Origin of the sequence: Candidatus Skiveiella danica, from assembly GCF_022705245.1 — a bacterium.
In the GTDB taxonomy this organism is placed as follows: Bacteria; Pseudomonadota; Gammaproteobacteria; order Burkholderiales; family Burkholderiaceae_C; genus Skiveiella; species Skiveiella danica.
Window position 1 is genome coordinate 324 of sequence record NZ_JAKJEW010000011.1, and the last position, 48,665, is coordinate 48,988.

Sequence of the window (48,665 nt, forward strand, 5' to 3'; positions counted from 1 at the left end):
CAGGCTCCAGACCTGAAAGCCCCCTGAGTCGGTGAGGATGGGCTTGTCCCATTTCTCGAACTGGTGCAGGCCGCCAAAGCTCTGCATCACGTCCAGCCCCGGACGCATCCACAGGTGGAAGGTGTTGCCCAGGATGATCTGCGCGCCCATGTCTTCCAGGCTGCGCGGCATCACGCCCTTGACGGTGCCGTAGGTGCCCACGGGCATGAAGATGGGCGTCTGCACCACGCCGTGGTTCAGCGTGAGCGTGCCGCGGCGGGCGTGGCTGTCGGGGTCGGTGGCGAGCAGTTCGAAGGTCAGCATGGTGCGGATTGTGCGGGTTGGGTGCGGCGCGTGAGCCACATGGCGTCGCCGTAGCTGAAGAAGCGGTAGCGCTGCGCGATGGCGTGGCGGTACAGGGCCATCACGTGCTCGTAGCCGGCAAAGGCGCTGACCAGCATCATCAGCGTGCTTTTCGGCAGGTGGAAGTTGGTGAGCAGCGCATCGACCACCTGGAAACGAAAGCCCGGCGTGATGAAGATCGTGGTGTCGCCCTGCATCTGGCCACCGGAAAGATCGGCGCCGGTACAACTGCGGGCCCAGGATTCGAGCGTGCGCACGGTGGTGGTGCCGACCGCCACGACCCGGCCGTCGCGCGCGCGGCAATCGAGGATGGCTGCGCGCGTGGCCTCGGGCACGTCGTACCACTCGCTGTGCATGGTGTGCTCGGCGAGGTTCTCGGTTTTCACCGGCTGGAAAGTGCCGGCACCCACGTGCAGGGTGACGCTGGCGCGTTGGACGCCGCGCGCCTGCAGCGCGGCCAGCACACCCTCGTCGAAATGCAGCGCGGCGGTGGGTGCGGCCACGGCGCCGGGGTGGCGGGCAAACACGGTCTGGTAGCGGCGCTCGTCGTCAGCGGTGTCGGTGTGGGTGATGTAGGGCGGCAGCGGCACGTGGCCGTGGCGCTGCATCAGGGCATGGGGCTCGTCGCTGAAGCGCAGGTGAAACAGCGCGCCGTCCGGCGCTGGCCAGCGCCCGAGCAGCGTCGCGGTGAAGCCACCTGTCAGGGTCAGCGTGGCGCCCACCGGCGGCTTCTTGCTGACCTTCATGTGGGCCACCACCTCGTGGCCGGGCAGGACCCGCTCCACCAGCAGCTCCAGCTTGCCGCCGGACGCTTTCTCGCCGAAGAGACGCGCCTTGATGACCTGGGTGTCGTTGAACACCAGCAGGTCGCCCGCGTTCAGCAGGGCGGGCAGGTCGCGGAAGGCTCGGTCAACGGGCGCCGGCCCGCTGCCATCGAGCAGGCGCGAGCCGCTGCGCTTAGGCGCGGGGTGCTGGGCCACCAGGTCGGGGGGCAGCGTGAAGTCGAAGTCGGCGAGGGTGAACAGCCGGCCGGAATCGGAGGAATTTGGGTGCATGTCGCTTGAGGGCTCGACGGACCCGTGCCAAGGGTGGAAAAGTCAAGGATTCTCACATGTGCAAACGCGCATCAGGTGTATTCGATGCCTGTCTGCTGCCATCCAATCAGACCGATGTGCGTCCGGTTCACTTCCATACCGGCGACCACCGTCAAGAAATCTGACTGCGAATAACTCGCGTTGCGTCCGTCCATGAAGCTAAGCAAGATATCCAGCGTAGCCGCATTGGCCTCAGACCCAACCACATTTCTGAAGGCCAGCCTCGCAAGATCGGCATTGCTGCCCGAACCGGCGAGCTGGCTCACCAGATGCACATCGATTGCCAGTTGGAAGACATCGTGCAGGCTCGACCCCTGATCAAACAGGCCCAGGATCAAGCCCACGATCTTCGGATTGCTGATGGCGGCAGGTGCTAGCACGCCGAGTACTTCAAGTGATTGGCCCGCATGATCACCTGGACTCAAGTCAAGGGCGAGCTTCTTGTCAGCAAACTGGAGCCGCTCGACGTCATGGAGCAGATCTATTCCTTCCAGGCCCAGTGTGTCTTGAGTGGACCAGGAGTTTGGTGCTGTTTTCGTGAGATGAAACTGGCCCCGTGTCCCTTTGAATAGCGAAGTGTCGATGCCCTGTCCTCCTTCAAGGATATCAGTGCCGCCACCGCCCATCAGCTGATTGGCGACGCCATTGCCGATCAACTTATCGTCGCCTGCACCGCCGACGGCGTTCTCGAACACGGCACCCCAGGCGATGGCCAGGTTGTCGGTGCCGTCGTAGTCATCGGGCGTTGGCGGGACCACCGGCGGGTTCGCCAGTCCGGTGATGGACGGATCGGAAAAGATGTGCAGGCTGGAGTAGTGTCCCTCGCGCAGGTCGATCAGGCAATTGGTGCTGAAATTGCTGGCCGAAATCGTGTCCACGCCGCCGGCGTCCCACAGGGTCATGATGAACGGCGTATCGGGATTGAAGGCGTAAACATCGTCCCCGGTGTGCCAGTTCATGTTGGCGCCATACAGACGCTGGATGGCGGCGATGTCCAACAACATGGGCGTGGAGGGATAGATGGGCACCACATCCCATGAAACGGTTGTCGAGCCGTCTGGCTCCAGTACAGCCGGGTGATAGCGAACGAACAGATAGTTCGGATGCTCGGTGTACGACATGACCGTGTACTGGTTGGTGTCATAGTTCGCCGGCATGGGTGAGCTGCCTTCGAAGGGATGCTCCAGCCACAGCGAGTGACCCACCTCATGGATCAGCGCCATATAGTTGAAACCGCCTGCTTGCCATTCGGAGTCGGGCTGTCCACCCATCAGCGCGTCTGACAGCCAGATGTCGCTGGCACTGGCCCAGAAGTCGTCGCTTTGCCAGGTCCAGGCGTCTGACGGCGGATTGGGTAGTGCGGTCCATGCAATGCGGATGTCGCCCACGGCGCCCGGGTTGTCCGGCACTTCGACGAACTGCAGGTTGGCCACCTGGCTCCAGGTTGACAATGCGGAGCGAAATGCCGCCTGCTGCATAGGATTCAGAGCGAAGCCGAGGGCAGGTTCGTTGAGGGGCGAATAGTTCGGATCAGTCGCCCAGGTTGCGAACGCTGAAGTGCTCCAAGGAAAGCTGTAGCTCAGGATGGCGCCTGTGCCCACGACGCCGCCTGCCTTGTAGTCACCGGTCAGGCTGTCCAGCAAGACGTCGCCCGATGCAGAAACGGGCGAGGTAGTGTGAGTGAATCCGTTTTGGGGTGAAGCCATGGTCCATCGGGTCGGGGAACACGCAGATTAGCATCCAGTCCTGGCTGTCAGGAAACCAAATGTAATTCGCGGAAGGCCGACGCTGACAGAGGATGGATGGCGGATGTCGTCCGGAAACGGTTGACTTACGGTGCGAAGCGCGGAGTGCGCGTGCAAGGCTGAACAGCACCAATTGCTATGAGGTGCATAGCGAGATACGTCCGTTTCGCGCTGGATAGTGCTTATTTTTGTTTGGAAATTGGGCCGAAGGACCGCCTTTGGCACCCGCCGCGGCGGGGCACGTGGACAATGCGCCCCATGTCCGCCTCACCGTCTTCCCCGACACCCCTGTCTCCCGCCACGCCCTTGACGGCGCCGCAGAAGGCGCTGCGCAAGCTGGGGCTGGTGCGGGACATCGACCTGGCCCTGCATCTGCCCCTGCGCTACGAAGACGAAACCCGCATCGTGCGGCTGTGCGAGGCGCGCGAGGGCGACGAGGCGCAGATCGAGGCGGTGGTGACGGCCAACGAGGTGAGCTTCAGGCCGCGCCGCCAGCTGCTGGTGACGGTGGACGACGGCTCGGACACCTGCACCCTGCGCTTTTTCAACTTCTACCCCTCCCAGCAGAAGGCGCTGGCCGTCGGCACCCGGGTGCGCGCCCGTGGCGAGGTCCGAGGCGGCTTTTCCGGGCGCACCATGATGCACCCGGTGGTGCGAGCGGCCGCTGGCGCGCTGCCCGATGCCCTGACGCCGGTCTACCCCACGGTGGCCGGGCTGCCCCAGGCCTACCTGCGGCGCGCGGTGGCCACCGCGCTGGCCCGGGCGGACCTGTCGGAGACGCTGCCAGCCGCCATTTCAGACAGAAATGCCGGCGTCCCTGCGTGGGACCTTCGGCGTTCGCTCACCTTTTTGCACCATCCGACGCCGGAGGTGTCGATCGCCGAGCTCGAAGCACGCAGCCACCCGGCCTGGCAGCGCCTGAAGGCCGAGGAGCTGCTGGCCCAGCAACTCTCCCAGTTGCTGGCCAAGCGCGAACGCGACCGCCTGCGGGCCCCGTCGCTGTGCGCCCATCCGGGCGGCCTGCACGAACGCCTGCTGGCCGCTCTGCCTTTTGGACTGACCGGTGCCCAGCGACGCGTCGGCGAGGAAATCGCCCGCGACCTGGCCCGGACGGTGCCGATGCACCGTCTGTTGCAGGGGGATGTGGGTTCCGGCAAGACCGTGGTGGCGGCGCTGGCCGCCGCCATCGCCATCGACGCCGGCTGGCAGTGCGCGCTGATGGCGCCGACCGAGATCCTGGCCGAGCAGCATTTCAGCAAGCTGATCGGCTGGCTGGAGCCGCTGGGCATCGGCGTCGCGCGGCTCAGCGGCAGCCAGAAGAAGAAAGAGCGCCGCGAGATGCTGGAACGGATCGAGTCCGGTGCAGCCGCGCTGGTGGTGGGCACCCACGCGGTGATCCAGGAGCAGGTGAAGTTCCGGCGCCTGGCGCTGGCCATCATCGACGAGCAGCACCGTTTCGGCGTGGCGCAGCGGCTGGCGTTGCGCGGAAAGATGGGGGTCGATCCGCAGGTGGCGGCGGATGATGGTGCCCCGGCCGCAGGACCGATGGAGCCCCACCTGCTGATGATGTCTGCCACGCCGATTCCCCGCACGCTGGCCATGAGCTACTACGCCGATCTGGACGTCTCCACGCTGGACGAGCTGCCGCCCGGACGCACCCCGGTCGTGACCAAGGTGGTCTCCGACCACCGCCGCGACGAGGTGATCGAGCGCATCCGTGCCCAGCTCGCGCAGGAACGGCAGGTCTACTGGGTCTGCCCGCTGATCGAGGAGAGCGAGGCGCTGGACCTGAGCAACGCGTCCGAGACCCATGCCGAACTCTCAGCCGCCTTGCCCGGCGTGTTGGTCGGCCTGCTCCATTCGCGCATGGCACCGGCTGAAAAGAAGGCCGTTATGGACCTGTTCAAGGAGGGGTTGGTCGGCGTGCTGGTGTCCACCACGGTGATCGAGGTCGGGGTGGACGTGCCCAACGCCTCGCTGATGGTGGTCGAGCATGCCGAGCGATTCGGCCTGTCGCAGCTGCACCAGCTGCGCGGGCGGGTCGGTCGCGGCGCGGCGGCGTCGGCCTGCGTGCTGATGTACAGCCAGCCCGAGGGCGGGCGGCTCAGCGAGGCGTCGCGCGAGCGCCTTCGCGCCATGGCCGAGACCCACGACGGCTTCGAGATCGCCCGGCGCGACCTGGAGATCCGCGGTCCCGGCGAGTTCCTTGGCGCGCGCCAGTCGGGCGCGGCGCTGCTGCGCTTTGCCGACCTGGCCACCGATGCGGACCTGCTGGAGTGGGCGCGCGCCCTGGCGCCGCGCCTGCTGGACCAGCACCCCGACATGGCGAAGCGCCACGTCGAGCGCTGGTTGGGGGGAAAATCGGACTATCTGAAAGCCTGACCCCCATGACCCTCACCGAACTCAAGTACATCGTCGCCGTGGCACGCGAGAAGCACTTCGGCAAAGCCGCCGAAGCCTGCTTTGTCTCGCAGCCGACGCTTTCGGTGGCGATTCGCAAACTGGAGGATGAGCTGGAGGTCAAGCTGTTCGAGCGCAGCGCCAGCGAAGTCAGCGTCACGCCGCTGGGCGAGGAGATCGTGCGCCAGGCGCAAAGCGTCCTGGAGCAAGCGGCCGCCATCAAGGACATCGCAAAGCGCGGCAAGGATCCGCTGGCCGGCCCCTTGAAGCTGGGCGTGATCTACACCATTGGCCCCTACCTGCTGCCGGACCTGGTGCGCAACGCGATCCGCCTTTCGCCGCAGATGCCGCTCATGCTGCAGGAGAACTTCACCGTCAAGCTGCTGGAGATGCTGCGCACCGGCGAGATCGACTGTGCCATCCTGGCCGAGCCCTTTCCCGACGCCGGCCTGGCTATCGCGCCGTTGTACGACGAGCCTTTCATGGCCGCGCTGCCCAGCCACCACCCGCTGGCGGCGCAGAAATCCGTCACCTCGGGCGAGCTCAAGAGCGAGACCATGCTGCTGCTCGGCACCGGCCATTGCTTTCGCGATCATGTCCTGGAGGTCTGCCCCGAGTTCGCCCGCTTTGCCAGCAATGCCGAGGGCATCCGTCGCAGCTTCGAGGGCTCGTCGCTGGAAACCATCAAGCACATGGTGGCCGCCGGCATGGGCGTGACCCTGGTGCCGCGCCTGTCGGTGCCCAAGGAGGCGCTGGCCGGGCGCAAACGCCGCAAGGACGAAGACGCGTTCGTGAAATACTTGCCGATCGTCGATGCGCAGTCGGCTGCGCCGCCCACCCGGCGCGTGGTCTTGGCCTGGCGGCGCAGTTTCACGCGCTACGAGGCGATCGCGGCGCTGCGCAATGCGGTCTATGCGTGCGAACTGCCCGGCGTGGCGCGCCTGTCCTGAGCGGAGCTGTTGTTGTGATTGAACGGTGCAAATTCAGCCCATCCGTCATTTCTGCTGGAACCTGTCCATGAAAACCGCACAACCCGGCATCCTCGCGCCGGTCCCGCCGCAGGGGCGCTACCTGTTCTTCACGCCCAAGCAGGCGTCCGCCCTGCGCGAAGCCCTAATGCGCCTGGCGCCACTGGTCGACGGACCGCAAGCCGTGGTTGGCATCGGTCCCGACGTGGTCGCCGCGTTGGGGGCCACGGTGCCGGGCCTGCGCGCCTTTGCGGCCTTGAAGGGGCCCGGGGTCGAGGTGCCCGCCACTCCCACCGCCCTGTGGTGCTGGCTGCGTGGCTCCGATCGCGGCAAGCTGGTGCATGCCACGCGCGCGATCGAAAAAGCGCTGGCACCGGCACTGCGGCTGGATCGTGTGATCGAGGCTTTCCGCCATGGCCGTGGACCCAATGGCCACGGCCGCGACCTGACCGGCTATGAGGATGGCACGGAGAACCCGGAGGATGCGGCGGCCGAAAAGGCCGCGCTGGCCCATCGCCAGGGCGCCGGCCAGAATGGCTCCAGCTTCGTGGCCGTGCAGCAGTGGGTGCACGACCTGGACGCTTTTGAAGCCATGGGGACGCGGGAGCAGGACAACATGGTCGGGCGGCGGCGCCGCGACAACCACGAACTGGACGACGCGCCGGCTTCCGCCCACGTCAAACGCACCGCGCAGGAGAGCTTCAAACCCGAGGCCTTCGTGCTGCGCCGCTCCATGCCCTGGGCGCTGGACCATCAGGCCGGGCTGATGTTCGTCGCCTTCGGCAAGTCCTTCGATGCCTTCGAGGCGCAGATGCGGCGCATGGCGGGCCTGGACGATGGCATCGTCGATGCGATGTTCCAGATATCCCGGCCGGTCACCGGCGCCTTTTTCTGGTGCCCGCCGGTGCGCCAGGACGCGACGGGCATGCGGCTGGATCTGCGCCAAGTGGGCCTGTGACGCGCATGGGCGAGCGGCTCCACCTGTACCTGGACCTGATCCGATGGAACCGCCCGGCGGGCTGGCTGCTGCTGCTGTGGCCGACGCTGTCGGCGCTGTGGATCGCCTCCGGCGGGTTTCCCGGATGGCACCTGCTGGCCGTGTTCACGCTCGGCACCATCCTGATGCGCAGCGCCGGCTGCTGCATCAACGATGTGGCCGACCGGGAGTTCGACCGCCACGTCAAACGCACCGCCCAGCGGCCGGTTACCAGTGGCAAGGTGGGTGTGACGGAGGCGCTGGCCGTGGGCGCGGTGCTTGCGTTGGCGGCGTTTGCGCTGGTGCTGACCACCAATCAGGAAACGGTGGCCTGGTCGTTCGCGGCGCTCGCCATTACTCTTGCCTATCCCTATGCCAAGCGCTTTGTTTCGATGCCGCAGGCGGTGCTGGGCGTGGCGTTCAGCTTCGGAATCCCGATGGCGTTTTCCGCAGTGACCGGCGAGGTGCCCTGGCTGGCCTGGTGGCTGTTGGCGGGCAACCTGTTCTGGGTGCTGGCCTACGACACCGAGTACGCGATGGTGGACCGTGACGACGACCTGCGCATCGGCATGAAGACCTCGGCCATCACGCTGGGACGCTTCGACGTGGCGGCCGTGATGGTTTTTTACCTGGTTTTCCTCATTTTTTGGGCTTTTCCCGGCATGAAATGGTCGTTTTCAGCTATTTTTATGATAGCTATCTCGGCTGCGCTCGCACAGGTGGTCTGGCACTACTCGCTGATCCGGTCGCGCCATCGGGAGGGCTGTTTCAAGGCGTTTCGTCTGAATCACTGGCTAGGCTTTACTGTTTTCACCGGCATCGCGCTGTCGGACCGGTTCGCCTGACGGATTTCAGCCGGCGCATCGGCCGCGGCGCCGGGCCGCCCCAAGCAAGGCCAGCCCCTCGCAGGGGCAGCGCAGCACACGCAGCGGCCAGCGGGGTGGCACTCAGGTCAGCTGCCGAATTCGTCGCCGAGTTCAGCGGCCCGGTGCCTGGCCGCATGCAGCGCGCGCATGAAGGCGTTCTTCAGGTCGTCCTGTTCCATCGACAGGATGGCGGCGTAGGTGGTGCCCCCCTTGGAGGTCACGCGCTGGCGCAGCACCTCGGGCGGATCGTCCGACGCGGCGGCCAGTTCCGAAGCGCCGACGAAGGTGCCCACCGCGAGGCGGTGCGCCTGCTCGCGGCTCAGGCCCATGTCTGCTCCGGCCTGGGTCATGGCCTCGAGGAAATAGAAGACATAGGCGGGGCCGGAGCCCGACAGGGCCGTCACCGCATCGAGCTGGCTCTCAGCCTGCACCCACAGGAACTGCCCCGTGGGCGCCATGACCCGATCCACCAGCGCCCGGTCAGCCTCAGTAACGGCGGGCCGGCCGAACAGCGCGGTCATGCCCTTTCCGACCAGAGCGGGGGTGTTGGGCATGGCGCGCACGATGCGCTGGGTGCCGAGCCAGCCGGCGATGCTGTCGCTGCGGATCCCGGCGGCCACGCTCAGGTGCAAAGCGTGTCCGGTATGAAGACTGGCCTGCAGCGCAGCTTCCTTGAAAGTCTGGGGCTTGACCGCCCAGACGACCAAAGAGGCCTTGGCCAGCGCCGGGCCGGGGCCATGCAGCGCCGTGATACCGAACTGGGCCTGCAGCTTGTCGCGGGCCTCGGCGTAGGGCTCGACCACGTCGATCTGCTGGGCGGTCATGCCCTGGCGCAGCAGGCCGCCGATGATGGCGCTGGCCATGTTGCCGCCGCCGATGAAGGTGATGTGAGAGGTCATGGTGATGCGCGTGGGGTGCTGGCGGCGACTGTACCAAGATTGGCGTTTGGCGGGGTCTGTCCGCTGGATCGGTGCAGGCCTTTGCGGTACGCTTGCCGACCATGGACTTCATTCTTTCCCTCGACCAGGGCACGACCAGTTCACGTGCCATTCTGTTCGACCGCGACGGGCACGTCGTGGCCACGGCGCAGCGGGAGTTCAGGCAGTCTTTTCCCCAGCCGGGCTGGGTGGAGCATGACGCGACCGAGATCTGGCAGACCCAGCTCGGCGTGATGCAGGACGTGCTGGCCCGGCAAGGGGTTGGTGCCAGTCAAGTGGCCGCCATCGGGGTCACGAATCAGCGAGAAACCACGGTGCTCTGGGACCGGCGGACGGGTGAACCCGTGGCGCCGGCCATCGTCTGGCAGGACCGGCGTACGGCTGGCGTCTGCGCGGCGCTTCGTGCCAAGGGCAAGGCGGGATGGATCCAGGAAAAGACCGGCCTGCTGCCCGATGCCTATTTCTCGGCCACAAAACTTGCGTGGCTGCTGGACCAGGTGCCTGGCGCACGGGCGCGCGCCGCCCGGGGCGAACTGGCCTTCGGCACCGTGGACAGCTGGCTGGTCTGGAAGCTGACGGGCGGGCGGGTTCATGCCACCGATGCCAGCAACGCCTCGCGCACCCTGTTGTTCAACCTGCAGACCCTGCGCTGGGATCCGGCGCTGCTGCGCCTGTTCGACATCCCGGCCTCCGTGTTGCCCCAGGTCGTGCCGTCCAGCGGCGTGCTGGGCGAGACCGAGCCTGCCCTGCTGGGTGCGCCCGTGCCCATCGCCGGGCTGGCAGGAGACCAACAGGCCGCCCTGTTCGGGCAGGCCTGCTTTGCGCCAGGCATGGCCAAGAACACCTATGGGACGGGCTGCTTCATGCTGATGAACACCGGCGAATCGCCGGTGGCCAGCCGTCATCAGCTGTTGACGACAGTGGCCTGGCAAGGCCCCGCGGGGGCGCCCCATCGGACCGCCTATGCGCTGGAGGGCTCGGTATTCATGGCCGGCGCGACGGTCCAATGGCTGCGCGACGGTCTGCAGATCATTCAGGCTGCCGACGAAGTGGGGCCCCTGGCGGCCAGTGTTGCGGATACCGGGGACGTCTACCTGGTGCCGGCGTTTGCCGGGCTCGGCACGCCGGACTGGGATGGTCATGCGCGCGGCACCCTGGTGGGCATGACACGGGGGACCACCCGCGCCCACATCGCGCGTGCCGCGCTGGAGGCGATCGCACTGCAGACGGCCGACGTGTTCGGCGCCATGGCCAAGGATTCGGGCATCGAACTGAAAGAGCTTCGCGTGGACGGTGGCGCCAGCCGCAGCGACCTGCTGATGCAGATGCAGGCTGATTTTCTGGGCGTTCCGGTTGTTAGGCCTCGGGTCACGGAAACCACGGCCCTGGGGGCCGCGTGCCTGGCCGGGCTCGCGACCGGCTTCTGGGGCGGCCCCGACGAAATTACTGCGCGCTGGGTCACGGACCGGCGTTTCGAGCCCTCTTTGCCGGACAGCGAGCGCTCGCGGCGCCTGGCGCGCTGGCGGCAGGCGGTCGAGCGTTCCAGGGGATGGGTGGAGCACTGAACATGACCTCCAACAAGGACGCGCCCCGGCTCACGCGGCGCGAAGACCTTCTGGCTGCGCTGCGCGAAGAGCGGGTCTGGGATCTCGCGATCATCGGCGGCGGCGCGACCGGACTGGGTGTCGCTCTGGACGCCGCCATGCGCGGCTTCAGCGTGGTGCTGGTGGAGTCCCGGGACTTCGCCGCAGGCACCTCGTCCCGAGCCACCAAACTGGTGCATGGCGGGGTGCGCTATCTGGCGCAGGGCAACGTTCCGCTGGTCACGGAAGCGTTGCACGAGCGCACCCGTCTCCTGCACAACGCGCCCCATCTGGCGCAGCCACTGGCCTTCGTCATGCCCTCCTATCAATGGTGGGAAGTGCCCTTTTATGGCATCGGGCTCAAGATCTACGACCTGCTGGCCGGCAGCCACGGCCTGGGCCGCACCGAATTCCTGAGTCGGCATCAGACGCTGCAATGTTTGCCGGGCGTGCAGCCTGCTGGCCTGGTTGGCGGGGTGAAATACTGGGACGGTCAGTTCGATGATGCGCGCGTCGCTCTGGCGCTGGCGCGAACGGCTGCTGCTCAGGGCGCTCTGGTCATCAACCACTGCGAGGTGAAGGGGCTGATTCACGAGGCCGGCAGAGTGGTGGGATTGACATGCGAGGACACCGAAACGCGGGAGGCCCTGAACGTGCGGGCCCGGTGCGTCATCAATGCCACGGGGGTCTGGGTGGACGGCTTGCGCCAGATGGACGGCGATGCGCTCGGGCGGCCTGCACGGCCCATGGTGGCGCCGAGCCAGGGCGTGCACTTGGTCGTCGATCGCGAGTTCCTGCCCGGCGACCATGCGCTCCTGGTACCCAAGACGCGGGACGGCCGGGTGCTGTTCGCTGTGCCCTGGCTGGGCAAGCTCATCCTGGGCACGACGGACACGCCTCGCCATGATCTGGCGCTTGAGCCCGAACCGTTCGGACACGAAGTCGCCTTCATCCTGAATGAGTCGGCGCGCTACCTGCGCCGGGCGCCGCAGCGTGCGGATGTCCGCAGCTGCTGGGTCGGGCTGCGTCCATTGGTCAAGCCCGCCGAAGCCAGCGAAGGGGACACCAAGGCCTTGAGCCGGGAGCACACTGTGCTGGTGAGCCGCAGTGGCCTGGTGACGGTCACTGGCGGCAAATGGACCACGTACCGCGCCATGGCCGAGGATGTCCTTAGCAAATGCATGGCGGATGCCCTGCTGCCCCACCGCCCGGGTGGTGCCACGCTCAAGCAGTTGCTCGTCGGCGCCGATGCCGGTGCCAGCGGCCGGCATCCGTTGAGCCAGGCGAGCGATCTGTCGGTCTACGGCCGCGAGGCCGCGTTCGTCGAGGCTTTGCCCGGCTCCGGACGGCAACTTGGTGGTGGGCTGACAGAGGCCATGGTGCGATTTGCCGTTCGCCACGAATACGCCCGCACGGTTGAGGATGTGCTCGCGCGTCGGGTCAGGTTGCTGTTTCTGGATGCGCGCCTGGCGTGCAGCCTGGCGCCGGCGGTGGGCGCGATCGTCGCAGAAGAATCCGGCCGCGACCCTGAAATTGCGGCTTTTGAAGCCCTTGCGGCGAAATATCTTCACCTGCCGGCCTGAAGACGCTTGACAGGTCGTTTGAGGTTTGCCATAATTCGAGGCTTCGCTTGAAAAGGCGCAAGTATCTGCCCAGCAAAAACGCCGTGAGTGGTTCATGGTGTGGACGACGGGCCCAAGACTGATCCGAACCATCCTGGCTTCAGGGTGCGCCGGATACAAGTTGGGAATATTGAAAAATGATCCAGACAGAATCTCGGTTAGACGTCGCCGACAACACGGGCGCCAAGTCCGTTTTGTGCATCAAGGTGCTGGGCGGCTCCAAGCGTCGCTACGCCAGCGTGGGCGACATCATCAAGGTCAGCATCAAGGAAGCCGCTCCGCGTGGCCGCGTCAAAAAAGGCGAGGTCTACAGCGCTGTGGTGGTGCGCACGGCCAAGGGCATCCGTCGCAGCGACGGCTCCCTGGTCAAATTCGACGGCAATGCAGCGGTCTTGCTGAATGCCAAGTTGGAGCCTATCGGTACCCGTATCTTCGGCCCGGTGACGCGTGAACTGCGCACCGAGAAGTTCATGAAGATCGTGTCCCTCGCTCCTGAAGTTCTGTAAGGACACGTCATGAACAAGATTCGCAAAGGCGACGAAGTCATCGTGATCACCGGGCGTGACAAGGGCAAGCGCGGCAAGGTCTCGCTGCGCAAGGATGATTCCACCCTGGTGGTCGAGGGCATCAACCTGGTGAAGAAGCACACCAAGCCCAATCCGCTCAAGGGCCTGCCCGGCGGGATCGTGCAGAAGGCCATGCCGATTCATCAGTCCAATGTCGCGATCTTCAATGCGGCAACCGGCAAGGCCGATCGCGTGGGCATCAAGGTGCTGGCTGACGGCAAGCGCGTTCGCGTGTTCAAGTCCAGCGGCGAAGAAATCAAGGTGGCATGACCATGGCACGACTGCAAAAGATCTATCGCGAAAAAATCGCTCCCGAACTGATGACGAAGTTCGGCTACACGTCACCCATGCAGGTGCCCCGCCTGACCAAGATCACGCTCAACATGGGCGTGAGCGAAGCGGTGGCGGACAAGAAGGTCATGGACAACGCCGTCGGCGACCTGACCAAGATCGCTGGCCAGAAACCGGTGGTGACCAAGGCCAAGAAAGCCATCGCGGGCTTCAAGATCCGTGAAGGCCAGGCAATCGGGTGCATGGTCACCCTGCGCGGCGTTCAGATGTACGAGTTTCTGGACCGTTTCGTGACGGTGGCGCTGCCCCGCGTGCGCGACTTCCGTGGTATCTCGGCGCGCGCGTTCGATGGCCGTGGCAACTACAACGTCGGCGTCAAAGAGCAGATCATTTTTCCTGAGATTGAATACGACAAGGTGGATGCCGTGCGTGGACTCAATATCAGCATCACGACGACGGCCAAGACTGACGAAGAGTGCAAGGCGCTTCTCGCTGGTTTCCGTTTCCCGTTCAAGAACTGAGGTGACCTGTGGCAAAAAAAGCATTGATTGAGCGCGAGCTCAAGCGGGACAAACTGGTTGCCAAGTACGCGAAAAAACACGCGGAACTGAAGGCGATTGCGGATGACGCGAAGCGCAGTGATGACGAGCGCGCCGTCGCCCGCCTGGGTCTGCAGAAGTTGCCCCGCAATGCCAACCCGACCCGTCAGCGCAATCGTTGCGCGATCACCGGTCGGGCCCGTGGCACGTTCCGTCAGTTCGGTATTGGCCGGTCCAAGATCCGTGAAATGGCGTTTGCAGGCGATATCCCCGGTATCGTCAAGGCAAGCTGGTAATCGGCAGGAGATTTAACATGAGCATGAGTGATCCCATCGCCGACCTGTTGACCCGCATTCGCAATGCGCAGATGGTGGCCAAGGCGACGGTCCAGATTCCCTCTTCCAAAGTCAAAGTTGCCATCGCGCAGGTTCTGAAGGACGAGGGCTATATCGACGATTTCCAGGTCAAGTCTGCCGACGGCAAGGCTGAACTCGAAATCACCCTGAAGTATTACGCGGGTCGCCCGGTGATCGAGCGCATCGAGCGTGTCAGTCGCCCTGGTCTGCGGGTCTACAAAGGCCGCGATTCCATTCCCTCCGTGATGAACGGCCTGGGCGTGGCCATCGTGACGACGCCCAAGGGCGTCATGACCGATCGCAAGGCGCGCGCCTCCGGTGTCGGTGGCGAAGTGCTGTGCTACGTTGCCTGATCGCGGCATCGAGGAGAAACTGAAATGTCCCGAGTAGGAAAAATGCCAGTGTCCATCCCCGCCGGGGTGGATGTGTCGATCAAGGATGACCAGATCCATGTAAAGGGTTCTGGTGGCGCCTTGCAGGTGGCTGCCAACGCGTTGGTGACGGTGTCCCTGGACGGGGGGGCGCTTAAATTCGTTCCGGCCAACGACTCGCGCGAAGCAAATGCCATGACTGGAACGCTGCGGCAGCTGGTGAACAACATGGTCATCGGCGTGAGCAAGGGTTTCGAGAAGAAACTGAGCCTCGTCGGCGTCGGTTTCAAGGCCCAGGCGCAAGGCGCCAAGCTGAACCTGAACGTGGGCTTCTCGCATCCGGTCAACAAGGAAATGCCTGCTGGCATCACGGTGCAGACCGCGTCGCCGACAGAGATTCTGATCAAGGGCTCTGATCGCCAGCGCGTCGGGCAGGTTGCCGCCGAGATTCGTGCCATTCGTCCCCCGGAGCCCTATAAGGGCAAGGGCATCCGCTATGTGGATGAGAAGATCACGATCAAAGAGACCAAGAAGAAGTAAGGAGCGGCAATATGTTGACCAAGAAAGAGCAGCGTCTTCGCCGGGCCCGACAGACCCGAATCCGCATCGCCAAGCAAGGCATCGCGCGGTTGACGGTGAACCGGACCAATTTGCACATCTACGCGACGGTCATTTCCGGCGACGGCAGCAAGGTGCTGGCCACCGCCTCCACCGCCGAAGCGGACGTTCGCAATGCCCTGACCGGTTCGGCTGGCAAAGGCGGCAACGCGGCAGCAGCTCAGGCTGTCGGCAAGCGGATCGCTGAAAAAGCCAAAGCGGCCGGCATTGAGAAAGTGGCGTTTGATCGCGCTGGTTTCGCCTATCACGGCCGCGTCAAGGCACTGGCTGATGCGGCTCGCGAAGCGGGCCTGCAGTTCTAAGCAGAGATCGGAAACAGACATGGCTAAATTTCAAGCAAGAGCGCAAGGTGACGGCCCTGAAGACGGCATGCGCGAGAAGATGATCGCGATCAATCGCGTGACCAAGGTTGTCAAGGGCGGTCGTATCCTGGGTTTCGCTGCGCTGACGGTCGTCGGCGATGGCGATGGGCGCGTTGGCATGGGCAAAGGCAAGTCGAAAGAAGTGCCGGCCGCGGTGCAGAAGGCGATGGAAGAAGCGCGCCGTAACCTGAACAAGGTTTCCTTGCGCAACGGGACTATTCATCACAACGTAACCGGCCACCATGGCGCGGCATCCGTGATGATGGCGCCGGCCCCCAAGGGCACGGGCATCATCGCCGGCGGTCCGATGCGGGCGGTCTTCGAGGTGATGGGGATCACCGACATCGTGGCCAAGAGCCACGGATCGTCCAATCCCTACAACATGGTTCGCGCCACGCTGGATGCGTTGACCAAGTCGACCACCGCGTCTGCCGTTGCTGCCAAACGGGGCAAGACGGTCGAAGAGATTTTCGCCTGATCGGGAGCCCGAGATGACTACACAACAAACCGTCAAAGTCCAGCTGGTTCGCAGTCCGATCGGTTGCAAGCAGTCGCATCGCGACACCGTTCGCGGCCTCGGCTTGCGCAGGCTCAACAGCACTCGCGAACTCCAGGACACGCCTGCAGTGCGCGGCATGATCGACAAGATCGCCTATCTGGTCAAAGTTCTCTGAGAGGTCCCTGATGGAACTCAACACTATCAAACACGCAGAAGGCGCCAAGCACGCCAAGCGCCGCGTCGGTCGCGGCATTGGCTCCGGCCTGGGGAAAACGGCCGGGCGCGGTCACAAGGGTCAGAAGTCTCGCGCGGGTGGTTACCACAAGGTCGGTTTCGAAGGCGGGCAGATGCCCATGCAGCGGCGCCTGCCGAAGCGTGGCTTCAAGTCTCATCTGCTGAAGTTCAACGCTGAAGTCACCTTGTCCGCACTGGAGCAGCTGGGCGCGCCCGAAGTGGATGTGCTGGCGCTGAAGCAAGCCGGTCTGGTGGGGCAGTTGGCCAAAGTGGTCAAGGTCATCAAGTCGGGATCGATCAGCAAGGCGGTGAAACTCAACGGCATCGGCGCGACCGCTGGCGCCAAGGCTGCCATCGAGGCGGCCGGTGGTTCGATTGCCTGAGCCGAAGCATTGAAGGCGAAGACCTGTGGCAACTAGCGCGGCACAAATTGCAAAAACCGGCAAGTTCGGCGACCTTCGTCGGCGGCTGGTATTTTTGTTGCTCGCCCTGGTGGTCTATCGGGTCGGCGCCCATATTCCGGTCCCTGGAATTGATCCGGGTCAACTCCAGCAGCTCTTCAAGGGGCAGCAGGGCGGGATCCTGAGTCTCTTCAACATGTTCTCGGGCGGGGCGCTGTCGCGGTTCACCATCTTCGCGCTGGGCATCATGCCGTATATCTCGGCATCGATCATCATGCAGTTGCTCACCTACGTGGTGCCCACGTTCGAGCAGCTGAAAAAAGAGGGTGAGTCCGGTCGTCGCAAGATCACACAGTACACCCGTTTTGGAACCTTGGGGTTGGCACTTTTTCAGTCGCTGGGCATTGCTGTCGCATTGGAAAGCCAGGCTGGTCTGGTGATTGATCCCGGTCTGGGATTCCGCATGACCGCCGTGGTGACGCTGACCTCCGGAACGATGTTCCTGATGTGGTTGGGAGAACAGATCACTGAGCGTGGACTGGGTAACGGGATTTCGATCATTATTTTCGCGGGCATTGCCGCGGGCCTGCCGAATGCAATCGGGGGTCTTCTGGAGTTGGTTCGTACTGGTGCCATGAGCATTCTCGCGGCCATCTTCATTGTGACGATCGTGTGTCTGGTGACGTACTTCGTGGTTTTCGTCGAGCGTGGGCAGCGCAAGATTCTGGTCAACTATGCGCGGCGACAGGTCGGGAACAAGGTCTACGGCGGTCAGTCGTCACACCTTCCGCTGAAGTTGAACATGGCCGGTGTGATTCCGCCGATCTTTGCTTCTTCGATCATCCTGTTGCCCGCAACGATCGTCAGCTGGTTCAGTTCCGGCGAGTCCATGCGATGGCTCAAGGACATCGCGGGTGCTCTGACGCCTGGGCAGCCGATCTACGTGATGTTGTATGCCGCCGCCATTGTGTTCTTCTGTTTTTTCTACACGGCGCTGGTGTTCAACAGTCGGGAGACCGCTGACAACTTGAAGAAAAGCGGCGCGTTCGTTCCGGGAATCCGCCCCGGTGACCAGACCGCGCGCTACATCGACAAGATTCTGCTTCGCTTGACCTTGGTCGGAGCGGTGTACATCACCTTTGTCTGCCTGTTGCCGGAGTTCCTGATCCTGAAATACAACGTTCCGTTCTATTTTGGTGGTACCTCGTTGTTGATCATCGTGGTGGTCACGATGGATTTCATGGCCCAGGTGCAGAACTACCTGATGTCGCAGCAGTATGAGTCGCTGTTGAAGAAGGCGAACTTCAAGACGACGCTGGGCGGTTGAACGGGCGAGTTTCCGGGCAGAGTGCCCGTTGGGTTGAGTTTGGATATTAGGAGAGTGAAATGAGAGTCTCGGCTTCGGTCAAGAAAATTTGCCGCAACTGCAAGGTCATCCGACGCAAAGGCATTGTCCGCGTGATCTGTACCGATCCGCGTCACAAACAGCGTCAAGGCTGATTGCAAGAGTTTTAGAGGACGAACATGGCACGTATAGCTGGCATCAACATTCCGCCGCAGAAACACGCAGAGATTGGCCTGACCGCCATTTTCGGCATCGGACGCAGCCGCGCGCGCAAGATCTGCGACGCCTGTGGCATCGAATACTCGAAGAAGGTGAAGGATCTGACCGACGGCGATCTTGAAAAGATTCGCGATCAGATCGCCCAATTCACGATCGAAGGTGACCTGCGTCGCGAAACCACGATGAACATCAAACGGTTGATGGACATCGGCTGCTATCGCGGTTTTCGTCATCGCCGCGGTCTGCCGATGCGCGGACAGCGTACCCGCACCAACGCACGGACCCGCAAGGGACCGCGCAAAGCGGCAGCGGCACTGAAGAAATAAGCAGATCGAGAGTTCAACATGGCTAAATCTCCCTCCAATAGCGCTGCTCAACGGGTTCGCAAGAAGGTTCGCAAGAACGTTGCGGACGGTATTGCCCACGTGCATGCATCTTTCAACAACACGATCATCACGATCACCGACCGTCAGGGCAATGCGTTGTCTTGGGCGTCGTCCGGTGGTCAGGGTTTCAAGGGCTCGCGCAAGTCGACACCCTTTGCAGCCCAGGTGGCCTCTGAAGTTGCAGGACGTGCGGCCATCGATCAAGGGATCAAGAATCTGGATGTCGAGATCAAGGGCCCGGGTCCCGGCCGGGAATCGTCAGTCCGTGCTCTGGCCGCATTGGGTATTCGCATTTCGTCCATCGCCGACGTGACGCCGATGCCTCACAACGGATGCCGTCCGCAAAAGCGTCGGCGCATCTGATTTCAACCAAGCCCACCGCCATCACGGATCCTGTGATGGCTCCCGCGCCACAGCGCGGAAGATGACAAAAAGGAAGTTCAAGTGGCAAGATACCTCGGCCCCAAGGCCAAACTCTCACGCCGTGAAGGCACCGACCTGTTTCTGAAGAGCGCACGGCGTTCGATCAGCGACAAGTGCAAGTTTGAAGCCAAGCCTGGCCAGCATGGCCGCACGTCCGGCCAGCGGACGTCCGATTTCGGTCTTCAGTTGCGCGAGAAGCAGAAGGTCAAGCGGATGTACGGCGTTCTCGAGCGGCAGTTTCGCAAGTATTTTGAAGAAGCGGACCGTCGCAAGGGCAATACCGGCGCCAACCTGATGTTCATTCTCGAGTCGCGTCTGGACAACGTCGTGTATCGCATGGGCTTCGGCTCGACCCGTGCCGAGGCCCGTCAACTGGTTTCGCACAAGGCGGTGACTGTCAACGGACAAGCGGTCAACATTCCCTCGTTCATGGTCAAGGCGGGTGACGTGGTGTCCGTCCGCGAAAAGTCGAAGAAGCAGGCGCGCATCTCCGAGGCGCTGCAACTGGCCCAGCAAGTTGGGCTGCCGGCTTGGGTGGAAGTGAACGTGGACAAGGTCGAAGGCGTGTTCAAGAAGGTACCGGATCGCGATGAGTTCGCGGCCGATATCAACGAATCCCTGATCGTCGAACTGTATTCCCGCTGATTCGGTTCCTGGTTAACTCGCTTGTACCAGTGCACCTCAAGGGGTATCACTGGTGCTTCATCAGCCTTACCGGTGTAACGAGCCGGGGGTATTGATAAGGATGTCTGAATGCAAACGAATTTGCTGAAACCCAAAGCCATCAACGTGGAACAGCTCGGCCCGAACCGGGCGAAGGTCACGCTGGAGCCGTTTGAGCGGGGCTATGGGCACACCTTGGGCAACGCGCTGCGTCGCGTCCTGCTGTCCTCCATGGTCGGCTATGCCGCCACGGATGTGACGATTGCCGGCGTGCTGCATGAGTATTCGTCGATCGACGGCGTGCAGGAAGACGTGGTCAACATCCTGCTGAACCTCAAAGGCGTGGTGTTCAAGTTGCACAACCGCGACGAGGTGACTTTGAGCCTGCGCAAGGACGGGGAAGGCCCCGTGACCGCAGCCGACATCCAGACGCCGCACGATGTGGAAATCATCAACCCCGGGCACGTCATCGCCACCCTGTCGCAGGGCGGAAAGCTTGACATCCAGATCAAGGTCGAAAAAGGCCGCGGTTATGTCCCCGGTGGCATGCGCCGCTATGCGGATGAGAGCACCAAAGCGATTGGGCGCATCGTGCTGGACGCCTCGTTCTCTCCGGTCAAACGCGTCAGCTACACCGTCGAAAGCGCCCGTGTCGAACAGCGCACCGATTTGGACAAATTGGTGATGGAGATCGAAACCAACGGTGCAATCACCGCTGAAGACGCGGTTCGCCAGTCTGCGAAGATCCTGGTGGAGCAACTGGCCGTCTTTGCCCAGCTTGAAGGCAGCGAACTGGCCGCGTTTGACGCTCCGGCCCAGCGTGGCGGCAATGCGCAATTTGATCCGATCCTGTTGCGCCCTGTCGACGAGCTGGAGTTGACGGTTCGTTCTGCCAACTGCTTGAAGGCGGAGAACATCTACTACATCGGCGATCTGATCCAGCGCACCGAGAACGAGCTCCTGAAGACGCCGAACCTGGGCCGTAAATCGCTCAATGAAATCAAGGAAGTGCTGGCTTCGCGCGGGCTGACCTTGGGAATGAAGCTTGAAAGCTGGCCTCCCGCCGGACTCGACAAGCGTTGAGCACCGAGCTGATGGGTGCTGTTGGTGCCCATCTAACCGCGCGCGGTACCTGATACGGCCGTGCGCTTGAACAATAAATGAAATGAAAGGATCGCATCATGCGTCACGGACACGGACTTCGTAAACTGAACAGGACCAGCGAGCATCGCCTCGCGATGCTTCGCAACATGATGAATTCGCTGCTCCAGCACGAAGCCATCAAGACGACGGTGCCCAAGGCCAAGGAATTGCGTCGTGTTGTCGAACCCATGATCACGCTCGCGAAGGAGCCGACCTTGGCAAACCGTCGGCTGGCTTTCAACCGCCTGCGCGACCGTGACATCGTCACCAAGCTGTTTGACGTTCTGGGCCCGCGCTACAAGGCTCGCCCCGGTGGCTACACCCGCATCTTGAAGATGGGTTTCCGGGTGGGCGACAACGCGCCCATGGCCCTGGTTGAACTGGTTGATCGCCCGGCGGAAGCGGAATCGACGACCGCGAGCGACGCTGCAGCGCAATAAATGCTATAATTTCATTCTTATCGCGCGATGGAGCAGCCTGGTAGCTCGTTGGGCTCATAACCCAAAGGTCGCAAGTTCAAATCTTGCTCGCGCAACCAATTTTCAGCACGACCCGCTGATCCCAAAACGCCCACTTGTGTGGGCGTTTTGCTTTTGGCAAGGAAGTTCCGGGTGGTCCAGTGGCAGGCTTCGCCTGACCGTGTCAGATGGATGCGTCTGGGAGCGGCCGTGACGGGCGTCAAAGAAGCGATCCGGTGGCGATCCGTTGGCGGTCCGGTTCGACACATACAGCACCCGATGATGTGCATGGATCGTCAACACTTCGCCCGGATGGCGCGGCTGGCGGGGATCGAACCCACGACCCTTGGCTTCGGAGGCCAATACTCTATCCACTGAGCTACAGCCGCAATTTCCACAGAAGGAAAGCCGGGAATTATCGCACGCCGGCTGGTCGGGAGAGACGGAGTCAGCGTATCATCCGGCAATATTTTCCAAACAGGAGGACTTGAGCATGACCGACTATTCCGAAGCCACCCTGGCCACCAAGGAGAAACTGGCCGCCGACTTGCGATTGGTGATCGCCGACGCCGAAGAGCTCCTTCAGATCACGTCCAGCCAGACCGGCGACAAGGTGGCGGAGTTGCGGGCTCGCGTCGCGGAGAACCTGCGGGTGGCGCGCGCGAAACTGTCCGATGCCGATGCGGCAATCCGCGACAAAGCCCGCGAGGCGGCCCGGGCCACCGATGACTATGTTCACGAAAACCCGTGGCGCTCGATCGGCATCGCAGCGGGTGCCGGCCTGCTCGTCGGCCTGCTGATCGGACGTCGCTGAAACCCATGCGCCAGCCATGAGTGCTCCGGCCCCTCCGGAACGCTTGGCGGTGTCGCTGCGCGGGTTCTCGGCCAGCTTGGTCGAGTTTCTCGCGATTCGGCTGGAGCTCGCCAGCGTTGAGGCGCGCGAAGAGGCGCTGCGCCTGGGCGAGTTGCTTCTGTATGGTGCCATCGCGGTTATTCTTCTGGCTCTCGGGCTCACCTTCCTGGCCATCCTGCTGACGGTGCTGCTCTGGGAGAACCATCGACTGCTTGCGCTGGCTGTCTTTGCCACCGCCTTTCTCAGCTTGGGGGGCGTGGCCGCTTTCGCCGCACGTGCCCGGTTCGCCCGGGGGTCGCGGCTGTTTGAGGCGAGTCTGGCCGAACTCGATCGCGACAAGCAAACCCTGCGCCCATGAGCCGGGCCCGTGAAGATCTGGCGTTGCGCCGGCGGCATCTGGTGATCCGATCGACAGAGGCCCGGGCGCAATTGCTTGTGCAGTCAGCCGCCCTGCTGCCTCTGTTGACGGTGGGTGACCGTGTGCGTGCCGCTGTGCGATGGGTGCGCCAGCATCCGCACGTGCTGTTCACCCTGACCGTGGTGATCGTGGTCACGCGGCCCAGAGTGGCGTGGCGATGGGGTTTTCGGGCCTGGTCGGCGGTGCGGTTTATGCGGAAAGTCCGCCAACGATTGGCCGCCTGGGAACCTCGTTAGGCGCCTCAGACGCGTCTGCCAAAAACCGGGCACGTCGATATAATCCACAGCTTTTCGTGCCCGTTGCCGGGCCGCCCCGACAATCTGAGGACACCATGAGCGCCAACGGTCAAGACTCCAGCCACGAAGAAGCACACACCGGCCCGATCAAGACGCCCAAGCAACTGCTGCTGGCGAGTCTGTATGCCTTTGTGGCGCCGGTCTTCATCATCATCGGATTGGTCTATTTCGTCACCTCCGGCCCCAGGCCGCAGTCGGATCCGGACGCCTTCGAGCGGGGCGTGGCCACCCGGATCCAGAAGGTCGGCAGTGTCGAGATCCGCGACGCCAACCGTCCCCTGAAATCGGGCGAGGAGGTCTACAAGGTCCAGTGCGCGGCCTGTCACGCGGCGGGCGTGGCTGGTGCGCCCAAGTTCCAGGATGCGGCGGCCTGGGGTCCACGAATCGCGACCGGTTTTGATGCCCTGCTGAACTCGGCGCTCAAGGGCAAGAATGCGATGGGCCCGCAGGGCGGTGGTGACTTCTCCGACATCGAGATCGGTCGAGCCGTGGTGTATCTGGCCAACGCCGGCGGCGGCAAGTTCGAAGAACCCAAGGCACCCGCCGCGCCGGCGGCCGATTCTGCCGCCGCACCAGCGTCCGCGCCGGCCAAATAGGCCTCGCAACCACCCAGTCGGTCGGTCATCGACCGGCCGGCGGGCCCTCCGTGGCCGCGCAAAGCCTTCCATTTCGATTCAAGGGCCACTTTCTCTTGGTCGAATCGCCCCAGTTCCCGCGTCAGCTGGCCACGGGCAGCTATCGAATAAGGAGCTAAGTCTGCCGGTGATGGGCGGCCTGCGGGCTGGGCACGTAGCCGAACGCCGCGGCCAGCTGGCCGGAGCGCACGTCGCAGGGCGTCCAGCGCCCGGATTCGACCATCCCGGCGGCCATCGCCACGTCCTGCGTATGAACGAGGCCGAAACCGATGTCGGTGTCGAGGTACAAGCGCCCGTGTTCGTCCAGCAGGCAGCTTCGCACCTGCGCCACGCGGCCGGTGTGCGCCGTCACCCCTTCGACCCCGTCATCAGCAGCGTGCAAGCGCCAGATCCACGGAGTGGCCTCCAGTTCGACAAACACCCGCTGCGGCCCGTTTTGGAAAAACCAGCGTCCGGCCGAGTCGGGTTCGTAATTGCGCTGGATGAATTCGATCAGCTTGTCGTGCCTGAGCAGCGAACCGCGCGCGCCCGGCGGTCCGGGGCGATCCAGCCTGGGGAAGGACCCTAGCGCTTGCGTGCGGTCGTCGCGCATGTACCAGTTGCCGCGCGCGTCCAAGCCAAGCCAACCATAACAATCGGGTACGTGGGGCCACTTCGCAAGCGCCTGTCTGACGATGTCATCCATGGCGCCATTATTGTCGAGCCCCATTCACCTGCCGCATCAGCCACAGACCCACAGCTTCCGGCATGGAGCGCACATGACCCGGCGGCCGCCCCTGTGCGAACCCGACGTGGCCCCCGTGCCGGGGCTGCCAGAGCGTGACCAGGGGACCGACTTCGCGGGGTCGCGGCAGGCTGGCGGCGGGCACGAACGGGTCGTTCAGGGCGTTGACCAGCAGTGCAGGAATGCGAATGCGTGGCAGGTGTGGCTTGGCCGAGGCTCTTGCCCAGTAATCCTCGGTGCTTCGAAAGCCGTGCAACGGCGCGGTGAAGTGCTGGTCAAAGGCGTACAGGTCGCGCGCGGCAAGCAGCGCGGCGCGGTCGAAGAGCCCGGGGTGTTGGGCCAGCTTGGCCAGTGCCTTGGGCTTCATGGTGTTCAGGAACATGCGGGTGTAGACCAGCCGGTTGAAGCCGCGCCCGATCGCATGGCCCCCGGCCGACAGATCCAGCGGGGACGACACGGCGGCCACCGCGTCGGCCACGCCGGCTGCGGCAGCGCCCATCTCGCCGGCCCAGCGCATCAGCGCGTTGCCGCCGAGGGAGATGCCCACCGCCAGCAGCGGGCCGCCGCCTTGGGCGGTGTGGCGTGCGCGCAGCCGCCGCAAAATCCAGTCGATCTCCTCGAAATCACCCGAATGGTAGGCACGCGGGCCCCGGTTCAGCTCGCCGCTGCAACCGCGGAAATGCGGCACCGCGTAGGCGATGGCGTGGGCTGCACACCAGTCGGCAAAGGCCTCGGCGTAATGGCTGCGCGACGAGCCTTCCAGGCCGTGAAACAGCACGAGCAGCGGTCTTCCGGCTGATCCGGGCGTCCCGATCGTCGGAATGGTCGTCCCAGCCATCGGTGTGGCCACTACGGCCTGGACGCCCAAGCGCGCATCCGCCCCGAAATCCACATCCACAAAGTCGCCGTCCGGCGTGTCCCAGCGCTCACGGCGGTACGTCGGCGGTGCCGCGACAAAGCGCCGCGCAGCGAGCGCCGGCCAGATGGTTTGCAGGTTGCCGCCCGGCAACCACCAGGGTGCTACATCATTCATAGCGAGTGATGACTGACCGGCGGAGGAAAATGCCAAAAAAAGTCAACTTTCGAGCACAAGAACGAACCTGACCGGCGGCGGGCGCGGGTCTGGTCGCCAACCAGAGCCTCAATGGAGCACCTGAGCCCCGCCAGCGGCGTCTTCGATATCCTGCAAGGTACCCGGGCTGGCATGGTGGGCCACCAGACGCCAGCCCTGCGGGGTCTTGTGATACACGTTGGTGGCGATCACGCAGGCGGTCTGTGGCCCCTGCTCGGTCATCACGACCACGCGCTCCAGCACGTTATGCATCGCGCTGGCCAGCGACTCCACCCGCCGCACCCGCTGTGCCAGCACCGGAATGCCGCCGTTGGCAAAGACAGCCTCGAATGCCGCGCGAATGGCCGCGTTGCCCACATGCCGAGGTCCGCCGGGGTGCACGCAGACGATGTCGTCTTCGTCGGCCCAGCAGGCCATGAGTTGCGCGATGTCGGCGTTCTGCAGCGCCTCGTAAAACGCGGCCTCGACTTCATCGGGTTGGCCACCGACGGTGGCCGCGCGCAACCGTGCCTTGGACATGGGAGATTCGATGCGGATGGATGAACAGGAAAGTGTCGGGACGATTTTGCCGTGGAATGCCCACGCCTGGGAATGAGAACGCCGCTTACCCCGCGCCGCAACCGCCGGCGGGATTTGTCGCGCAGACGCAGGAGCCGCTCTCGAGGCGGTTGCCATCGTGCCCCATGGCCTCTTTTCCCGAAAACAGCCCGAATGTGAACGAAAAATGGCACTACCCAGCGTTGGATAGCCAAAGCAAGCTATAAATTGAGTAGCGTCCTGCTTGCCCCTCAGGAGCCGTTCAACGCACGCGCGGCCCCTTGGGCGCCAGCAGCCGGCGATTGATGGCATGGGCTGCGTCCAGCTCCTGCTGCAGTGCGCGGCTGACCTGGGTGAGGGCCAGGATCTTGCGGTTGGCCTCGCGCAGGTGATCGGACAGGCGCTTCGATATCGCCAGCAGCAGGCGAGCCGCCACGGCAGGTTGCTCGCTCATCAGTTGGGCCAAGGCGTCCCGGGTCAAGCGCCCCGCTGAGACATCGGTGGCGGCCACACAGGTGGCCGAGCGCGGCGAGCCGTCGATCAGGCTCATCTCGCCGATCAGGCTGCCGGGGCCCAGCACCGTCACCACCAGGCCTTCGCTGGTGGGAGAGGCCTGGTTTTCCACCGTCACGTCGCCGTCGATCACCAGCAGCATGTCGTCCCCATCGGTGGCGTCGCCGGCATGGAAGATCGTGGTGCCGCCCGGGATGCGCCGGGGTTGCATGTAGGTCACCACCTCGCGCGCGTCGGCCAGGCTCAGCTGCACCAGCGCGCCCGGTGTGATGAGCTGGCGCGCGGCACGTTCCTGCGGGGGGAGGTGATCGTCTGGGGCGTCGTCCATGGTGGACGCATTGTAGAAGCCATGGCGTCGCATGTGCCAGAGCAGTGAACCCGGCAGCAGCGACGTGCCGCTTCATTCGTCGACGTCAGGCGGCGCCAGCGGCTTGCGCAGGGCGGCCGCCCAGTCGGCATGCTCCCCGGGAAACGCGGCGCGGAATCGGGCGAGGTGTTGCAGCGCCTCGTCGTCACGGCCCAGCATCACAGCGCTTTCGACGGCTTTTTCAATCACCCGGGGTTCGGGCGAGAACCGCAGCAGCGCCGTGGCCGTGGCCAGCGTCCATTCGGCGTTGGCACGATCCAGCGACGTGGTGGTCAGCTCAGCAAAGCGCACCTGATCACGGAAGAGCCAGGCCTCGCGCGATTTCTCCAGCGTCTGGTCGGCGAAGGTGGCGCTGCGCTCTTCGGGCGACAGGTAGACCTGCCGCGCACGATGGTAGTCCAGCGCCGCCAACACAACACCCACCCCCAGCGGAACGGCCAGCGCCAGGGCGGCAAGCGGGCGGCGCGAGCCGGATTGGGGCACTGCCACCAGTAAGCCCAGGCAAATGCCCGCGGCCATCTGGAACGGGCCGTACCACAGCGGATACTCCAGCAAGCTGTGCAACCCCATGACCGCCAGCACCGCCCAGGCCATCTGCCGCAGCGCATCGGTCTCACGCCAGGGTTGCAGGCGCAGCACGGCCCACAGCGCGGCGCCGCACAGGATCAGCGCCACCGGGAGCCCCAACTCCACCGCCAGATGCAGCGGCAGGTTGTGGGCGTTGTCCAGAATGTCGCAGAACCGGGGGCCGTCATAGAGCGTGGCGAAGTGCGCGTAGTCGAGACGGCCCCAACCCCAGCCCCACCAGGGCTCCAGACGGATCAGATCGAGCACATTCGACCACAAGGTGGTGCGACTGGCGCAACTGAGCGCACCTTCGCTCAGGCGGGTGAAGATGCCCGCATGCGCTCCTCCCGGGATCAACAGCGGCATGGCCAGCGCGGTCAGCAGGTAGATCGGCAGCACCGGCGCCAGCACCCAGCGCGCGGCGCGCTCCCGGTGCAGGCCCCACAGCAAGGCCAGACCCAGGATCAGCAGCAACTGGAACAAACCGGTGCGTGAATGCGACAACGCATTGCCCGCGGCCAGCAGCACGGCCGCAAGGACTACCGGCATGGGTCGCCGGAACCTGTCGTCATGGCGAGCCAGCCACAACAGTGCACACAAGGCAATGCTGGTCAGACTGGCATAGTGGTTGCGCTGGCGCAGGTTGCCGAAGGCGTCGCCCAGGGTGGCTGGGCTGACCCACGGCGCCAGCGCCTGTGCCGAGCCGGTGTATTGCAGAACGCCCATCCCAACACTGACCAGCCCGGCCAGCAGCCAGGCCCGCGCCACCACCCGGCCATCGGCTGGGTCGGCTCCAGCAAATCGGAGGGCGCAGGCCATGATGGCCAGCAGGCTCATGCCCAAAGCCAGAACCTCGGCGCCAGGCGGTAGCCCGGTGCGCCAGAACGCGGCGCCGAAGAAGAGCGCGGCCACGCCGCCCGGCAACGCGAGCCGGGTCGCCGCGCCCCCAACGGGCGCGCGGGTCAACACCAGGGCCGCCGCACAAGTCCAGCTCAACAGCAAGGGCACGACGCTCGGCGTCGGGCCGGGGCTGAAGGGGTTGAGCCAGGGGAGGGCGAGAAGGACGAAGGCGATCGCCATGAAAAAGTCATGCCCCAAGGCCATATCAGGCCGCCGCGGCGGCCTCCACCATCCGCCTCACCACCTCGGCCATACGTGTCTCGGCCTGCCAGCCCAGTTGTGCCAGGGCCAGGGACGGATCGGCGCGGCTGATCCGGATGTCGGTCGGTCGCATCAGGGTCGGGTCGGTTTCAACATGGTCCGTCCAGTCCAGCCCCAGGGCTGCAAAGGACTCGGCCACGAAGTCTCTCAGGGCACGGGTTTCCCCCGTTGCAATGACGAAATCCCGTGGCGCGTCATGCTGCAGCATGCGCCACATGGCTTCCACGTATTCGGGCGCCCAGCCCCAGTCGCGCTGGATGTCGAGGTTGCCCAGTCGAAGCCGCTCGCCACCGCCGCCGGCGATGCGACAGGCTGCGCGCACCACCTTCTGCGTGACGAAGCGCTCCGGGCGCAGCGGCGATTCGTGGTTGAACAGAATGCCCGAGCAGGCAAACAGGCCATAGGCCTCGCGATAATTGGCCACCTGCCAGAATGCGGCTGCCTTGGCTACGGCGTAGGGACTTCGCGGACGAAATGGCGTTTCCTCATTGGCAGGGGTGTCGCCCGTGTCTCCGAAACATTCACCCGAACTGGCGTTGTACAGGCGGATGCCTTGGTTCAGAAAGCGGATGCTTTCCAGCAGGTTCAGCGTGCCGATGCTGATGCTCTCCAGCGTTTCCACCGGTTGCTCGAACGAGAGGCCCACCGAACTCTGGCCCGCCAGGTTGTAAACCTCCGCCGGTTGGTGGCGCGACAGCACCTGCAGCACGCTGCGGAAATCGTTGATCGCCATGGAGACCACCTGCACCTGGCTACGGATGCCCAGGCGATCCAGGTTGTCAAAGCGGCTCATCTGCGCGTCACGCGCGGTGCCGATCACGCGGTAGCCTTTGGAAAGCAACCGCTGGGCGAGGTAAGCGCCATCCTGGCCGGAGATGCCGCAGATCAGGGCGGTTGGGTTCATGTCTGAACGAGGGTGTGCCTTTGCATCAAATCGGATGCGAGGATTCGGGCGGTGCGGTTTTCGTAGCTCAATATGGGTCAAGCGGCAGAAAGGCCACAGGGAGCAAATTATCCTTTCGCAGCAGCACCGTCCAGAACGACTTGCGACTGACCAGCGGCAGCCACATCAGCTCAGACTCGGGCACACCGGCCCTTTGAACGGCAACGTCCAATGACGCTCCTGCGGCTGGCTTGAGGGCTCGCAAGGTGGCGACAGGCTGCGCACTGGCCCGTATCCGGCCGGCCGCCTCGGCGTACGACTGCCACAGGTCGGGACGCGCGCCCATATCCGCACCACCCAACGCCGCCAGAGTCACATCTCCGGCTTCCGCGGCGTCGCGAAACAGTCGGACGGCGACTGGCGTCGGTCCGGTCCACGGCAGCGTTTTCAACCCTTCTGGGGCGCGTGCAAGAAGTTCTTCGGGCACATCGACGGCGTGGATCACCCGCATGCGGTCCAGCTCCCAGGCCAGATGCACCGGGCGTGCCATGGCCACGGCATGCAGGCCATAGGCGAGCCCCGCCAACTGCAGCATCACGATCACCGCCAGATCACGCCGCAGTTCTGGTCGGGGCTTGCGACGATTGAAGACGGCGAAGGTCAGCAAAGGCCCGAGCACGACGTCAACAGTGACTACAAGGGTGAATAATTCCCGCCCACCGGAAATCTCCCGATACGGATAGGGATACCAGACCCCAAAGACCAGCGCCGCCGCACCAGCAGCCACCAGAAGACTCAGACAGGCATGGATGGCCGCAGCCCTGAAACGGGCTGGCCAGTCAAAGCTGGAGACAGACGGATTCATTCGAGCGGAGTATGGCCGAAGTTCGGCGGTGCGAGAAGCAGCCGTAGCGACACGGGCATCCAGGCGTGTGAAACGCGCGAGCAGTCCGGCTTGGCATGCTATGGACGGGTGGGACTGTGTGCCGAGAGCGATTTGACGGACTCCGACCACTCGTCGGCGAGAGGACGGCACAGTTTCTCCTGCAATAGCCAGCAGATCCGTTGAGCCCAACGTTGCGCCTCGTCGCCATGCCCATTGAGCGCGAGCGCGCCAACATACTTTCGCATGGACAGTGGCGCGGTGTTGTAGAGCATCAGCGCTTTCCAGTCATTGATTTCCGCCTCGGTCATTCCAGCATGAGGGGTTGATCGAGTGAGTGCAATCTGCCGTGGCCAGTCCGTGAGCAAAAGCGTTTCCGGGAGCGTGGTGTCATGATCACGGCCCACTTTGGCCAACTCGAAACGAAGCTCCGTGAACGCGGTCTCCACCTTGAAGTAGTCGACGATGATCACGCCGGTCAGAATGCCGAGCGACGCCACAGTAGCTGCGGCATGGCCGCGACGCGCGACCCAATGTTTCGTCCGGAACTTAGCCGGATTGACGGCGCCCGCGATCAATCCGAGCGGCCAGAGAAAATAGCCATGATGCAGGGGCAACTCCAGCAGGGCATGCACTGTCATTACCCCGATCGCGCCGACTGCAATCAGTGTCTCCATGCCGTCGATGGAGCGCAGCAAGCAGAAGAGCCAGTAGGCCACCAACGCGGCGATGGCCAAGCCCAGCGGCCAGCCGACCCACAGAATGATGTCCAGCGGCAGACTGTGGCTCTGCTCAAAGTAAGTGGCCTCCAAGTGCGGATGGTTCTGGAACACCTCGAACAGCGCGGCGTTGCTTCTGCCCCAGCCTGAGCCCAGCCAGGGTGAAACGGTGGATGCGTCCAGCGCCATGGTCCACAACTTGAGGCGTAACTCGCCCTGCGTGCGTTTGAACAGGGTCAGGGGTTCGTCCAGCTCAAGTAGACGCGCCAGTGGCTCCTGGACGAAGAGGCTGATCAGATAAAAAACGTACAAGGCCTGAAAACCCCGCAGCACCCGCCAATCAAGGAAAGCCGGGCGCCAGAGGCTCAGCGCCGCCACGTAAAGGGTCAACGTGAGCAGGGCAGTCCGGGACTCGGTCAGCGCAATGCCGAACAGGACAAACGCGGCCAGCACCAAGGCCACGGCCGCACCCATCCACCGTTGATGCCAGGCGAGCAGGCAGCCCAGCAATCCCCACAACAACAGGGAAGCCAATTGATTGGGTTGCCCCAGGTTGGCGAAGGGGCGATGCTCCTCGCCGATGACCATCACCCAGATGTCCATCAGGCCAAAGTCTGCGGTCAACCCCAGCCACTGGTACAACTGCAGTCCAACGGAGGCGACGGCGGCCAAACCAGCCGCGAGCAACACGAACGTCAGCGGACGGACAGTGCTGGAGCGGCTCCAGTTTTCGCCAAGAATGAAGGCCAGGGCCAACCCTGCAAGGTAGAGCGAGGCGAGCAGCGCGCTGCTGAACAGCGGCAACACACCCAAGCCGTATTGAACCCACGGAATGGCGCAAAGGCCCAACAGTACCAGAGCCGGTCTCGACACCTGGATCGTGGACGGGTTGCTCCTGAGAAAACCCGCAGCGGCGATCAACAGGCAAACGGCCATCCAGGCATCGGTGTGGAACGTGTTCCAAGGCGGGTAGTGGTTGGGCAGCAACCAGCCAATCGCGGTCAACACCGCCAAGCCCGGAAAGAGCCAATCCGAGCGTTTGAAAGGGATGTCGCGAATCATGTCCGGAGGCTTGGCGGGTACTCGCTCGAAAATAGGTCGGCGACCCATGGAAAAGGGCCGCTTGCGCGGCCCTTCGGCATCAGGCAAATCGAGAAGGTTTAGGACTTGCAGGAACCGGGCAGGTACTTGCGGTCCATCGGGTTGGTCGTCGCAGGACCACAGCGCCATTCGGTGATGGTCTTGCCACCGTCGGTCGTACCGACAACCGCTGTGCCATTGATATAGGGCACGAGTTGAATCGTGTTGGCCGTCGCAGAGGTCGAGCCACCGAGGCCTGCAGGATCGCCTGCAACCGTGATGACGCCGTTGGTGCTGGATGTACCACTCAGAACCATCTTCGTGTTGCTGATCGCGCAACCGGAAATGGCGGTAGAGGCGTTGGAAATTGGCGAACTTTGCAGGGACTCGGTGATGGTGGTGCGGCACGAAGAAGCTGCCAGAATCACTTCGGACACCCGGGCGCGAACCGTGTAGTCTTGGTAAGCGGGCAGGGCCACGGCGGCCAGAATGCCGATGATCGCGACGACGATCATCAATTCAATGAGGGTAAAACCCTTCTGGATGGAACGCTTCATGATGAACTCCTTGGTTGAAAAGTGTACTAACAGGCTGCTAGCAGCAAATTACGTGCCAGCCAACATTCCCTGCAGCCCAGGGCGAAATTGGCGTCGCCGCGTCAGAGGCCGCAAAGAATTTGCTAGCCAATGCGACAATTTCTGACAAAGCCACGGGCGCGTGGACAATATTTGTCACCCACCAGGAGACCTGTCGGACAGGAGTTGACCCAACGGCAGCGCCCCACCTGCCTTGACCTCGCCCAGCGAAAAGCTGGTGTGCAGATCCTTGACGTTCGGCAGGTTGAGCAGCACGTCGCGGGCAAACTGGCTGAAGCTGTTGAGGTCGCGGCTCACCACTTGCAACTCGAACGTGCCGGTGCCACTGATGTAGTGGCACGAAATCACCTCGGGCACCGCGCGGATGGCTTCTTCCAGTTGGCGCGTCACGTTGGCGTTGTTGCGTTCGGCATCGAGCCGCACGAAGGCCAGCACGCCCAGGCCGATCTTGTGGCGGTCGATCTCGGCGCGGTATCCCTTGATATAGCCGCCTTCTTCCAGCGCCCGCACGCGCCGCCAGCAGGGCGCGGCCGACAGACCCACGCGCGTGCTGAGTTCGGCGTTGCTGAGGCGCCCGTCGGCCTGCAGCTCGCGCAGGATCGCGATGTCGAACCTGTCCAGCCCGTCCAATATGGCCTCTTGAAGAAAGAATCTTGCGCATGGTAGCGTCAAACGGGAAAAAATAGCAAAGACATATCGGCGTTCGGCCTCTACACTTTGCAGTCCTTTAGAGCCAGCGCCCTACCCGGGCGACACTTGCTTCACCGGCCCACCCGGCCGTTCGCCACCGCCCGGAGACACGATTCATGAACGCACCACTGCCCGATTCCGTCCGCAAGGCGCTCGAAACCGTCACCCTGGACGACAAATACGCACTGGATCACGGCCGCGCCTTCATGAGCGGCGTCCAGGCGCTGGTCAAGCTGCCGATGCTGCAGCGCGTGCGCGACCAGGCCCAGGGTAAGAACACGGCGGGGTTCGTCAGCGGCTACCGCGGCTCTCCGCTCGGCGGTTACGACCAGGCCTTGTGGAAGGCCGCGCCGTTTCTGAAGGCGCAGAACATCGTGTTCCAGCCGGGCGTCAACGAGGAGCTGGCGGCCACGGCGCTGTGGGGCACGCAGCAGCTCGGTTTTGCGCCGCCCGGCACCAACCGGTTCGACGGCGTCTTCGGCATCTGGTATGGCAAGGGACCGGGCGTGGACCGGTGCTCCGACGTGTTCAAGCACGCGAACATGGCCGGCACCACGCCATGGGGCGGCGTGATCGCGGTGGCCGGGGATGACCACGTCTCGAAAAGCTCCACGGCGGCCCACCAGAGCGACCACATCTTCAAGGCCTGCGGCACGCCGGTGTTCTTCCCGGCCAGCGTGCAGGAGATTCTGGACCTGGGCATCCACGCCTTTGCGATGAGCCGGTTTTCGGGCGTCTGGGCCGGCATGAAGACGATTCAGGAGATCGTCGAGTCCAGTGCCACGGCGATGATCGACCCCGAGCGAGTGACGATCCATCTGCCGACCGACTTCCAGATGCCGCCGGGCGGCCTGCACATTCGCTGGCCCGACCATGCGCTGGACCAGGAAGCGCGCCTGTTTCACTACAAGTGGTATGCCGCGCTGGCCTACATCCGCGCCAACCGGCTGAATTACAACGTGATCGAGGGGCCGAACGACCGTTTTGGCCTGATCGCCAGCGGCAAGGCCTACAACGACACGCGCCAGGCGCTGCACGACCTGGGGCTGGACGACGACACCTGCCGGCAACTTGGCATCCGCCTGCACAAGGTCGGCGTGGTCTGGCCGCTGGAGGCGCAGCTGACGCGGGAGTTCGCAACCGGCCTGCAGGAAATCCTGGTGGTCGAGGAAAAACGCCAGGTCATCGAATACCAGCTCAAGGAAGAGCTGTACAACTGGCGCCCGGACGTTCGCCCCAATGTCCTGGGCAAGTTCAACGACATGGGTGAAGGGCATCCGGGTGGCGAATGGTCGATGGCCAACCCCACGGCCAACACCCTGTTGCGCGCCAATGCCGACCTGTCGCCGGCCTTGATCGCCGCGGCCATCGCACAACGCCTGAAGGCCCTGGGTGTTCCCGCCGATATCGAGGCGCGCCTGGACGCCCGTTTGGCCGTGATGCGTGCGAAGGAAAGCGCCATGCAGGTGCTGGAGGTTCATGGCGATCGCCAGCCCTGGTTCTGCTCGGGTTGCCCGCACAACACTTCAACCAAGGTGCCCGAGGGCTCGCGCGCGATGGCGGGCATCGGCTGCCACTTCATGAGCATCTGGATGGACCGCGCGACCGTCGGTTTCACGCAGATGGGCGGCGAGGGCGTGCCATGGGTCGGCCAGCAACCGTTCAGTACCACGGCGCACATGTTCGCCAACATCGGCGACGGCACGTATTTCCACAGCGGCATCCTGGCCATCCGCCAGAGCATCGCCGCCGGCGTGAACATCACTTACAAAATCCTTTACAACGACGCGGTCGCGATGACCGGCGGGCAGCAGGTGGGCGAACGGCCGGAGGGGCATTCGGTGATCCAGATCGCGCAGAGCATGCGTGCCGAAGGTGCCGTGAAGATCACCATCGTGACCGACGAGCCCGAAAAATACGACGGGGTGAAGCAGGAAAGCGCACGCGGCGCGCTGGGCTTGCCCGACGGCATCGCCATCCGGCACCGCGACTTGCTCGACGCGGTGCAACGCGAGTTCCGCGAGATCAAAGGCACGACGGTCATCATCTACGACCAGACCTGCGCCACCGAAAAACGCCGCCGCCGCAAGCGCGGCACGATGGCCGAACCCGCCCGGCGTGTGGTGATCAACGAGTTGGTGTGCGAAGGTTGTGGCGACTGCGGCGTGCAATCCAACTGCCTGAGCGTGGAGCCGCTGGAAACCGAATTCGGCCGGAAACGGAGAATCAACCAGAGCACCTGCAACAAGGACTTTTCATGCGTCAAAGGCTTTTGTCCGAGCTTTGTCACGGTCGAGGGCGGCCAGCTCAAGAAGAAGAACAAAGGCAAGGGCGCCTCGCCGTTCGAACTGGGAGTTTTGCCCGATCCCGTCTTGCCTGCGTTGACGCAAGCCTGGGGCATCGTGGTGGCCGGCGTGGGTGGCACCGGCGTGATCACGATCGGCCAGTTGCTCGGCGTGGCCGCGCACCTGGAAGGCAAGGGCATTGTCACGCAGGACGCGGGCGGTCTGGCGCAAAAGGGCGGCGCGACCTGGAGCCATGTGCTGATCGGCGCGAGGCAGGATGACATCCGCACCACGCGCGTCAGCATGGCGGCGGCCGACCTGATCATCGGCTGCGACCCGATCGTCACCGCCGGCAGGGAAACGGTGTCGCGCATGCTGGAAGGCCGCACGCGCGTAGCGCTCAACGCACAGGGCACGCCGACGGCCGCCTTTGTCAAGAACGGTAATTGGCAAAACCCGTCGGAACAGTGCGTGGCCGACGTCACGCGGACCGTGGGCGAGACGTGCGTGGGGCTGTTCAATGCCGACGCCATGGCCAGCCAGCTCCTGGGCGACACGATCTATGTGAACCCGATGATCCTGGGCTACGCCTGGCAGAAGGGCTGGATTCCCCTGGGGCACGAGGCTTTGGTGCGGGCCATTGAGCTCAATGCCGTCGAAGTCGACAACAACAAGGCCGCGTTCGAATGGGGCCGCCAGGCAGCGCACGATCCGGCCCGGGTGGCCGCGGCGCTGGCGCCGACCCCGGTGGTGGAATTCAAGAAGCGCGAGACCGTGGAGAGCCTGGTCGCACGCCGGGTGGAGTTCCTCACGGCCTACCAGGACGCCGCCTACGCGGCGACCTACCGGGCATTCGTGGAGGCCGTGCGCGCAGCGGAAGCGCCCTTGGGCAAGACCACGCTGGCGGAAAGCGTCGCCCGGTACCTGTTCAAGCTGATGGCCTACAAGGACGAATACGAGGTGGCGCGCCTGCACACCAACGCCGCGTTCCTGGACACGATCGGCGGCCTGTTCGAGGGTGACTTCACACTGAATTACCACATGGCGCCACCCTTGATCGCAAAGACGAACGACCGGGGCGAACTGGTCAAACAGCGGTTCGGCCCGTCGATGCGAACCGCTTTCAAGGTTCTGGCGTCGCTCAAGGGCTTGCGCGGCGGGGCGTTCGACATCTTCGGCCGCACCGAGGAACGCAAGGCCGAGCGGGCGCTGATCGGCGAGTACCGCGCGACGATCGAAGAGGTGCTACGCACTTTGAACGTGGCCAACCATGGTGCGGCGGTGGAGATCGCGCGCATCCCGGAGCAGATCAAGGGCTTTGGCCATGTGAAGGCGCGCAACCTGAAGACGGCCCGCGAGGTTTGGAGCCGTGCGATGGTGGCCTGGCGGGAGACTTCTGGAGCGCGCCAAAGCACCTGAAACGCGGAAAACGTGGCCTTTTTGGCATTCAAGCAGCCTTTCCCCAGCGTCCGCCGGCCACGAGCAGCTATGGTTTCAGGAGTAAGTTGAGGCGCCTTCGGAAGTCGCCCCAAGGTCTGAACGCTTGTCAGTGACGATGCAAGGCCTTTGGGGCACCGTCATACAATGCAAAGTTGCCTGCGTTGGGCGGTGTTGACCTGCCTGCGCGGTTTTGTTGTTCCTGTTTCCTGGAGTTTGCCCGTGTTCATTTCTTCCGCTTTTGCCCAGACCGCGCCCGCTGCTGCAGCAGGTGGCGACATGCAGTCCTCGCTGATGAGCATGCTGCCGCTGGTGCTGATGTTCGTCGTGTTGTATTTCGTGATGATCCGTCCGCAAATGAAGAAGCAGAAGGAGCACCGCGCCATGATCGACGCGCTGGCCAAAGGCGACGAGGTCGTGACGGCCGGCGGTCTGCTGGGCAAGGTGACGAAACTGGGCGAGGGCTACCTGAGCGTGGAAGTCGCCAACGGCATCGAGGTCCAGTTGCAGCGCAGCGCCGTGGTACAGGTCCTGCCCAAGGGCACGATCAAGTGACACGACGCCGGATGCCGGGCGTTGAACGGTTGGCGCGTGTGCCACCGTTCGATGCCCACCGCCCGTAACGCCAAACGCTCAACGCTCAATCGATATGAACCGTTACCCGGCCTGGAAGTACGCGATCATGGTGATCGCATTGGTGGTGGGGGTGATTTATGCGCTGCCCAACTTTTTCGGTGAAGCGCCGGCCGTCCAGGTGTCTGCCGGCAAGGCGACGGTCCGCGTCGACACCGGCACCCAGGGCCGGATCGAGGCGGCGCTCAAGGGTGCCGGCTTGTCGGCCGACCTGATCACGTTCGACGGCAACTCGGTCAAGGCGCGATTCGATTCGACCGACAACCAGCTCAAGGCCAAGGACGCGATCCAGCGGGCGCTGAATCCGGATCCGACCGATCCCGCCTACGTGGTGGCGCTGAACCTGGTGCCGCGTTCGCCGGCCTGGTTGTCCGCTTTGCATGCGTCGCCGATGTACCTCGGGCTCGACTTGCGCGGCGGCGTGCACTTCATGTTGCAGGTCGACATGCAGGCGGCTTTGAACAAAAAAGCCGAATCCTTGAGCGGCGACATCCGCACCGTGCTGCGCGAAAAGAGCATCCGGCATGGCGGAATCTCGCGCAACGGCCAGATCATCGATGTCCGCCTGCGTGATGCCGCGACGCTGGAGGCCGCCAAACGGATCATCCAGGATCAGTTTGCCGAGCTTCAGACGACCGAGGTTCCCGAAGGCGCGGAATACCGTCTGACCGCCACGATCCGGCCCGAGGCGGCCCGCCGCATCCAGGAACAGGCGATCAAGCAGAACATCACGACGCTGCACAACCGGATCAACGAGCTGGGTGTGGCCGAGCCGGTGATCCAGCAGCAGGGACTGGACCGCATCGTGGTGCAGTTGCCCGGTGTGCAGGACACGGCCAAGGCAAAGGATATCCTCGGGCGCACCGCTACGCTGGAGATGCGCCTGGTGGACGAATCGGCAGAGGCGCGCGACGCCGAAGCCGGCCGCGGCCCGGTTCCGTTTGGCGCCGAGCGCTACATGCAGCGCGACGGCCGTGCGGTGATCGTGAAGAAACAGGTGATCATCACCGGCGACAGCCTGACCGATGCGCAGCCCGGGTTCGACTCCCAGACCCAGCAGCCCAAGGTGGACCTGACGGTGGACGCCAAAGGCGGGCGCATCATGCGCGACATCAGCCGCGAAAACCTCAAAAAGCGCATGGCGATCCTCCTGTTCGAGAAGGGCAAGGGTGAAGTGCTGACGGCGCCCGTCATCCAGGCCGAACTGGGCACGCGCTTTCAGATTTCGGGGGCGATGACCGTGGTGGAGGCCAACGACCTGGCCCTGTTGCTGCGCGCGGGCTCGCTCGCCGCGCCGATGGAAATCATCGAGGAACGCACCATCGGTCCGAGCCTGGGCGCCGAGAACATCGCCAAGGGTTTCAACAGCGTGGTCTGGGGCTTCCTGGTGATCGTGGCGTTCATGGCGGCCTATTACATGCTGTTCGGGCTGATCTCCGGTATCGCGCTGGCGGTAAACCTGCTGCTGCTGGTGGCGATCCTGTCCATGTTGCAGGCCACGTTGACCTTGCCCGGCATGGCGGCCATGGCGCTGGCGCTCGGCATGGCGATCGACTCCAACGTGCTGATCAATGAGCGGGTTCGGGAGGAGTTGCGAAATGGCGTGTCGCCGCAGGCGGCGATCCATGCGGGCTACGACCGCGCCTGGGCCACGATCTTCGACTCCAACATCACCACCTTGATCGCGGGCCTGGCGCTGCTGGCCTTCGGCTCCGGCCCGGTGCGGGGGTTCGCGGTGGTTCATTGCATCGGCATCCTGACCTCCATGTTCTCGGCCGTGTTCTTCTCGCGCGGGCTGGTCAACCTCTGGTACGGGTCGCAGAAGAAACTGAAGACGGTCTCGATCGGCACGGTGTGGCGGCCCGATGGCGCCGGCTTGCCGGCGCAGACCAACGGCGACAAACAGTAGGAGACGCACGATGGAATTTTTCAGGATCCGGAAAGACATTCCGTTCATGCGGCATGCGTTGGTGTTCAACGCCATCTCGTTCATCACGTTCATCGCGGCGGTTTTTTTCCTGTTTTCGCGCGGGTTGCACCTGTCGGTGGAGTTCACCGGTGGCACCGTGATGGAAGTCAGTTATTCGCAGCCGGCCGACCTGGCCAAGGTGCGCGACCTCGTGTCCGGTCTCGGGTACGCGGACGTTCAGGTGCAGAACTTCGGCACTGCGCGGGACGTGATGATCCGCTTGCCGGTGCAAAAGGGCGTGACGTCGTCGCAACAAAGCGAAAGAGTGCTGGCGGCGCTGAAAGGCGCCGATCCGGGCGTCAATCTGCGGCGGACCGAATTTGTGGGCCCGCAGGTCGGTGACGAGCTGGCCGCCGATGGTCTCAAGGCCCTGGGCATGGTGGTGGCCGGCATCATGATCTACCTGGCGTTTCGGTTCGAGTGGAAATTCGCCGTGGCGGCCATCATCGCCAACCTGCACGACGTCATCATCATTCTGGGCTTCTTCGCATTTTTCCAGTGGGAGTTTTCACTGGCGGTGCTGGCGGCGGTGCTGGCCGTGCTGGGCTACTCGGTCAACGAGTCTGTGGTGATTTTTGACCGGATTCGTGAGAATTTCCGTCGTTATCGCAAGATGAACACGGTCGAAATCATTGACAACGCCATCACGTCCACGATCAGTCGTACCATCATCACCCATGGGTCCACGCAGATCATGGTGCTGTCGATGCTGCTGTTCGGCGGTGAAACGCTGCATTACTTTGCCATGGCGCTGACGATCGGCATTCTCTTCGGCATTTACTCATCGGTCTTTGTGGCTGCGGCGATTGCCATGTGGCTGGGCATCACGCGCGAAGACCTGGTCAAGGCCGCGACGCGCAAAGACGACGGTGCGACCGACCCCAACGATCCCAACGCGGGGGCCACGGTCTGACGCTCGATGGTGACCCAGGGACCACCCGTCTCGTCCTCGCCGCTTGCGCGCACGGTGCGCCAGCGCTTTGTCGCCGAGGTGGACGGGGTCATCCTGAATTTGGCGGCAACGGCCCAGGGACGTCTCAGCGCCCTGGCTGACCAGCCTGGTCTGGTGCGCGAGCAACAGGCGCGCCGTGACGCTTTGGTCGAATTCCTGCGGCTGCGTGACACCTGGATCCTGGGCGTGCAAAAAGCCTGGCAGCAGGCATTGACGGCACCCGCGCTGAAAGTGCTGCGCAAGGACGTCAGCGGACGTCCCAACACGCTGACCCTCATCGGCGATGACGAGGTCGAAAACGGCATCCTGGTGTCGCGCCTGGTGCTGGCGATCACCGACAAGGTGTCCTGGGAGCTCAAGGACTTGCGCCAGCGCGTCGCTTTCCTCGACGGGGGCGCCGAGATGGCGGATCGGGACGTGCTCAAGCCCGACACCTTTGCGGCCATTCTGGTCGAACAGTGGTCCACCGCCGGCATCTCGCGCTCGAGCTGGAACGCGGTACAGGACAGCACGTTGCCGGCGCTGCTCGAACGCCTGCAGGGTGCGTACCAGCACGCCAACGCGTTCCTGGTCGAAAAGGGTGTCATGCCGGTCATCGAATCGAAGTCCGTGATCCGTCGGACCAAGGATGGCGGTGTCGGCGCGGCTTTGGTGCCGCCCGGCACCGGCTCGGCAGGTGGGTCCGGCCGCCATTCGACCGGCGCAGGCAGTGGTCCGACCAGTCGTTCGGGGCCGGTCTCAACGGGTGCCTCGGGGTACTCGACACGGGGCGAACCCGGTGGCCACGCATCGCGGTGGCAAGGCAACACGCGCAGCGCCCTCGCCGATGAGACGCGGCTGATGACGTCGACCACGCCGCTGGCCCGCGCGCGCCAGCGCGCGCAGGGCGTGCTGGGGCAACTGCGTCGGTTGTTCCTGGATCGCGGGGCCGACTTTGATCAGACCGAACGCCGGCCACCCACCCCGGAACTGGCGCAGGCGCTCGCCCGGGATCCGGGAGAACACACGCAGGCCTATGTCACCGGTACCGGGTTGATGCCTACCGGCGGGGTGCAGCAGCTGGCCGGGGAAATCCGGGAGCGAAGCGCCGAGCTGAAGAAAAAGGCGGGAACCGTCACCGAAAAGGCCACCATCGAAATCGTGGCGCTGATGTTTCAGGCCATTCTCGCCGAGGAGCGCATTCCGGCCGGGGTGCGGGTCTGGTTTGCGCGCTTGCAGATGCCGGTGCTGCGCGTGGCGCTGGACGAGCCCGAGTTCTTCGGCACCTTGCAACATCCGGCCCGGCAGCTGATCGACCGCATGGGCTCGTGCGTTCTGGGTTTCGACGCCAGCGGTGTGCAGGGCGGCGCCATGGAGGCCGAAATCCGCAGGATCGTGCAGGTGATCGAGCAATACCCGGAAACCGGACGCCGCGTGTTCCAGCTGGTGCTGGAGGAGTTCAAGAAATTCCTGTCGCGATTCCTGACCGAAAAAGGCGCCACCCAGCGCCTGGTGAGCGTTGCCCAACAGGTGGAGCAGAAAGAAACGCTGGCCATCCAGTACACCATCGAGTTGCGCAACCTGCTCAACAAGATCAGGGTGCGCGACGAGATCCGCGAGTTTCTGTTCAAGATCTGGGCGGAGGCGTTGGCCGTGGCCGCGTTGCGTCATGGCGCCCAGCATGCCGACACCCTGGTGCTCAAGCGCACCGCAACCGATCTGCTCTGGGCCACCAGCGCCAAACCGAACCGCGAAGACCGGGCCAAGGTGATCCAGGCCTTGCCCAGGATACTGCAGAACCTGCGCCAGGGCATGTCCTTGCTGGGCCTGCCGCCCACCACGCAGGATGCGCACATCAAGACCATCAGCGACATCCTGGCGGATGCGTTCCAGTCCAAGACCGACGTCGTGTCCCAGGAAGACATCGACGACATGGCGCGCCGGCTGGAGCAACTGGAGGTGGCCATCGGCGACGAAGGCGCCGAAGAATTCGAGCTCGACGTCGGTACCCTGGAGGCGATGCTGGGCATGGACGCCTCATCCTTCGTGGTGCTGGCCAACAGCGGCTCCAGTCCGAGCCAGGCGATGATTGCCTGGGCCCACGAGCTGGAACTGGGGCAGTGGTTCGTGCTCGATCACAACGCCCGGGTGGTCCAGGTCCAGCTGGTCTGGCGCAGTGACCGTCGCCAGCTCCACCTGTTCGCCAGCGCCGACGGCTTCAGCTACCTCATTCAGGCCCGGCGGCTGGCGGCCTATCTCCAGGCGGGCCTGCTGGTGCCGGCCGAGGAAGAGGCCTTGACCGTGCGTGCCACGCGCGAGGCCCTGACCAAGCTGGATGCGAACCCCGAGCGGCTGCTGGGCTGATCGCGCGGCTGGACCACTCAGTGTGCCAGCCGGGAACCACGGGCGTCGCAGAGCTCATCGCGCAGCAGCGCATCGGGCTCGATGCCTTGGCTCCAGTACACCATTCGAACGATGATCCGCATATCGTCCAAGTCCAACGTCGGGCCATGGCGCGCCGCGCTGGCGCGTTCCAGCACGATCTCGCGTTGCAGCGCACTCAGGTAACCGGCACGTTCGAGGCAGGCCAGGTAGGCCAGGCATTCGGCGCCGAGCTGGTTCTGTTCCTTGACCGAGTAGACCCGCAGGCTGTCGGGCGCTGACTCGATCCCGGCTTGCGGCTCCAGTCGGCATTCGCCAGTGGCCAGGTTCAAGGCGGTGAGCCAGGTCAGGGCTTCCTGGACATCGTCGTCCTCGAAGCCGACCGCACTGAGCTTGCGCATCAGTTGCGGGGACTCCGGGCAGTCATCACCCGGCCAGTAGTTTTCGTAGACGTAGACAAGCACCTCGAACATGGCGGTCAATATACCCCACCGCACCGTACCGGGGCGGGACGTGCGATCCGGTGCGAGGCGCCCGGACACCTAGGCCGTAGCCTGCCGTTGAAACAGGCCGCCCGGCAGGCGGGCGACGGCGCCATCCAGTTCCAGCGCCAGCAGTTGCGCCTGCAGGCGGGCCGCGTCCAGTCCTGTCCGGGCCAGCAGCGCATCCAGCCCGATCGGGTCGTATCCCAGGGCCTTCAGCAACGGGTTTTCTGTGTCGTTCTGGCAGGTCTCCAGCGTCGAATGGCGACCAGGCGCTATCGAATCAGGACTTCGAGAGATCGCGCCCGTTTGTGCCCGAAGCTCCTCCAGCACTTCCTCCGGCGTTTCGACCAGCCGGGCGCCTTGCTTGATGAGCGCATGGCAGCCGCGCGCCTGGACCGCGTGGATCGACCCCGGAATCGCGAACACGTCCTTGCCTTGCTCGCTGGCCAGCCGGGCGGTGATCAGCGAGCCGGATTGCAGCGCGGCCTCGACCACCAGCGTGCCCAGGCTCAGGCCCGAGATGACGCGGTTGCGTTTGGGGAAATTGGCCGAAAGCGGTGGCGTGCCGAGCGGGTATTCGCTGAGCAACACCCCCCGTCGCGTGATGCGATGGGCCAGATCGCGGTGGCGGCCGGGATAGACCCGATCCAGGCCGGTGCCGACCACTGCCAGCGTGGCCCAGCCGTCATCGCTTTCGTCCCGCGCCTCCGCGCCGGCCAGCGCGCCTTCGTGCGCCGCCCCATCGATGCCGAGGGCCAGGCCCGACACCACGGTGAAACCGGCGTGTGCGAAGGCCCTGGCAAACCCGTGCGCGTTGGTCTGGCCTTGCGGGGTGGGGTTACGGCTGCCGACGATGGCGATGGCAGGCCTGGCCACCGCAGCAGGCAGGCGACCGGTCAGGTACAGGAGAAGCGGGGGGTCTTCGATGTCGAACAGCGCGGCGGGGTAGTCGGCGTCACCCGGGGTGGCCACCCGACGCGCGATGTCGTCGGTGGCTTCGTTGAGCCAGCGCCAGGTGCGCTCGGTCTGCTGGTCCAGACCCACGGGCGGCTTCAGAAGTTCGGACGCCTGGTTCGCGGTGATCACGCGGGACAAGGCCGCCACCGTCTGTCCGAACACGGCCTGCGGCAGACCGAAAGCCACCAGCAGCTTGCGCGCGGAGATGTTGCCGATCCCGGGCGTCAGCGCCAGACGCAACCAAGCGGCCAGTTCATCGCGCTCCATGGTCGTGAGGCGTCACCCCAGCAGCGCCGCACCCGCAGTCCGGGGCCGGTGGCGCCGCGGCGTCACTAGGGGTTGGTCACCACATCGCCGATGGCCACGCCTTCGGAAACCTGCAGCAGCAGCGCGTAGGAGACACGTTCGAAGGGGCGGAATACCATCAGCAAGCCAAGCCGCTGGTCAGGCAGCTGCATCGCCACCGGGATGCCGGTGGTGGTGTCCACCTTGGCGCGACCGGGCCGGGACACCGCCAGCACATGGCCGATTTCGATGCCGTCGCGCGTGCCGCGGTTGATCGTGACGATCTGGTTCTGTCCCGCGTAAATGACGGCATCTCCGTAGAACGATGCGATGCGCGCATCCACCGGACGATCCGGCGCGTGAGGTGTATAGCTGATGAACGGGCGCGGCGGCTCGGGCGCCAGCCGGTCGCCCGGGGCCATCTCGCGCCGGTCCCCGACGATCTGGATGGTGGCCGGCACGACGAGGACGTCCGAACTGCCGGGGACCGTGGTGGTGCTTTCGCCGGCCACCAGCTGCGCCCGGCCCACGTTGGGCGCTTCAAATCCGAGCACTTCCCGCGTCATCGGATCAATCAGGGGCTTGGGGTTGCGGTACACGCGGAAATTCTTGGGCCGGTCCGGCCCTTCGAGCAAAGGCTGGCCCGGGGGGCCCAGTGCGTAGGCCCGGTCGCCATGGCTGAGCAGCACGCGGTTGTCGGTCATGGCGACGATGCGCGGCGCCAGGCTCAGCGCCAGTTCGTCCACCACCACCGGCTCCGCCAGGAAGGGTTCGATCTGGTTGTTCTTCAGGGTCGGCAAGGCGTCGGCGCGCGGTCCCTCGGCGCGAACGCTGGGCGAGAGTTTGATCGTCGGGACGCCACTGCCGTCAGCCGGTTCACCGACTCTGAGCCGTGCCCGACCGTCCTGGCGCTCCAGATGCAGCACCTGCCCCGGATAAATGAGGTGGGGGTTGCGGATTTCCTGGTAGTTCATGCCCCACAGTTCGGGCCAGCGCCAGGGGCGTTTGAGGTACATGCCGGAAATGGCCCAAAGCGTGTCGCCCGCCTTCACCACGTAACGGTCCGGTGCATCCGGTGCGAGCTCCTCCAGCGGCACGCCGGCTTGCGCCACCTGGCGCGCCGTCTGCGACTGGGTCGCTGTGATCGGAAAATTCTGGGCAAAGATGGTCTCAGGCGAAAAACCCGCCGTCGCCAACACCGCCCAAGCCGTTGCGGTGGCCACGGTTGGGAAAGTTCCTGGTCTCAGGTGTTTCATGGTTGCGCTCGTCCCCGCTGAAAAGTCTTGACAAATCACTGTTGATTCTGCGCTCAAGCCCTTGAATGGGCAACGTAAAATGGTTTCAGGTGGAGCGCGAAATGTAAAAAGTGGCGAAAATAACGACATACGCGATCCGATTTCATGGCCCTGCTTTCCATTCTCCGCTACCCCGACCCCCGTCTGCACACGGTGGCCCGACCCGTGCAGGCGGTGGATGCGCGCATCCGCGACCTGGTCGCCGACATGCTGGACACCATGTACGACGCCCAGGGCATCGGACTGGCGGCGACGCAGATCAACGTCCACGAGCGGGTGGTGGTGATCGACGTGTCGGAGGATCGCAACCAGCCGCTGGTGCTGATCAATCCGGCCATCGAATGGGCCAGTACCGAGCGCGTCAAGGGCGAGGAAGGCTGCCTGTCCGTCCCCGGCATCTACGATGGCGTCGAGCGAGCGGTGGCGGTTCGGGTGAACGCGCTGGACGGCGAGGGGCGGTCCCGCACCATCGAGGCCGAAGGCATGTTGGCCGTGTGCATCCAGCACGAGATGGACCACCTCATGGGCAAGGTCTTCGTGGAGTACCTCTCCCCGCTGAAACGCAACCGTATCAAGTCCAAGCTGCTCAAGCAACTGCGTGAAGAACGCGCCTGAGGCGCCAGCCGGCTCGCCTGATACATCGACGATCATCGGTGGCCGACCTCACCGCGTTCCGATCGTCGGGCCCTCCTCAACCATCGACTTCGGACAGGACTTGCCTTGAGAATCATTTTTGCCGGAACCCCCGATTTCGCCCGCGTGGCGCTGGAGCGCCTGCACGCCAGCGGGTTCGACATCGCCCTGGTCCTGACCCAGCCCGACCGGCCGGCCGGCCGCGGGCTGAAACTGCAGGCCTCGCCCGTCAAACAGTTCGCCCTGGCGCATGGCATCCCCGTGACCCAGCCGCGCAGCCTGCGTCTGGACGGCAAGTACCCTGCCGACGCCGCGGCGGCGCGCGACAGCTTGCTCGCGGCTCGCGCCGAGGCGATGGTGGTGGCGGCCTACGGCCTGATCCTGCCGCAATGGGTGCTGGATCTTCCGGTTCGTGGTTGTTTCAACATCCACGCTTCGTTGCTGCCCCGCTGGCGCGGCGCAGCGCCCATCCATCGCGCCATCGAAGCCGGCGATGCGGAGACCGGCATCACCATCATGCAGATGGACGCGGGGCTGGACACCGGTGACATGCTGCTCATGCACACAACGCCGATCACCGGGCGCGATACCACCGCGACGCTGCACGACCGACTGGCCGATCTGGGCGGCAAGCTGATCGTGCTGGCGCTGAACGAAGCGGCAGCCGGGCGGCTGAAGCCCGTGCGCCAACCGGCCGAAGGGGTCACCTACGCGCACAAGATCGAAAAAGCCGAAAGCCAGGTTGACTGGTCGAACCCGGCATCGGTGATCGAGCGCCGGATCCGCGCCTTCGATCCGTTCCCGGGCGCCAGTGGCAGCCTGGCGGGCGAGACGATCAAGCTCTGGAAGTCTCATACGGATAGCATGAAACGACCATCCGACGCAGGGAATGGCCAGATTTTGCTGGTAAACGACGACGGTGTGCGCGTGGTGTGTGGCGACGGCGTGCTGTGTGTCACCGAGTTGCAGCGCGCCGGCGCGAAGCGGCTGGCGGCAGCCGATTTCCTGCGCGGATTCCCCGTCGGCGAAGGCGCCCGCTTTGACGCGCCTGCAAGCGCCTGATTCCGTTGAGCCCCCGAGCCGCGTCATCGTCGCTTCACCGCCTGCGCCGGCTGGCGGCGCACCCCGAATTCAAGGCGGGCGCGCGCGAGATCTCCGGCGTGGCGCCCGGCCTGGCCGCCTGGGGCCTGATGACCGGTGTGGCGATGGTGCAGTCGGGCATGAGCACCGTCGAGGCGCTGGCCATGACCTTGCTGGTGTTCGCCGGCAGTTCGCAGCTGGCGGCCATCCCGCTGATCGCCGCCGGCGCGCCGGTGTGGGTGATTCTGGCCACCAGCTTCTGCGTCAACCTGCGCTTCGTGGTGTTCAGCGCTCACCTGCGCAGCTATGTGATGCACCTGCCGCGACCGGTTCGTTTGCTGGTGGGGTATGTGACGGCCGACATGACCTACGTGCTGTTCGTGCGCCGTTATGCGCACCCGCCCACCACGGCGGACGAGCGTGATGCGCAACTGGCCTACCTGGCGGGTGGCGGCGGCCTGAACTGGGCCAGCTGGCAGGTCGCCAGCATCACCGGCATCGTGCTGGCGCACTCGGTGCCGGTGCACTGGGGGCTGGGCTTCGCGGGCATCCTGGCGCTGACCGGCGTGGCCTGTTCGCTGGGCACCTCGCCCCTGCGTCGGGTGTCGGCGGGCGTGGCGGGTGCCGCGGCCGTGGCAGCGTTCGCGTTGCCGTTCAAACTCAACATCGTGTTCGCGATTGCGGTGGCGGTGGCCCTGAGCCTGCTGCTGGAGCGGCCCGCACCGCCGGACCGCCGGAGTACGGCATGAGCGCCGCGCAGGGCCGCTCCAAGCAAACCCGCACCGCAATGCGCAAGCAAGGGGGGTTACCCAGTGAGCGCCGCACGGCCGCCCGAAGGCGCGAGGGCCCCCTTGGGGGGCAGCGCAGTACGCGCAGCGACAAGCGTGGGGG

General features: G+C 64.4%; 52 protein-coding genes and 2 tRNA genes. 36 read left to right on the plus strand and 18 right to left on the minus strand.

Translation table 11 applies throughout. The features are described from left to right. From ACMUOY_RS08025 to ACMUOY_RS08035, 3 genes are all read right to left on the minus strand, one after another. Positions 1 to 303: tRNA-guanine transglycosylase (locus ACMUOY_RS08025; RefSeq protein ID WP_413892184.1), on the minus strand; the 303-nt coding region annotated here is incomplete at its 3' end. Beyond that, positions 297 to 1,397 carry an S-adenosylmethionine:tRNA ribosyltransferase-isomerase gene (gene queA, locus ACMUOY_RS08030; protein WP_413892185.1) on the minus strand — a complete coding sequence of 367 codons (1,101 nt, stop codon included), beginning with the start codon at positions 1,395 to 1,397 and terminating at the stop codon, positions 297 to 299. The genes ACMUOY_RS08025 and queA, both read right to left, overlap by 7 nt. Before the next feature lie 71 nt (positions 1,398 to 1,468). Further along, complete coding sequence (locus tag ACMUOY_RS08035) at positions 1,469 to 3,142, minus strand: M10 family metallopeptidase (RefSeq protein WP_413892186.1); 1,674 nt, start codon at positions 3,140 to 3,142, stop codon at positions 1,469 to 1,471. Positions 3,143 to 3,439: 297 nt separating this feature from the next. Here ACMUOY_RS08035 and recG point away from each other — a divergent pair, with 297 nt between their 5' ends. From recG to ubiA, 4 genes are all read left to right on the plus strand, one after another. Next, entirely contained in the window at positions 3,440 to 5,563 is a 2,124-nt protein-coding gene (gene recG / locus ACMUOY_RS08040; RefSeq protein ID WP_413892187.1) for an ATP-dependent DNA helicase RecG, read from the plus strand. Positions 5,564 to 5,568: 5 nt separating this feature from the next. Next, positions 5,569 to 6,531 carry a LysR substrate-binding domain-containing protein gene (locus ACMUOY_RS08045; protein WP_413892188.1) on the plus strand — a complete coding sequence of 321 codons (963 nt, stop codon included), beginning with the start codon at positions 5,569 to 5,571 and terminating at the stop codon, positions 6,529 to 6,531. Between the two features lie 67 nt (positions 6,532 to 6,598). Then, positions 6,599 to 7,507 (plus strand): Dyp-type peroxidase, encoded by a 909-nt coding sequence (locus ACMUOY_RS08050; RefSeq protein WP_413892189.1) that lies wholly within the window; start codon positions 6,599 to 6,601, stop codon positions 7,505 to 7,507. A gap of 5 nt (positions 7,508 to 7,512) precedes the next feature. Then, complete coding sequence (gene ubiA, locus ACMUOY_RS08055; protein WP_413892190.1) at positions 7,513 to 8,370, plus strand: 4-hydroxybenzoate octaprenyltransferase; 858 nt, start codon at positions 7,513 to 7,515, stop codon at positions 8,368 to 8,370. A gap of 107 nt (positions 8,371 to 8,477) precedes the next feature. On the opposite strand, the gene proC is transcribed toward ubiA, so the two are convergent. Then, the gene (gene proC, locus ACMUOY_RS08060; protein WP_413892191.1) at positions 8,478 to 9,290 is read right to left on the minus strand and encodes a pyrroline-5-carboxylate reductase family protein; all 813 of its coding nucleotides are present in this window, start codon (positions 9,288 to 9,290) and stop codon (positions 8,478 to 8,480) included. Between the two features lie 92 nt (positions 9,291 to 9,382). Between proC and glpK the strand changes: the two genes are divergently transcribed. The 20 genes from glpK to ACMUOY_RS08160 all read left to right on the plus strand — a co-directional run bounded on the left by glpK (position 9,383) and on the right by ACMUOY_RS08160 (position 21,488). Next, positions 9,383 to 10,894 (plus strand): glycerol kinase GlpK, encoded by a 1,512-nt coding sequence (gene glpK / locus ACMUOY_RS08065; RefSeq protein ID WP_413892192.1) that lies wholly within the window; start codon positions 9,383 to 9,385, stop codon positions 10,892 to 10,894. Positions 10,895 to 10,896: 2 nt separating this feature from the next. Next, complete coding sequence (locus ACMUOY_RS08070) at positions 10,897 to 12,495, plus strand: glycerol-3-phosphate dehydrogenase/oxidase (protein ID WP_413892193.1); 1,599 nt, start codon at positions 10,897 to 10,899, stop codon at positions 12,493 to 12,495. 176 nt (positions 12,496 to 12,671) lie between these two features. After that, positions 12,672 to 13,040: a 50S ribosomal protein L14 gene (gene rplN, locus ACMUOY_RS08075; RefSeq protein WP_413892194.1), complete on the plus strand. Its 369-nt coding sequence runs from the start codon at positions 12,672 to 12,674 to the stop codon at positions 13,038 to 13,040. Between the two features lie 9 nt (positions 13,041 to 13,049). Beyond that, a complete protein-coding gene (rplX, locus tag ACMUOY_RS08080; protein ID WP_413892195.1) occupies positions 13,050 to 13,370 on the plus strand; it encodes a 50S ribosomal protein L24 in 321 nt (106 codons plus the stop codon). A 2-nt stretch (positions 13,371 to 13,372) separates the two neighbouring features. After that, positions 13,373 to 13,912, plus strand: coding sequence for a 50S ribosomal protein L5 (gene rplE, locus ACMUOY_RS08085; RefSeq protein ID WP_413892196.1), 540 nt, complete (start codon positions 13,373 to 13,375; stop codon positions 13,910 to 13,912). A gap of 8 nt (positions 13,913 to 13,920) precedes the next feature. Further along, positions 13,921 to 14,226 carry a 30S ribosomal protein S14 gene (rpsN, locus tag ACMUOY_RS08090; protein WP_413892197.1) on the plus strand — a complete coding sequence of 102 codons (306 nt, stop codon included), beginning with the start codon at positions 13,921 to 13,923 and terminating at the stop codon, positions 14,224 to 14,226. A 17-nt stretch (positions 14,227 to 14,243) separates the two neighbouring features. Continuing rightward, the gene (gene rpsH / locus ACMUOY_RS08095) at positions 14,244 to 14,639 is read left to right on the plus strand and encodes a 30S ribosomal protein S8 (protein ID WP_413892198.1); all 396 of its coding nucleotides are present in this window, start codon (positions 14,244 to 14,246) and stop codon (positions 14,637 to 14,639) included. 24 nt (positions 14,640 to 14,663) lie between these two features. After that, on the plus strand, positions 14,664 to 15,197 hold the full coding sequence (gene rplF, locus ACMUOY_RS08100) for a 50S ribosomal protein L6 (RefSeq protein ID WP_413892199.1): 534 nt from the start codon (positions 14,664 to 14,666) through the stop codon (positions 15,195 to 15,197). A gap of 11 nt (positions 15,198 to 15,208) precedes the next feature. Further along, positions 15,209 to 15,577: a 50S ribosomal protein L18 gene (rplR, locus tag ACMUOY_RS08105; protein ID WP_413892200.1), complete on the plus strand. Its 369-nt coding sequence runs from the start codon at positions 15,209 to 15,211 to the stop codon at positions 15,575 to 15,577. A 19-nt stretch (positions 15,578 to 15,596) separates the two neighbouring features. Next, positions 15,597 to 16,115, plus strand: a complete 519-nt coding sequence (gene rpsE, locus ACMUOY_RS08110) for a 30S ribosomal protein S5 (RefSeq protein ID WP_413892293.1) — start codon at positions 15,597 to 15,599, stop codon at positions 16,113 to 16,115. 13 nt (positions 16,116 to 16,128) lie between these two features. Beyond that, complete coding sequence (rpmD, locus tag ACMUOY_RS08115) at positions 16,129 to 16,311, plus strand: 50S ribosomal protein L30 (RefSeq protein WP_413892201.1); 183 nt, start codon at positions 16,129 to 16,131, stop codon at positions 16,309 to 16,311. Between the two features lie 10 nt (positions 16,312 to 16,321). Further along, positions 16,322 to 16,753: a 50S ribosomal protein L15 gene (rplO, locus tag ACMUOY_RS08120; RefSeq protein WP_413892202.1), complete on the plus strand. Its 432-nt coding sequence runs from the start codon at positions 16,322 to 16,324 to the stop codon at positions 16,751 to 16,753. 25 nt (positions 16,754 to 16,778) lie between these two features. After that, positions 16,779 to 18,098, plus strand: coding sequence for a preprotein translocase subunit SecY (secY, locus tag ACMUOY_RS08125; protein ID WP_413892203.1), 1,320 nt, complete (start codon positions 16,779 to 16,781; stop codon positions 18,096 to 18,098). Between the two features lie 59 nt (positions 18,099 to 18,157). Beyond that, a complete protein-coding gene (rpmJ, locus tag ACMUOY_RS08130; RefSeq protein ID WP_413892204.1) occupies positions 18,158 to 18,271 on the plus strand; it encodes a 50S ribosomal protein L36 in 114 nt (37 codons plus the stop codon). A gap of 24 nt (positions 18,272 to 18,295) precedes the next feature. Further along, positions 18,296 to 18,661, plus strand: coding sequence for a 30S ribosomal protein S13 (rpsM, locus tag ACMUOY_RS08135; protein ID WP_413892205.1), 366 nt, complete (start codon positions 18,296 to 18,298; stop codon positions 18,659 to 18,661). 18 nt (positions 18,662 to 18,679) lie between these two features. Then, positions 18,680 to 19,084 carry a 30S ribosomal protein S11 gene (gene rpsK, locus ACMUOY_RS08140; protein ID WP_413892206.1) on the plus strand — a complete coding sequence of 135 codons (405 nt, stop codon included), beginning with the start codon at positions 18,680 to 18,682 and terminating at the stop codon, positions 19,082 to 19,084. Positions 19,085 to 19,165: 81 nt separating this feature from the next. After that, on the plus strand, positions 19,166 to 19,789 hold the full coding sequence (rpsD, locus tag ACMUOY_RS08145) for a ribosomal protein uS4 family protein (RefSeq protein WP_413892207.1): 624 nt from the start codon (positions 19,166 to 19,168) through the stop codon (positions 19,787 to 19,789). 108 nt (positions 19,790 to 19,897) lie between these two features. Next, a complete protein-coding gene (locus ACMUOY_RS08150; protein ID WP_413892208.1) occupies positions 19,898 to 20,890 on the plus strand; it encodes a DNA-directed RNA polymerase subunit alpha in 993 nt (330 codons plus the stop codon). A 98-nt stretch (positions 20,891 to 20,988) separates the two neighbouring features. Next, entirely contained in the window at positions 20,989 to 21,390 is a 402-nt protein-coding gene (rplQ, locus tag ACMUOY_RS08155; protein WP_413892209.1) for a bL17 family ribosomal protein, read from the plus strand. Between the two features lie 21 nt (positions 21,391 to 21,411). After that, positions 21,412 to 21,488 (plus strand) — tRNA-Met (locus ACMUOY_RS08160). Between the two features lie 233 nt (positions 21,489 to 21,721). Here the strand turns inward: ACMUOY_RS08160 and ACMUOY_RS08165 are convergent. Further along, positions 21,722 to 21,797 (minus strand) — tRNA-Arg (locus ACMUOY_RS08165). Positions 21,798 to 21,901: 104 nt separating this feature from the next. Between ACMUOY_RS08165 and ACMUOY_RS08170 the strand changes: the two genes are divergently transcribed. The 4 genes from ACMUOY_RS08170 (at position 21,902) to ACMUOY_RS08185 (ending at position 23,571) form a co-directional block, all read left to right on the plus strand. Further along, positions 21,902 to 22,222 (plus strand): DUF883 family protein, encoded by a 321-nt coding sequence (locus ACMUOY_RS08170; protein WP_413892210.1) that lies wholly within the window; start codon positions 21,902 to 21,904, stop codon positions 22,220 to 22,222. A gap of 16 nt (positions 22,223 to 22,238) precedes the next feature. Beyond that, positions 22,239 to 22,619 carry a phage holin family protein gene (locus tag ACMUOY_RS08175; protein WP_413892211.1) on the plus strand — a complete coding sequence of 127 codons (381 nt, stop codon included), beginning with the start codon at positions 22,239 to 22,241 and terminating at the stop codon, positions 22,617 to 22,619. Beyond that, on the plus strand, positions 22,616 to 22,915 hold the full coding sequence (locus ACMUOY_RS08180; protein WP_413892212.1) for a YqjK family protein: 300 nt from the start codon (positions 22,616 to 22,618) through the stop codon (positions 22,913 to 22,915). Before ACMUOY_RS08175 ends, ACMUOY_RS08180 begins: the two co-directional genes overlap by 4 nt. Positions 22,916 to 23,010: 95 nt before the next feature. Then, positions 23,011 to 23,571 (plus strand): c-type cytochrome, encoded by a 561-nt coding sequence (locus ACMUOY_RS08185; RefSeq protein ID WP_413892213.1) that lies wholly within the window; start codon positions 23,011 to 23,013, stop codon positions 23,569 to 23,571. A gap of 154 nt (positions 23,572 to 23,725) precedes the next feature. Here the strand turns inward: ACMUOY_RS08185 and ACMUOY_RS08190 are convergent, their stop codons facing one another. The 10 genes from ACMUOY_RS08190 to ACMUOY_RS08235 form a co-directional block, all read right to left on the minus strand. Then, positions 23,726 to 24,295, minus strand: coding sequence for a DUF2946 family protein (locus ACMUOY_RS08190; RefSeq protein WP_413892214.1), 570 nt, complete (start codon positions 24,293 to 24,295; stop codon positions 23,726 to 23,728). Positions 24,296 to 24,302: 7 nt separating this feature from the next. Beyond that, positions 24,303 to 25,367, minus strand: a complete 1,065-nt coding sequence (locus tag ACMUOY_RS08195; RefSeq protein ID WP_413892215.1) for a YheT family hydrolase — start codon at positions 25,365 to 25,367, stop codon at positions 24,303 to 24,305. A 108-nt stretch (positions 25,368 to 25,475) separates the two neighbouring features. Then, entirely contained in the window at positions 25,476 to 25,925 is a 450-nt protein-coding gene (locus ACMUOY_RS08200; RefSeq protein ID WP_413892216.1) for a YybH family protein, read from the minus strand. Positions 25,926 to 26,205: 280 nt separating this feature from the next. Beyond that, positions 26,206 to 26,784: a cyclic nucleotide-binding domain-containing protein gene (locus tag ACMUOY_RS08205; protein WP_413892217.1), complete on the minus strand. Its 579-nt coding sequence runs from the start codon at positions 26,782 to 26,784 to the stop codon at positions 26,206 to 26,208. 72 nt (positions 26,785 to 26,856) lie between these two features. Continuing rightward, positions 26,857 to 28,470, minus strand: a complete 1,614-nt coding sequence (locus tag ACMUOY_RS08210; RefSeq protein ID WP_413892218.1) for a PglL family O-oligosaccharyltransferase — start codon at positions 28,468 to 28,470, stop codon at positions 26,857 to 26,859. 25 nt (positions 28,471 to 28,495) lie between these two features. Then, positions 28,496 to 29,455, minus strand: coding sequence for a GDP-mannose 4,6-dehydratase (locus ACMUOY_RS08215; RefSeq protein ID WP_413892219.1), 960 nt, complete (start codon positions 29,453 to 29,455; stop codon positions 28,496 to 28,498). 67 nt (positions 29,456 to 29,522) lie between these two features. Continuing rightward, entirely contained in the window at positions 29,523 to 30,299 is a 777-nt protein-coding gene (gene tfpZ / locus ACMUOY_RS08220) for a TfpX/TfpZ family type IV pilin accessory protein (RefSeq protein ID WP_413892220.1), read from the minus strand. Positions 30,300 to 30,397: 98 nt separating this feature from the next. Beyond that, a complete protein-coding gene (locus tag ACMUOY_RS08225; protein WP_413892221.1) occupies positions 30,398 to 32,098 on the minus strand; it encodes a PglL family O-oligosaccharyltransferase in 1,701 nt (566 codons plus the stop codon). 98 nt (positions 32,099 to 32,196) lie between these two features. Continuing rightward, entirely contained in the window at positions 32,197 to 32,673 is a 477-nt protein-coding gene (locus ACMUOY_RS08230) for a pilin (RefSeq protein ID WP_413892222.1), read from the minus strand. 174 nt (positions 32,674 to 32,847) lie between these two features. Further along, the gene (locus tag ACMUOY_RS08235; protein ID WP_413892223.1) at positions 32,848 to 33,342 is read right to left on the minus strand and encodes an Lrp/AsnC family transcriptional regulator; all 495 of its coding nucleotides are present in this window, start codon (positions 33,340 to 33,342) and stop codon (positions 32,848 to 32,850) included. Positions 33,343 to 33,518: 176 nt separating this feature from the next. On the opposite strand from ACMUOY_RS08235, the gene ACMUOY_RS08240 reads away from it, so the two are divergent. The 5 genes from ACMUOY_RS08240 (at position 33,519) to ACMUOY_RS08260 (ending at position 43,021) form a co-directional block, all read left to right on the plus strand. Then, a complete protein-coding gene (locus ACMUOY_RS08240) occupies positions 33,519 to 37,106 on the plus strand; it encodes an indolepyruvate ferredoxin oxidoreductase family protein (RefSeq protein WP_413892224.1) in 3,588 nt (1,195 codons plus the stop codon). A 240-nt stretch (positions 37,107 to 37,346) separates the two neighbouring features. Continuing rightward, positions 37,347 to 37,679 carry a preprotein translocase subunit YajC gene (gene yajC, locus ACMUOY_RS08245; protein WP_413892225.1) on the plus strand — a complete coding sequence of 111 codons (333 nt, stop codon included), beginning with the start codon at positions 37,347 to 37,349 and terminating at the stop codon, positions 37,677 to 37,679. A 94-nt stretch (positions 37,680 to 37,773) separates the two neighbouring features. Then, a complete protein-coding gene (gene secD, locus ACMUOY_RS08250; RefSeq protein ID WP_413892226.1) occupies positions 37,774 to 39,666 on the plus strand; it encodes a preprotein translocase subunit SecD in 1,893 nt (630 codons plus the stop codon). Between the two features lie 10 nt (positions 39,667 to 39,676). Further along, a complete protein-coding gene (gene secF, locus ACMUOY_RS08255) occupies positions 39,677 to 40,639 on the plus strand; it encodes a protein translocase subunit SecF (RefSeq protein WP_413892227.1) in 963 nt (320 codons plus the stop codon). Between the two features lie 6 nt (positions 40,640 to 40,645). Next, entirely contained in the window at positions 40,646 to 43,021 is a 2,376-nt protein-coding gene (locus ACMUOY_RS08260) for a DUF1631 family protein (protein ID WP_413892228.1), read from the plus strand. A gap of 17 nt (positions 43,022 to 43,038) precedes the next feature. Here ACMUOY_RS08260 and ACMUOY_RS08265 read toward each other — a convergent pair whose 3' ends face one another. The 3 genes from ACMUOY_RS08265 to ACMUOY_RS08275 all read right to left on the minus strand — a co-directional run bounded on the left by ACMUOY_RS08265 (position 43,039) and on the right by ACMUOY_RS08275 (position 46,022). After that, positions 43,039 to 43,512: a DUF494 family protein gene (locus ACMUOY_RS08265; RefSeq protein WP_413892229.1), complete on the minus strand. Its 474-nt coding sequence runs from the start codon at positions 43,510 to 43,512 to the stop codon at positions 43,039 to 43,041. Positions 43,513 to 43,581: 69 nt separating this feature from the next. Next, a complete protein-coding gene (dprA, locus tag ACMUOY_RS08270; protein WP_413892230.1) occupies positions 43,582 to 44,748 on the minus strand; it encodes a DNA-processing protein DprA in 1,167 nt (388 codons plus the stop codon). 65 nt (positions 44,749 to 44,813) lie between these two features. Then, positions 44,814 to 46,022 carry a LysM peptidoglycan-binding domain-containing protein gene (locus ACMUOY_RS08275; protein ID WP_413892231.1) on the minus strand — a complete coding sequence of 403 codons (1,209 nt, stop codon included), beginning with the start codon at positions 46,020 to 46,022 and terminating at the stop codon, positions 44,814 to 44,816. Between the two features lie 144 nt (positions 46,023 to 46,166). On the opposite strand from ACMUOY_RS08275, the gene def reads away from it, so the two are divergent. From def to ACMUOY_RS08290, 3 genes are all read left to right on the plus strand, one after another. Then, entirely contained in the window at positions 46,167 to 46,676 is a 510-nt protein-coding gene (gene def / locus ACMUOY_RS08280; RefSeq protein ID WP_413892232.1) for a peptide deformylase, read from the plus strand. 105 nt (positions 46,677 to 46,781) lie between these two features. Next, positions 46,782 to 47,756 (plus strand): methionyl-tRNA formyltransferase, encoded by a 975-nt coding sequence (gene fmt, locus ACMUOY_RS08285; RefSeq protein WP_413892233.1) that lies wholly within the window; start codon positions 46,782 to 46,784, stop codon positions 47,754 to 47,756. Positions 47,757 to 47,761: 5 nt separating this feature from the next. Continuing rightward, positions 47,762 to 48,523, plus strand: coding sequence for an AzlC family ABC transporter permease (locus ACMUOY_RS08290; protein WP_413892234.1), 762 nt, complete (start codon positions 47,762 to 47,764; stop codon positions 48,521 to 48,523). Positions 48,524 to 48,665: the final 142 nt, after the last annotated feature.

What these genes read in the sequence shown, in the direction of transcription:
- recG (WP_413892187.1), top strand. Translation starts at nt 3,440, where the DNA reads ATGTCCGCCTCACCGTCTTCCCCGACACCCCTGTCTCCCGCCACGCCC.
- ACMUOY_RS08045 (WP_413892188.1), top strand. Translation starts at nt 5,569, where the DNA reads ATGACCCTCACCGAACTCAAGTACATCGTCGCCGTGGCACGCGAGAAG.
- ACMUOY_RS08150 (WP_413892208.1), top strand. Translation starts at nt 19,898, where the DNA reads ATGCAAACGAATTTGCTGAAACCCAAAGCCATCAACGTGGAACAGCTC.
- ACMUOY_RS08275 (WP_413892231.1), bottom strand. Translation starts at nt 46,022, where the DNA reads ATGAAACACCTGAGACCAGGAACTTTCCCAACCGTGGCCACCGCAACG.
- ACMUOY_RS08265 (WP_413892229.1), bottom strand. Translation starts at nt 43,512, where the DNA reads ATGTTCGAGGTGCTTGTCTACGTCTACGAAAACTACTGGCCGGGTGAT.
- rplX (WP_413892195.1), top strand. Translation starts at nt 13,050, where the DNA reads ATGAACAAGATTCGCAAAGGCGACGAAGTCATCGTGATCACCGGGCGT.
- ACMUOY_RS08210 (WP_413892218.1), bottom strand. Translation starts at nt 28,470, where the DNA reads ATGGCGATCGCCTTCGTCCTTCTCGCCCTCCCCTGGCTCAACCCCTTC.
- def (WP_413892232.1), top strand. Translation starts at nt 46,167, where the DNA reads ATGGCCCTGCTTTCCATTCTCCGCTACCCCGACCCCCGTCTGCACACG.
- ACMUOY_RS08035 (WP_413892186.1), bottom strand. Translation starts at nt 3,142, where the DNA reads ATGGCTTCACCCCAAAACGGATTCACTCACACTACCTCGCCCGTTTCT.
- rpsH (WP_413892198.1), top strand. Translation starts at nt 14,244, where the DNA reads ATGAGCATGAGTGATCCCATCGCCGACCTGTTGACCCGCATTCGCAAT.
- rpmD (WP_413892201.1), top strand. Translation starts at nt 16,129, where the DNA reads ATGACTACACAACAAACCGTCAAAGTCCAGCTGGTTCGCAGTCCGATC.
- rpsE (WP_413892293.1), top strand. Translation starts at nt 15,597, where the DNA reads ATGGCTAAATTTCAAGCAAGAGCGCAAGGTGACGGCCCTGAAGACGGC.
- rplQ (WP_413892209.1), top strand. Translation starts at nt 20,989, where the DNA reads ATGCGTCACGGACACGGACTTCGTAAACTGAACAGGACCAGCGAGCAT.
- proC (WP_413892191.1), bottom strand. Translation starts at nt 9,290, where the DNA reads ATGACCTCTCACATCACCTTCATCGGCGGCGGCAACATGGCCAGCGCC.
- rpsK (WP_413892206.1), top strand. Translation starts at nt 18,680, where the DNA reads ATGGCTAAATCTCCCTCCAATAGCGCTGCTCAACGGGTTCGCAAGAAG.
- rplE (WP_413892196.1), top strand. Translation starts at nt 13,373, where the DNA reads ATGGCACGACTGCAAAAGATCTATCGCGAAAAAATCGCTCCCGAACTG.
- rpsM (WP_413892205.1), top strand. Translation starts at nt 18,296, where the DNA reads ATGGCACGTATAGCTGGCATCAACATTCCGCCGCAGAAACACGCAGAG.
- ACMUOY_RS08260 (WP_413892228.1), top strand. Translation starts at nt 40,646, where the DNA reads ATGGTGACCCAGGGACCACCCGTCTCGTCCTCGCCGCTTGCGCGCACG.
- ACMUOY_RS08190 (WP_413892214.1), bottom strand. Translation starts at nt 24,295, where the DNA reads ATGGATGACATCGTCAGACAGGCGCTTGCGAAGTGGCCCCACGTACCC.
- dprA (WP_413892230.1), bottom strand. Translation starts at nt 44,748, where the DNA reads ATGGAGCGCGATGAACTGGCCGCTTGGTTGCGTCTGGCGCTGACGCCC.
- rplO (WP_413892202.1), top strand. Translation starts at nt 16,322, where the DNA reads ATGGAACTCAACACTATCAAACACGCAGAAGGCGCCAAGCACGCCAAG.
- ubiA (WP_413892190.1), top strand. Translation starts at nt 7,513, where the DNA reads ATGGGCGAGCGGCTCCACCTGTACCTGGACCTGATCCGATGGAACCGC.
- ACMUOY_RS08170 (WP_413892210.1), top strand. Translation starts at nt 21,902, where the DNA reads ATGACCGACTATTCCGAAGCCACCCTGGCCACCAAGGAGAAACTGGCC.
- rpmJ (WP_413892204.1), top strand. Translation starts at nt 18,158, where the DNA reads ATGAGAGTCTCGGCTTCGGTCAAGAAAATTTGCCGCAACTGCAAGGTC.
- rplN (WP_413892194.1), top strand. Translation starts at nt 12,672, where the DNA reads ATGATCCAGACAGAATCTCGGTTAGACGTCGCCGACAACACGGGCGCC.
- rplR (WP_413892200.1), top strand. Translation starts at nt 15,209, where the DNA reads ATGTTGACCAAGAAAGAGCAGCGTCTTCGCCGGGCCCGACAGACCCGA.
- ACMUOY_RS08175 (WP_413892211.1), top strand. Translation starts at nt 22,239, where the DNA reads ATGAGTGCTCCGGCCCCTCCGGAACGCTTGGCGGTGTCGCTGCGCGGG.
- rplF (WP_413892199.1), top strand. Translation starts at nt 14,664, where the DNA reads ATGTCCCGAGTAGGAAAAATGCCAGTGTCCATCCCCGCCGGGGTGGAT.
- ACMUOY_RS08070 (WP_413892193.1), top strand. Translation starts at nt 10,897, where the DNA reads ATGACCTCCAACAAGGACGCGCCCCGGCTCACGCGGCGCGAAGACCTT.
- secD (WP_413892226.1), top strand. Translation starts at nt 37,774, where the DNA reads ATGAACCGTTACCCGGCCTGGAAGTACGCGATCATGGTGATCGCATTG.
- ACMUOY_RS08180 (WP_413892212.1), top strand. Translation starts at nt 22,616, where the DNA reads ATGAGCCGGGCCCGTGAAGATCTGGCGTTGCGCCGGCGGCATCTGGTG.
- ACMUOY_RS08185 (WP_413892213.1), top strand. Translation starts at nt 23,011, where the DNA reads ATGAGCGCCAACGGTCAAGACTCCAGCCACGAAGAAGCACACACCGGC.
- ACMUOY_RS08215 (WP_413892219.1), bottom strand. Translation starts at nt 29,455, where the DNA reads ATGAACCCAACCGCCCTGATCTGCGGCATCTCCGGCCAGGATGGCGCT.
- secF (WP_413892227.1), top strand. Translation starts at nt 39,677, where the DNA reads ATGGAATTTTTCAGGATCCGGAAAGACATTCCGTTCATGCGGCATGCG.
- ACMUOY_RS08050 (WP_413892189.1), top strand. Translation starts at nt 6,599, where the DNA reads ATGAAAACCGCACAACCCGGCATCCTCGCGCCGGTCCCGCCGCAGGGG.
- ACMUOY_RS08200 (WP_413892216.1), bottom strand. Translation starts at nt 25,925, where the DNA reads ATGTCCAAGGCACGGTTGCGCGCGGCCACCGTCGGTGGCCAACCCGAT.
- ACMUOY_RS08195 (WP_413892215.1), bottom strand. Translation starts at nt 25,367, where the DNA reads ATGAATGATGTAGCACCCTGGTGGTTGCCGGGCGGCAACCTGCAAACC.
- ACMUOY_RS08230 (WP_413892222.1), bottom strand. Translation starts at nt 32,673, where the DNA reads ATGAAGCGTTCCATCCAGAAGGGTTTTACCCTCATTGAATTGATGATC.
- ACMUOY_RS08205 (WP_413892217.1), bottom strand. Translation starts at nt 26,784, where the DNA reads ATGGACGACGCCCCAGACGATCACCTCCCCCCGCAGGAACGTGCCGCG.
- tfpZ (WP_413892220.1), bottom strand. Translation starts at nt 30,299, where the DNA reads ATGAATCCGTCTGTCTCCAGCTTTGACTGGCCAGCCCGTTTCAGGGCT.
- queA (WP_413892185.1), bottom strand. Translation starts at nt 1,397, where the DNA reads ATGCACCCAAATTCCTCCGATTCCGGCCGGCTGTTCACCCTCGCCGAC.
- ACMUOY_RS08240 (WP_413892224.1), top strand. Translation starts at nt 33,519, where the DNA reads ATGAACGCACCACTGCCCGATTCCGTCCGCAAGGCGCTCGAAACCGTC.
- ACMUOY_RS08225 (WP_413892221.1), bottom strand. Translation starts at nt 32,098, where the DNA reads ATGATTCGCGACATCCCTTTCAAACGCTCGGATTGGCTCTTTCCGGGC.